General features: G+C 56.1%; 53 protein-coding genes and 2 tRNA genes (1 of these 55 only partly in view). 28 read left to right on the forward strand and 27 right to left on the reverse strand.

The genetic code is table 11. The annotated features are described in order from the left end of the window. Window positions 1–507: 507 nt before the first annotated feature. The gene (ampD, locus tag ACW17M_RS21185; RefSeq protein ID WP_022522123.1) at window positions 508–1,089 is read right to left on the reverse strand and encodes a 1,6-anhydro-N-acetylmuramyl-L-alanine amidase AmpD; all 582 of its coding nucleotides are present in this window, start codon (window positions 1,087–1,089) and stop codon (window positions 508–510) included. A 106-nt stretch (window positions 1,090–1,195) separates the two neighbouring features. Here ampD and nadC point away from each other — a divergent pair, with 106 nt between their 5' ends. Beyond that, window positions 1,196–2,050, forward strand: coding sequence for a carboxylating nicotinate-nucleotide diphosphorylase (gene nadC, locus ACW17M_RS21190; RefSeq protein ID WP_027958661.1), 855 nt, complete (start codon window positions 1,196–1,198; stop codon window positions 2,048–2,050). A gap of 3 nt (window positions 2,051–2,053) precedes the next feature. Here nadC and ACW17M_RS21195 read toward each other — a convergent pair whose 3' ends face one another. Continuing rightward, the gene (locus ACW17M_RS21195; RefSeq protein ID WP_022522121.1) at window positions 2,054–2,578 is read right to left on the reverse strand and encodes a GNAT family N-acetyltransferase; all 525 of its coding nucleotides are present in this window, start codon (window positions 2,576–2,578) and stop codon (window positions 2,054–2,056) included. Between the two features lie 140 nt (window positions 2,579–2,718). Here ACW17M_RS21195 and tsaA point away from each other — a divergent pair, with 140 nt between their 5' ends. Next, window positions 2,719–3,456, forward strand: a complete 738-nt coding sequence (tsaA, locus tag ACW17M_RS21200; RefSeq protein ID WP_027958660.1) for a tRNA (N6-threonylcarbamoyladenosine(37)-N6)-methyltransferase TrmO — start codon at window positions 2,719–2,721, stop codon at window positions 3,454–3,456. Between the two features lie 15 nt (window positions 3,457–3,471). Here the strand turns inward: tsaA and purC are convergent, their stop codons facing one another. The 3 genes from purC to dapA form a co-directional block, all read right to left on the reverse strand. Continuing rightward, window positions 3,472–4,188 carry a phosphoribosylaminoimidazolesuccinocarboxamide synthase gene (gene purC, locus ACW17M_RS21205; RefSeq protein WP_022522119.1) on the reverse strand — a complete coding sequence of 239 codons (717 nt, stop codon included), beginning with the start codon at window positions 4,186–4,188 and terminating at the stop codon, window positions 3,472–3,474. 32 nt (window positions 4,189–4,220) lie between these two features. Further along, window positions 4,221–5,204 carry an outer membrane protein assembly factor BamC gene (bamC, locus tag ACW17M_RS21210; RefSeq protein ID WP_027958659.1) on the reverse strand — a complete coding sequence of 328 codons (984 nt, stop codon included), beginning with the start codon at window positions 5,202–5,204 and terminating at the stop codon, window positions 4,221–4,223. Between the two features lie 77 nt (window positions 5,205–5,281). After that, window positions 5,282–6,166, reverse strand: coding sequence for a 4-hydroxy-tetrahydrodipicolinate synthase (dapA, locus tag ACW17M_RS21215; RefSeq protein WP_022522117.1), 885 nt, complete (start codon window positions 6,164–6,166; stop codon window positions 5,282–5,284). Window positions 6,167–6,436: 270 nt separating this feature from the next. Here dapA and ACW17M_RS21220 point away from each other — a divergent pair, with 270 nt between their 5' ends. After that, complete coding sequence (locus ACW17M_RS21220; RefSeq protein WP_022522116.1) at window positions 6,437–6,913, forward strand: peroxiredoxin; 477 nt, start codon at window positions 6,437–6,439, stop codon at window positions 6,911–6,913. A 71-nt stretch (window positions 6,914–6,984) separates the two neighbouring features. On the opposite strand, the gene ACW17M_RS21225 is transcribed toward ACW17M_RS21220, so the two are convergent. Then, window positions 6,985–8,094, reverse strand: a complete 1,110-nt coding sequence (locus ACW17M_RS21225; RefSeq protein ID WP_009287428.1) for an AI-2E family transporter — start codon at window positions 8,092–8,094, stop codon at window positions 6,985–6,987. Beyond that, window positions 8,091–8,354: a sulfurtransferase TusA family protein gene (locus tag ACW17M_RS21230; protein WP_022522114.1), complete on the reverse strand. Its 264-nt coding sequence runs from the start codon at window positions 8,352–8,354 to the stop codon at window positions 8,091–8,093. Before ACW17M_RS21230 ends, ACW17M_RS21225 begins: the two co-directional genes overlap by 4 nt. Window positions 8,355–8,530: 176 nt before the next feature. Between ACW17M_RS21230 and ACW17M_RS21235 the strand changes: the two genes are divergently transcribed. Next, complete coding sequence (locus ACW17M_RS21235) at window positions 8,531–9,994, forward strand: M48 family metalloprotease (RefSeq protein WP_022522113.1); 1,464 nt, start codon at window positions 8,531–8,533, stop codon at window positions 9,992–9,994. 296 nt (window positions 9,995–10,290) lie between these two features. Here the strand turns inward: ACW17M_RS21235 and nadA are convergent, their stop codons facing one another. The 7 genes from nadA to ACW17M_RS21270 all read right to left on the reverse strand — a co-directional run bounded on the left by nadA (window position 10,291) and on the right by ACW17M_RS21270 (window position 16,587). Beyond that, on the reverse strand, window positions 10,291–11,319 hold the full coding sequence (gene nadA / locus ACW17M_RS21240; RefSeq protein ID WP_027958657.1) for a quinolinate synthase NadA: 1,029 nt from the start codon (window positions 11,317–11,319) through the stop codon (window positions 10,291–10,293). Between the two features lie 267 nt (window positions 11,320–11,586). Continuing rightward, a tRNA-Lys gene (locus ACW17M_RS21245) sits at window positions 11,587–11,662 on the reverse strand. A 115-nt stretch (window positions 11,663–11,777) separates the two neighbouring features. Then, window positions 11,778–11,853: transfer RNA gene (locus ACW17M_RS21250), tRNA-Lys, on the reverse strand. 182 nt (window positions 11,854–12,035) lie between these two features. Further along, on the reverse strand, window positions 12,036–12,911 hold the full coding sequence (gene rluB, locus ACW17M_RS21255) for a 23S rRNA pseudouridine(2605) synthase RluB (RefSeq protein ID WP_009287431.1): 876 nt from the start codon (window positions 12,909–12,911) through the stop codon (window positions 12,036–12,038). After that, the gene (gene scpB / locus ACW17M_RS21260; RefSeq protein ID WP_009287432.1) at window positions 12,898–13,749 is read right to left on the reverse strand and encodes an SMC-Scp complex subunit ScpB; all 852 of its coding nucleotides are present in this window, start codon (window positions 13,747–13,749) and stop codon (window positions 12,898–12,900) included. The genes rluB and scpB overlap by 14 nt, the downstream gene beginning before the upstream one ends. Continuing rightward, the gene (locus ACW17M_RS21265; protein ID WP_457548056.1) at window positions 13,746–14,696 is read right to left on the reverse strand and encodes a segregation and condensation protein A; all 951 of its coding nucleotides are present in this window, start codon (window positions 14,694–14,696) and stop codon (window positions 13,746–13,748) included. The genes scpB and ACW17M_RS21265 overlap by 4 nt, the downstream gene beginning before the upstream one ends. A 100-nt stretch (window positions 14,697–14,796) precedes the next feature. After that, window positions 14,797–16,587: a DEAD/DEAH box helicase gene (locus ACW17M_RS21270; protein WP_027958655.1), complete on the reverse strand. Its 1,791-nt coding sequence runs from the start codon at window positions 16,585–16,587 to the stop codon at window positions 14,797–14,799. 115 nt (window positions 16,588–16,702) lie between these two features. Here ACW17M_RS21270 and ACW17M_RS21275 point away from each other — a divergent pair, with 115 nt between their 5' ends. Continuing rightward, window positions 16,703–16,942: a hypothetical protein gene (locus tag ACW17M_RS21275; RefSeq protein ID WP_027958654.1), complete on the forward strand. Its 240-nt coding sequence runs from the start codon at window positions 16,703–16,705 to the stop codon at window positions 16,940–16,942. Window positions 16,943–17,040: 98 nt separating this feature from the next. Here ACW17M_RS21275 and purL read toward each other — a convergent pair whose 3' ends face one another. Further along, window positions 17,041–20,991, reverse strand: coding sequence for a phosphoribosylformylglycinamidine synthase (purL, locus tag ACW17M_RS21280; RefSeq protein ID WP_009287435.1), 3,951 nt, complete (start codon window positions 20,989–20,991; stop codon window positions 17,041–17,043). A 208-nt stretch (window positions 20,992–21,199) separates the two neighbouring features. Between purL and mltF the strand changes: the two genes are divergently transcribed. After that, complete coding sequence (gene mltF / locus ACW17M_RS21285; protein WP_009287436.1) at window positions 21,200–22,663, forward strand: membrane-bound lytic murein transglycosylase MltF; 1,464 nt, start codon at window positions 21,200–21,202, stop codon at window positions 22,661–22,663. 10 nt (window positions 22,664–22,673) lie between these two features. Here the strand turns inward: mltF and tadA are convergent, their stop codons facing one another. Next, window positions 22,674–23,144, reverse strand: a complete 471-nt coding sequence (gene tadA / locus ACW17M_RS21290) for a tRNA adenosine(34) deaminase TadA (protein ID WP_027958651.1) — start codon at window positions 23,142–23,144, stop codon at window positions 22,674–22,676. A gap of 113 nt (window positions 23,145–23,257) precedes the next feature. Between tadA and ACW17M_RS21295 the strand changes: the two genes are divergently transcribed. Then, window positions 23,258–24,076 carry an acyl-CoA thioesterase gene (locus tag ACW17M_RS21295; RefSeq protein ID WP_022522108.1) on the forward strand — a complete coding sequence of 273 codons (819 nt, stop codon included), beginning with the start codon at window positions 23,258–23,260 and terminating at the stop codon, window positions 24,074–24,076. A gap of 71 nt (window positions 24,077–24,147) precedes the next feature. Here the strand turns inward: ACW17M_RS21295 and ACW17M_RS21300 are convergent, their stop codons facing one another. Both ACW17M_RS21300 and rpmE read right to left on the reverse strand, forming a co-directional pair. Beyond that, the gene (locus tag ACW17M_RS21300; protein WP_457548057.1) at window positions 24,148–25,419 is read right to left on the reverse strand and encodes a malic enzyme-like NAD(P)-binding protein; all 1,272 of its coding nucleotides are present in this window, start codon (window positions 25,417–25,419) and stop codon (window positions 24,148–24,150) included. Window positions 25,420–25,775: 356 nt separating this feature from the next. After that, window positions 25,776–25,991 (reverse strand): 50S ribosomal protein L31, encoded by a 216-nt coding sequence (gene rpmE / locus ACW17M_RS21305; protein WP_081742600.1) that lies wholly within the window; start codon window positions 25,989–25,991, stop codon window positions 25,776–25,778. 268 nt (window positions 25,992–26,259) lie between these two features. Here rpmE and ACW17M_RS21310 point away from each other — a divergent pair, with 268 nt between their 5' ends. The 13 genes from ACW17M_RS21310 (at window position 26,260) to tatC (ending at window position 38,960) form a co-directional block, all read left to right on the forward strand. Next, complete coding sequence (locus tag ACW17M_RS21310; RefSeq protein ID WP_457548066.1) at window positions 26,260–28,458, forward strand: primosomal protein N'; 2,199 nt, start codon at window positions 26,260–26,262, stop codon at window positions 28,456–28,458. Between the two features lie 134 nt (window positions 28,459–28,592). Continuing rightward, window positions 28,593–30,278, forward strand: a complete 1,686-nt coding sequence (argS, locus tag ACW17M_RS21315) for an arginine--tRNA ligase (RefSeq protein ID WP_457548058.1) — start codon at window positions 28,593–28,595, stop codon at window positions 30,276–30,278. Window positions 30,279–30,281: 3 nt separating this feature from the next. Beyond that, entirely contained in the window at window positions 30,282–31,016 is a 735-nt protein-coding gene (locus tag ACW17M_RS21320; protein ID WP_022522105.1) for an SPOR domain-containing protein, read from the forward strand. Window positions 31,017–31,154: 138 nt separating this feature from the next. Continuing rightward, entirely contained in the window at window positions 31,155–31,688 is a 534-nt protein-coding gene (gene hslV / locus ACW17M_RS21325; protein WP_113268993.1) for an ATP-dependent protease subunit HslV, read from the forward strand. Window positions 31,689–31,740: 52 nt separating this feature from the next. Beyond that, window positions 31,741–33,063 (forward strand): ATP-dependent protease ATPase subunit HslU, encoded by a 1,323-nt coding sequence (hslU, locus tag ACW17M_RS21330; RefSeq protein ID WP_009287441.1) that lies wholly within the window; start codon window positions 31,741–31,743, stop codon window positions 33,061–33,063. A 112-nt stretch (window positions 33,064–33,175) separates the two neighbouring features. Next, the gene (locus ACW17M_RS21335; protein ID WP_027958645.1) at window positions 33,176–33,559 is read left to right on the forward strand and encodes a gamma-butyrobetaine hydroxylase-like domain-containing protein; all 384 of its coding nucleotides are present in this window, start codon (window positions 33,176–33,178) and stop codon (window positions 33,557–33,559) included. A 149-nt stretch (window positions 33,560–33,708) separates the two neighbouring features. Next, a complete protein-coding gene (ubiE, locus tag ACW17M_RS21340) occupies window positions 33,709–34,464 on the forward strand; it encodes a bifunctional demethylmenaquinone methyltransferase/2-methoxy-6-polyprenyl-1,4-benzoquinol methylase UbiE (protein ID WP_009287442.1) in 756 nt (251 codons plus the stop codon). A gap of 76 nt (window positions 34,465–34,540) precedes the next feature. Continuing rightward, window positions 34,541–35,197: a ubiquinone biosynthesis accessory factor UbiJ gene (locus tag ACW17M_RS21345; protein ID WP_027958644.1), complete on the forward strand. Its 657-nt coding sequence runs from the start codon at window positions 34,541–34,543 to the stop codon at window positions 35,195–35,197. Next, entirely contained in the window at window positions 35,194–36,816 is a 1,623-nt protein-coding gene (gene ubiB, locus ACW17M_RS21350; RefSeq protein ID WP_278370591.1) for a ubiquinone biosynthesis regulatory protein kinase UbiB, read from the forward strand. The genes ACW17M_RS21345 and ubiB overlap by 4 nt, the downstream gene beginning before the upstream one ends. 31 nt (window positions 36,817–36,847) lie before the next feature. Then, window positions 36,848–37,222: a phosphoribosyl-ATP diphosphatase gene (locus ACW17M_RS21355; protein WP_027958642.1), complete on the forward strand. Its 375-nt coding sequence runs from the start codon at window positions 36,848–36,850 to the stop codon at window positions 37,220–37,222. Between the two features lie 173 nt (window positions 37,223–37,395). Continuing rightward, on the forward strand, window positions 37,396–37,674 hold the full coding sequence (gene tatA, locus ACW17M_RS21360; protein ID WP_022522099.1) for a Sec-independent protein translocase subunit TatA: 279 nt from the start codon (window positions 37,396–37,398) through the stop codon (window positions 37,672–37,674). Window positions 37,675–37,677: 3 nt separating this feature from the next. Then, window positions 37,678–38,172 (forward strand): Sec-independent protein translocase protein TatB, encoded by a 495-nt coding sequence (tatB, locus tag ACW17M_RS21365; RefSeq protein ID WP_022522098.1) that lies wholly within the window; start codon window positions 37,678–37,680, stop codon window positions 38,170–38,172. Continuing rightward, window positions 38,169–38,960 carry a twin-arginine translocase subunit TatC gene (gene tatC, locus ACW17M_RS21370; protein ID WP_009287443.1) on the forward strand — a complete coding sequence of 264 codons (792 nt, stop codon included), beginning with the start codon at window positions 38,169–38,171 and terminating at the stop codon, window positions 38,958–38,960. Before tatB ends, tatC begins: the two co-directional genes overlap by 4 nt. Window positions 38,961–39,041: 81 nt before the next feature. On the opposite strand, the gene elbB is transcribed toward tatC, so the two are convergent. Continuing rightward, window positions 39,042–39,701 carry an isoprenoid biosynthesis glyoxalase ElbB gene (elbB, locus tag ACW17M_RS21375; protein ID WP_009287444.1) on the reverse strand — a complete coding sequence of 220 codons (660 nt, stop codon included), beginning with the start codon at window positions 39,699–39,701 and terminating at the stop codon, window positions 39,042–39,044. Between the two features lie 200 nt (window positions 39,702–39,901). Here elbB and hemB point away from each other — a divergent pair, with 200 nt between their 5' ends. Both hemB and ppk1 read left to right on the forward strand, forming a co-directional pair. After that, window positions 39,902–40,912 (forward strand): porphobilinogen synthase, encoded by a 1,011-nt coding sequence (gene hemB, locus ACW17M_RS21380; protein ID WP_022522097.1) that lies wholly within the window; start codon window positions 39,902–39,904, stop codon window positions 40,910–40,912. Between the two features lie 107 nt (window positions 40,913–41,019). After that, window positions 41,020–43,209, forward strand: a complete 2,190-nt coding sequence (gene ppk1, locus ACW17M_RS21385) for a polyphosphate kinase 1 (protein WP_027958639.1) — start codon at window positions 41,020–41,022, stop codon at window positions 43,207–43,209. A 64-nt stretch (window positions 43,210–43,273) separates the two neighbouring features. On the opposite strand, the gene metE is transcribed toward ppk1, so the two are convergent. Continuing rightward, window positions 43,274–45,571: a 5-methyltetrahydropteroyltriglutamate--homocysteine S-methyltransferase gene (gene metE, locus ACW17M_RS21390; RefSeq protein ID WP_427770538.1), complete on the reverse strand. Its 2,298-nt coding sequence runs from the start codon at window positions 45,569–45,571 to the stop codon at window positions 43,274–43,276. Window positions 45,572–45,686: 115 nt separating this feature from the next. Here metE and ACW17M_RS21395 point away from each other — a divergent pair, with 115 nt between their 5' ends. Further along, a complete protein-coding gene (locus tag ACW17M_RS21395; RefSeq protein ID WP_022522094.1) occupies window positions 45,687–46,625 on the forward strand; it encodes a LysR family transcriptional regulator in 939 nt (312 codons plus the stop codon). On the opposite strand, the gene ACW17M_RS21400 is transcribed toward ACW17M_RS21395, so the two are convergent. Together ACW17M_RS21400 and ACW17M_RS21405 are read right to left on the reverse strand one after the other, a co-directional pair. Continuing rightward, window positions 46,588–48,183, reverse strand: coding sequence for an ATP-binding protein (locus tag ACW17M_RS21400; RefSeq protein ID WP_457548059.1), 1,596 nt, complete (start codon window positions 48,181–48,183; stop codon window positions 46,588–46,590). The genes ACW17M_RS21395 and ACW17M_RS21400 overlap by 38 nt on opposite strands. A 20-nt stretch (window positions 48,184–48,203) precedes the next feature. After that, entirely contained in the window at window positions 48,204–48,962 is a 759-nt protein-coding gene (locus ACW17M_RS21405; protein ID WP_007113866.1) for a response regulator, read from the reverse strand. A gap of 230 nt (window positions 48,963–49,192) precedes the next feature. Between ACW17M_RS21405 and ACW17M_RS21410 the strand changes: the two genes are divergently transcribed. Further along, complete coding sequence (locus ACW17M_RS21410; protein WP_162836279.1) at window positions 49,193–49,333, forward strand: hypothetical protein; 141 nt, start codon at window positions 49,193–49,195, stop codon at window positions 49,331–49,333. Window positions 49,334–49,494: 161 nt separating this feature from the next. On the opposite strand, the gene ACW17M_RS21415 is transcribed toward ACW17M_RS21410, so the two are convergent. The 3 genes from ACW17M_RS21415 to ACW17M_RS21425 form a co-directional block, all read right to left on the reverse strand. Then, entirely contained in the window at window positions 49,495–49,674 is a 180-nt protein-coding gene (locus tag ACW17M_RS21415; RefSeq protein ID WP_022522092.1) for a PLDc N-terminal domain-containing protein, read from the reverse strand. A gap of 72 nt (window positions 49,675–49,746) precedes the next feature. Next, entirely contained in the window at window positions 49,747–50,274 is a 528-nt protein-coding gene (locus ACW17M_RS21420; RefSeq protein WP_022522091.1) for a retropepsin-like aspartic protease family protein, read from the reverse strand. A gap of 8 nt (window positions 50,275–50,282) precedes the next feature. Continuing rightward, complete coding sequence (locus tag ACW17M_RS21425) at window positions 50,283–51,674, reverse strand: MFS transporter (protein ID WP_022522090.1); 1,392 nt, start codon at window positions 51,672–51,674, stop codon at window positions 50,283–50,285. Window positions 51,675–51,874: 200 nt separating this feature from the next. Here ACW17M_RS21425 and ACW17M_RS21430 point away from each other — a divergent pair, with 200 nt between their 5' ends. The 3 genes from ACW17M_RS21430 to ACW17M_RS21440 are packed head-to-tail and all read left to right on the forward strand — an operon-like array spanning window position 51,875 to window position 54,606. Beyond that, window positions 51,875–52,600 carry a substrate-binding periplasmic protein gene (locus ACW17M_RS21430; RefSeq protein ID WP_457548060.1) on the forward strand — a complete coding sequence of 242 codons (726 nt, stop codon included), beginning with the start codon at window positions 51,875–51,877 and terminating at the stop codon, window positions 52,598–52,600. A gap of 6 nt (window positions 52,601–52,606) precedes the next feature. After that, window positions 52,607–53,317, forward strand: coding sequence for a substrate-binding periplasmic protein (locus ACW17M_RS21435; RefSeq protein WP_457548061.1), 711 nt, complete (start codon window positions 52,607–52,609; stop codon window positions 53,315–53,317). Continuing rightward, window positions 53,314–54,606 carry a GGDEF domain-containing protein gene (locus tag ACW17M_RS21440; RefSeq protein ID WP_022522087.1) on the forward strand — a complete coding sequence of 431 codons (1,293 nt, stop codon included), beginning with the start codon at window positions 53,314–53,316 and terminating at the stop codon, window positions 54,604–54,606. The genes ACW17M_RS21435 and ACW17M_RS21440 overlap by 4 nt, the downstream gene beginning before the upstream one ends. A 278-nt stretch (window positions 54,607–54,884) precedes the next feature. On the opposite strand, the gene ACW17M_RS21445 is transcribed toward ACW17M_RS21440, so the two are convergent. Further along, window positions 54,885–56,510 (reverse strand): BCCT family transporter, encoded by a 1,626-nt coding sequence (locus ACW17M_RS21445; RefSeq protein WP_009287453.1) that lies wholly within the window; start codon window positions 56,508–56,510, stop codon window positions 54,885–54,887. Between the two features lie 186 nt (window positions 56,511–56,696). On the opposite strand from ACW17M_RS21445, the gene ACW17M_RS21450 reads away from it, so the two are divergent. Further along, a complete protein-coding gene (locus tag ACW17M_RS21450; protein WP_022522085.1) occupies window positions 56,697–57,080 on the forward strand; it encodes a hypothetical protein in 384 nt (127 codons plus the stop codon). Between the two features lie 47 nt (window positions 57,081–57,127). Here ACW17M_RS21450 and ACW17M_RS21455 read toward each other — a convergent pair whose 3' ends face one another. Continuing rightward, window positions 57,128–57,414 carry the end of an AEC family transporter gene (locus tag ACW17M_RS21455; RefSeq protein ID WP_009287454.1) on the reverse strand. It continues 607 nt past the right edge of the window, so only the last 287 of its 894 coding nucleotides appear in the window; its start codon lies off the right edge, out of view; its stop codon occupies window positions 57,128–57,130.

Below are 57,414 nucleotides of genomic sequence, written 5' to 3' on the forward strand. Positions count from 1 at the left end.
GCGGGCACGATCTTCGCCCTCACGATCCAATACCGATTCCAGGGAATCAATCCATTCCGTGGTTTCGATCGGATCGAGATCTTCTCTTGTCTCCAGACTCATAGAGGTCTCTCCGAATGACGATAAATGACAAAAATCCCCGCTACCCTGAAGGGCCTGGGGCGGCGGCGTGGCACTACACCACGCGCCAACATTCAGCCGGTGATTAAACGCCGGATAGGGGTTTTAGCTCTACATTCAACAAGCTACGTAACTATTGATGTAGTAAAGCTACACAATTCTCTTAGAAGTTAGCCTTTTGTATAGGCGAAGATACCTCAAAGTCGCCACGCTGCCAATTCCGTCGCAGCGGAAAAGCCTATCGAAAACAAACTATTGCACTGCAACATAAGCAATTCATAGAGCATTTGCCATTGCGACCAAATAGTCATCCGATGTAATTAAACTACCGTTTTATTGCGTTATTAGTGAAATACTTAGCACACGGGGAAAAACGTAATCGAACCGCTAACGCTCAACACGCGATGTCAGCAGTTGCTGGAAATACGCCCAATCAAACGCCGGACCAGGATCCGTTTTGCGCAGCGGCGCCACATGGGCATGGCTGGTAATACGACTGCTATCTAGCTGAGGGTTGCGCGCCATTAGCCACACCACTGCTTCCACCAGAGTGTCATACTGTGCTTTGCGATAGGGGGTAACGTCATCCCCTTCAAGTTCAATCCCCACCGAGAAATCGTTGAGCGCCTTTCGCCAGCTTAGCTGGCGAGCATCCCACCAGTTGGAGCGCCCAGCATGCCAAGCACGCTGATCTGTATCAACAAACTGCACGCACTCACCATCGCGACGGATAAGCAGGTGTGCGGAGACTCTTAAGTGGGCAATTTCGGCGAAAAATGGATGTTCGTCTACCGCCAATTGATTGGTAAATAGCGCTTCAATAGCATTACCACTAAACTGACCAGGCGGAAGACTGATCGCATGAATCACTAGCAACGACACCTCACCGGTGGGCCGAGGGTCACAGTTCGGTGAAACGACTTTACGCGCGCTTTCCCACCACCCGTCAAGGGGTTGTTTATTTTCCACTGGCAAGGGCTCCTTTACGTTAGCGCTTTCTTTCTCTGTTCTCTTTCACCGCTGTTTTTCACTACAATGCCCGTCATCGAAGACGACGTTCAGGGAATCCACGGCCATGCATTATCAATCCGCTCTTGCTGAAGAAATCCGCGCCAGCGCTGCTCGCTTGCTATCAGAAGACGTTGGCCCGGGTGATATTACCGCGCAATTGATCCCTGAACATCAGTGGGCCAGCGCCGACGTAATTACCCGTGAAGCCGCAGTGCTGTGTGGCGCACCCTGGGTAGATGAGCTGTTTCGCCGCTTGGATAGTCGGGTAAGTCTGACCTGGCACGCCGCTGACGGCGATAAGCTAGAGGCTGAGCAGTGTTTCTTAACCCTGGAAGGCCCCGCCCGTGTCCTGCTTACCGGCGAGCGAGCGGCGCTTAACGTATTGCAAACGCTGTCTGCCACCGCCACCGCCACCCGCGCATATGTCGACCTGATTGAAGGCACCGGCGTTCGCCTGCTTGATACGCGTAAAACGCTGCCCGGCATGCGCTTGGCGCAGAAATATGCGGTCACCTGCGGCGGCGGCCACAACCACCGCATTGGCCTATGGGACGCGTTTTTGATCAAAGAGAACCATATTGCCGCCTGTGGAGGCATTCAAGCGGCGGTTGCGCAAGCGCGCAAGTTAGCCAACGACCTGCCCGTGGAAGTCGAGGTAGAAACCTTTGAAGAGTTGGATCAGGCATTGGCCGCGGGAGCTGATATTGTCATGCTCGACAATTTCGCCATCGAAGACCTGCACGTTGCCGTGGAAATTAACGGCGGCCGAGCCACCCTGGAAGCTTCAGGCAATGTGGATGCTGCCACCCTGCGGGCAATTGCCGATACCGGTGTTGACTGTATATCGAGCGGCGCACTGACCAAGGACATCGCCTCGATCGATCTTTCCATGCGCATTACCCGCAGCTATAGCGTTTGATGATTAGGTTTCAACAGCATTAAGCGATTTGGAAAGTTTATAACGCAGCAGTCGCTCCCCGCTTCGCTCGACCCACTCCTCGCCGTGGTTTTTCCAACCACGGCGCAGCAGGCGCTCATAGAGCATTGAACTCGCCTCTATCTCGATTTGCCCCTTTCCCTGCTCAAGCAGCAGCCGTTCGGCATGTACCAGCAGCGTGGTACCGATACCGCGACCGGCTAATGAGGGCCATACGTAGAGTGTTTCAACCCGCCCAGCGACTAAATCCAACTCCAGGAACCCCACGCAGCGACCATCACAGGTAGCCACTAGGGTTGTGTAGAGCGCTTGGCGCACTCCCCATGCACTGCCTTCGCGGGGCAACGCATTGGCCCACGCACGCCGCTCATCCAGCGTGTAATGCGTGGCCGCTCCCTGCATAACAGCGTGATAAAACACTTCCGCTTGGTCGGCGGCATCCCGTGCTAGCGCCGCGCGATAGGTTATTCGCGTACTGGTTGGCGCTTGCTGCTCCTCGGTATTGGTCATGCGTCACCTCTGAGCTGTTCAGCTATCATTTGATCAAGACACATTCGATCACGCCCCATTTGGTCACGCTTAAGCCATTGGCCTGCTTTATACTACTTGGATCAATTCTACGCGAATCAACCCCAGCAGAAGGCAGTGTGATGGACGATGCCCCTAACAGCGAGCACTTTACGCTGACGCCCATTGGTCATGTGGTTAGCGACTACCCCGATAAATTCGGTATTCCCCGCCAGCCGGGGCTCGCCCCCGCGGCCGATGCCCGGCTTGTACTCACTGCGCCCTACAACGACCCACTCGCGGTGCGCGGTTTGGAAGACTTCAGCCACCTGTGGCTGAGCTTTATTTTTCATCAAAGCCCTGAGCGCTGGTCGCCGCTGGTAAGGCCGCCGCGCTTGGGGGGCAATAAAAAGGTGGGGGTTTTTGCCAGTCGCAGCACCCACCGCCCTAACCGCCTGGGGCTCTCACTGGTGAGATTAGTCGGTATCGACACCCAGCACGGCGTTACGCTGCAGCTCCAGGGCTGCGATTTAGTCAGCGGCACCCCAGTGATTGATATCAAACCCTACCTGCCCTGGGCCGAATCCGAGCCTAACGCACTGGCCGGTTTCGCCCCTGAAACACCGCCACTCATGGACGTCACCTTTCATCAAGCGGCACTGGATACGCTTGCTCAGCGCCACGACAGCGCCACACTGCTGGCATTAATTGAGCAGGTACTCAGCCAAGACCCCAGGCCCGCCTATAAACAAAAGGACAGGGATTCTGAGCGTCTTTACGGCGTACGTCTGCGCGACGTGGACGTTAAGTTTTGCCCTCGCCAAAATGGCGAAGCCACCACCTTGGAGGTGATGGCTATCGAACCTTACGCCGAGCAATAAATCTGACGCGCCGGCTTAAGCAGGAAAGGTAATGCCCAAACGGCGGCCAACTTCCTCATACGCCTCAATCACACCGCCCAACCCCTGACGGAAGCGGTCTTTATCGAGCTTCTCACGGGTGTTGGCGTCCCAAAGACGGCAACCATCCGGAGAGAACTCATCCCCCAGCACCACCTCGCCTTTGAATACACCAAACTCAAGTTTGTAATCCACCAGTAGCATATCGCCCTCAGCAAACAGCGCTTTGAGGATATGGTTAACCTTGAAGGTCAGCACCTTCATCTTGGCTAACTGCTCAGGCGTTGCCCAACCGAAAGTCTCCGCCAGCGACTCATTGATCATCGGGTCGCCCTTCTCGTCGTTCTTCAGAAACAACTCGAAGGTGGGTGGCGTCAGTGCAATCCCCTCTTCAACGCCGAGACGTTTTACCAACCCACCCGCAGCGATATTGCGCACCACACACTCCACCGGGATCATCTGCATCTTTTTGACCAGACTCTCAGTGTTGGAGAGCTGTTTTTCAAAGTGGGTGGGGATGCCCGCTTCCTGCAGCCGCTCCATAATGAAGGCGTTAAAGATGTTATTGACCATTCCCTTGCGGGCCAGCGACTCGACTTTTTTGCCATCGAAGGCGCTGGTGTCATCACGAAAATTGAGCACCAACAAATCCGGATCGTCGGTGGTGTACACAGATTTCGCCTTACCGGCGTAGAGTTCTTGGCGCTTTTCCATGGGGGCTCCGTAAGGGGTCAAGGATCAACAAATTAACGTAAATAGCCGGAGACACGCTCAAGCAGCTCGCGCTGATCATCGGCGCTGAATGCCCGCTCGCTGGCATTGATGGCACGCAGAATCGTCTGGTCGCCGTTAGGCTGCAGGGCAAGACGAATCTGCTGGGACATTTTGCGCACATCCGGGCTGAAGACGATTTGCAACGGGTTGCGGTTGCGCTCGGTTTCAGTCATGTACTCAACCATAAACTCATGACTGGCAGGGTCGACGGCCAGCAAATCACGCTGACCTTCCTGAGCAAAATCCAGCTCAAGATAGTGGTTCAACTCTGCCCATACCCGATCGACCGGCTGCGGGATCACCACTTCCCACTCGTCGTCCTGCTGGCGGATTTGCAGCGTTTGCTCACCGGTGAGGCGCTGAGCGGTCCAGGAAGAAGAGACACTGGCAGATGCACTGCGCGCGCTTAAATGGCTCTCTAACGCATCGAGGCAGCTCGCCATGGTTTGCCCGCCGCGTTCGCAGCGAACTTCGCTACTGCCTGCGCGTAGTGCACTTTGCAGGCGAATTTCCGCCTGGGGCGTGACGATAACGCCCTGAGAAGCACTGCTCTGCAGCACCTCCAACTGACGACTACGTACAAACTCTTCCAACTGCGGCCAGACCGTACCGGTGTCGGCGGCCACTACTAGCCAGGTTTGATCGCCCACTTCGCGACGCTCGACATACTCAGGTTCCATCCCACTGCCAATCGCCAATGACTGTGGCGGGCGAATCTCTGCTGCTTCGTCAAGCCGTGCACCTTGGGTGGCGGCTTGAGGAACCGGCAGCGCATCGCGATAGCGCTGGGTGTTGCGGGTCTCTGGCAGCACCAAAGGCGGCGCTGGAGCGGCCTCGGTGTAATCCAAATTACGGTCGTGGTAAAAACCATCCCGCGCACAACCAGAAAGCGCGACAGCCGCTGCGAGTGCCAGCGGAACCCATTTAAGCGCACGTATTTCAAGCACAGAGCTCATCAAGCCACCTTAAGTCAACAATTCGGGTACCCAGCTCAACGGTAAGCGAGCTGGGTAGCAAAGGGTATTGCGTCGGACTACTCCTCTACGACACCCGCCAACTGCAGCGCTTCGCTCACCGTGGCGTGGTACTTTTCCGACAGCCAGGTTAGCGGTAAGCGAATACCCGCATCCGCGTACCCCATACGGTTCAGCGCCCACTTCACTGGAATAGGGTTCGACTCTATACCCAGGTTGGTATGCAGCGGCATCAAAAGCGTATTAATCTGGTGCGCCTTATCGGAGTCGCCGGCCACCGCTGCCGAGCAAAGCTCATGCATCGCCCGGGGGGCAACGTTGGCGGTGACGGAGATATCCCCATGACCACCCATCAACATAAAGTCGCAGGCGGTCGCATCATCACCGGAGTAGAGCATAAAACCACTGCCCTTCAGGCGAGTGATTAGATCTTCCGCACGCTCCAGGTTCCCCGTGGCGTCTTTTAAACCGATAATATTATCGACTTCGGCCAGGCGTAACACGGTCTCGTTGTAGATATCCGAGCAGGTGCGACCAGGCACATTGTAAAGAATAACCGGCAGGTCGCTGGCCTCGGCTGTGGCCTTGAAGTGCTGAAACAGGCCTTCCTGAGTAGGCTTGTTGTAGTAGGGAGCCACCGTCAGACAGTAATCTGCCCCCACCTCTTTCGCGTAGCGGGTCAACTCCACTGCTTCGGTGGTGTTGTTCGAGCCGGTACCGGCTATAACCGGTATACGGCCATTGACCTCTTCCACCACGCTGCGAATCACGTCAAAGTGCTCCGCAAACGACATGGTAGTCGGTTCGCCCGTGGTGCCAGCGGCGACAATGGCATCGGTGCCATTTTCGAGATGGAAGTTCACCAGACGACGAAGCGCCTCCCAGTCGATGTCGCCATTGACCTTCATAGGCGTCGCCAGGGCGACGATGCTGCCTGTGATCATCCGTTTATTCCTCACCAGCCAAATTGTGATATCAACTATCTGTGTTTTTGAATACGAGAGTTTTTTTCAAAACCGAGCGCGATCACGCTATTTTGCATCAAGCGCCGACACCGCACAGAGGCCAAATGGTACTCAGGCGATTCGAGCCTGTACAGCGTAAAGCGGTGTGAGTTTGTCGTCACCCTGTTTTGAGCTTTGACAACGGCCGCTGGCTTACGTGTAATCACGCGTAACAAGCAATATTAACACCCACCCTTAAAAGGATGCCTTATGCCTGTTGAAATTGGTCAACCCGTTGCTGACTTCTCCGCCACTGCCACGGGTGATACCACCGTGACACTGTCGGAAATGCGTGGCAAACAAGTGGTCATATACTTTTATCCCAAAGCCAGTACACCTGGCTGCACCACCGAGGGCGGTGACTTCCGTGACCGCAAACCCGCCTTCGATGCCGCTAATACGGTCATTCTTGGTGTTTCTCGAGATGGCTTGCGCGCCCAGGAGAATTTTAAGGCCAAACAGGATTTTAATTTCGACCTTATTTCAGATAAAGACGAAAACATCTGCACGCTATTTGATGTTATCAAGCTCAAGAAAATGTACGGCAAGGAGCACCTGGGCATCGAACGCAGCACCTTCCTGATTGATAAGGAGGGCAAGCTAGCCAACGAATGGCGCGGCGTTAAAGTACCTGGCCACGCGGAAGAAGTACTTGCTGCGGCTGAAAAGCTGAACGCTTCCAACTAACTCAACCAGGGCTCTATTTCAGTTCAGCCCACTGCCCGTACTGATTCACTTGCGCGGGCAGTGGGTGAGCGCTATTCGGCTTCCTGGCTAGCCGTGGCTGGTATACTCCGACGCTCCTCCCGCTCATGCATGCTACGTGGCCAGGCGTAAATCAATGCCTTGAGCAGTGTTGCCAAGGGAATCGCAAAGAAGATCCCCCAGAAGCCCCAAATCCCACCGAAGAACAGTACCGCCACAATAATCGAAACCGGATGAATATTATTGGTCTCAGAGAACAATACCGGTGCCAATACGTTGCCATCCAGGGCTTGAATCACGCCATAAGCCACCAGCACATAGACAAAATCTTCACTAAGACCAAAATAGAACCCCGCTACCGCGGCGACCGGTAGTGTAGCCACCGCAGCGCCGATATAAGGCACTAACACAGAAAGGCCGACCAACACCGCTAGCAGCGCTGTATACGGTAAGCCAAAGAACGCAAAGGTAAAGAACGCCACGGTGCCAACGATGATGATTTCAATAAATTTGCCGCGGATATAGTTGGCAATCTGATCGTCCATTTCGCGCCAAATACGCGATAGCAGCGTACGCTTTTGGGGCAGCAGCGAAAGAATAAAACCGACCAACACGTCGCGATCCTTGAGCATAAAGAACACCAGGATCGGCACCAGTACTAGGTAGATAATCAGCGACATAATATTGCCGAGCGAAGCCAGCGAAAGCGTTAAGGCGCGCTGGCCTAGCTGGCTAATCTCGCGGCTCGCCACGCCTATCCAGCTTTGCATCTGATCCGGCGTAATAATATTCGGATAGCGCGCCTGCAGTTCATCCAACCAGCCCTGGCCACTGGCGAACATCCGCGGTGTCTCTTGCACCAGCCCCACTAGCTGATTCCAGATCAACGGCATCAGAATAAACGCCAGGGTGAGCAGCACGCTGATAAAGGCCAAAAAGACCAGAATGACCGCTAGTAGGTGCGGTACCCCTCGCCGGGTAAACGCACTCACTACACCTTGCAAAAGAAACGCAATCACCAGTGCAGTAAAAAACGGCGCCAGCATGCGTCCAAACCAGATAATCGCGGCAAAGCCCGCCACCAGTACTATCAGCAGGATCAGCGCCTCCTCATCCGAGAAATAGCGTTCAACCCAGCTTTTTAAAATCGTGCGCAGGGTCATGAGTGCGCATCCCCAGCTTTTCTAATCCAATAAACATACACCTCGTCGCGCTGCTCACGACCTTCCAGCGTATGTGCACTTTGGTCGGTAAACGACGCCATATCACGCCACGAACCCGCATCGGTGGAACGCACTTCCAGTAACTGACCAGCCGCCAAACCTGCCAAGGCCTGCTTAGCCTTCAGCAAAGGCAGCGGGCAATGCAGCCCGCAAGCGTCAAGCACCGTGTCGGGTTGAAAGCCCTCGGATTGCTCAGACATATACACTCCCTCAAAATGACCTGCATACTCACGGCATTGTTACATAAACTATCTTTTTAGCGATTGATTTCACTAGGCAGTCGATTTAACGGCACTTCCCTGTGTTTATCAATGTCACACTCTTCACCAATGCCATACCCTGACCACTGTACTTATTCATTATTTATGAGGATGCCATGCCAACCCTTCGTATCGCTTACCCAGGCTGGATATGTGCGTTTGCTTGTGCCTGTGGCAGCCTACTGTTTAGCCCACCAAGCATTGCCTCCAGCGATTACGGCTTGCCGAGCTTAGGGGCGGCGTCTACCTCTGTCAGCAACGAAGAGTACCGCTTGGGCCGCGCCTGGTTGCGCCAGTTTCGTGCCCAAGCCCCCCAGTGGCAAGACCCCATAACCAATGATTATTTGCAAAGCCTGATTGCCCGGCTGGCCCCGCATAGTGATATTAACGGTCTGCGCACGATCACCGTCATGGTCGATAACGCTTCATTGAACGCCTTTGCCGTCCCTGGCGGCGTAGTAGGGATCAATTCAGGACTTTTCGCGTTTGCCGAAGATGAAGGCGCTTTTGTCTCGGTGCTAGCTCACGAACTGGGCCACCTCTCTCAACGCCACTATGCCCGAGGCAGTGCCCGCGCGGCTCAGACCCAACTGCCCGCCATGGCAGCCATGCTGGCGGGTATGCTGATTGCCGCCAGTGGCGGCGGCGACGCTGGAATGGCGGCCGCCATGGGCTCACAGGCGGCGCTGATCCAGGATCAGCTCAGCTACTCACGGCTGTTTGAGCAGGAAGCCGACAATATCGGTCTTCAGGCCATGGCCGATGCGGGCTATGACCCCGAGGCAATGGTGCGCATGTTCTCGGCCATGCAGCGTATGGCGCGCCTTCAGGGCGATACACCCCCCGAGTTCCTGCTGACCCACCCGGTCACCGACAATCGTTTAAGCGCCGCACAAGCCCGCGCTGCCCAGCTCAATGTTGCCGATGCATATACCAGCGACACCCTCTACGACATGATGCGCGCCCGGGCGCTGCTAAGCATTTACACTAATACGCCGCAGCAAGCTGCTTCGCGCCTTGCTCAGGAAGGCGCCGAACAAGCCGCTCAGGACTACTTAGCGGCACTGATCGATGCTCGCAACGGCCAAACCGATAGCGCCCTGGAGCAACTGGATAGGCTTGCCAACGAGCATCCCGACTTTGCCATGCTGCCCGCCTCTTCGGCTAGCGTCGCCCTGGAAGCTGGCCGCTACGATCAGGCCATTCAGCGCAGTCAGCAATTGCTACGTTTTATGCCCAACTACCTACCTGCCCAACTGATCTTGGCCGAAGCACAGCTGCAGCGCGACCCGCAGGCGGCCTATGACCTGCTGCGCGACATCACTTCCCAAAACCTGGAAAACCCGCAGGTCTTTAACCTGCTGGCCGAAGCCGCCGGGCGCAGTGGGCATGATAGCTGGGGGCACTTAGCCCGCGCAGAGTATCTTCAACTGACCGGCCGCGTCGATCGCGGCATTCGCCAACTTTCTATCGCTCGGGATGCTGCTGAGCGGGAAAATGATCAGCAGGCGCTGGCAAGAATCGAGCAGCGCCGCGAGGACTTCATTGAGTATCGCGAAGCGCTGGATGATTTTAACTAAACCTGTGTCATTGCAAGGAGCGCAGCGACGCGGCAATCTCAACCTGCGGTGGCAGTCACCCCGAGATTGCTTCACTTCGTTCGCAATGACACACCACATGTCATTGCTAGGAGCGCAGCGACGCGGCAATCTCAGCCAGCGGTGGCAGTACCCCCGAGATTGCTTCACTTCGTTCGCAATGACACACCACATGTCATTGCGAGGAGCGCAGCGACGCGGCAATCTTAACCAGCGGTGGCAGTCACCCCGAGATTGCTTCACTTTGTTCGCAATGACATTCGGTTAATCTTTTCTCGCTAAGCATTGAAGTTAAGCATGCGCTCAAGGGGCTTTAAAGCCTGCAGACGCAGCGCTTCATCCACCTGAATTTCTCCACTTCCCTCACGCAACGCACCGGCTAGATTATCCAGCGCGTTCATGGCCATCCAGGGGCAGTGTGCACAGCTACGACAAGTGGCGCCGTTGCCTGCCGTCGGCGCTTCAAACAGCGTTTTATCCGGCACTGCCTGCTGCATCTTGAAGAAGATGCCACGATCAGTTGCCACGATCAGCTTATCGTTGGGCAGCTCTTTCGCGGCCTTGATCAACTGCGAGGTGGAGCCTGCCACGTCCGCCAGCTTCACTACTGGCTCAGGCGATTCGGGATGCACCAGTACTGCGGCATCTGGATAGATGCGCTTCAGATCTTCAACGCCCTTGGCCTTAAACTCTTCATGAACGATACAGGCGCCGTCCCACATCAGCATATCGGCGCCGGTTTTGTTCTGGATATAGCCGCCCAAATGCTTATCGGGCGCCCAGAGAATTTTCTCGCCTTTGGCCTGCAGGTGCTCAATCACCTCGACTGCAATCGACGAAGTCACCACCCAGTCTGCCCGCGCCTTAACGGCTGCAGAGGTGTTGGCATACACCACTACGGTGCGGTCAGGATGGGCATCACAGAAGGCGCTGAACTCATCGGCGGGGCAGCCAATATCCAGCGAGCAGGTGGCTTCCAAGGTGGGCATCAGCACGCGTTTTTCAGGCGAAAGGATCTTGGCGGTTTCGCCCATAAAGCGGACACCGGCGACGACCAGCGTGGTGGCTTCGTGGCGAGCACCAAAGCGTGCCATCTCCAGCGAGTCAGCGACACAGCCACCGGTCTCTTCCGCCAGTTGCTGAATGGCATCATCGGTGTAGTAGTGTGCGACCAAAACGGCGTTATGGGCCTTCAACAGTCGTTTGATCTCTTCAACCCGTGCCTGATCTTCCGCCGGAATGCGGGTCGGGCAGTAGGCTGTGGGTAGCGGGGCCTCAAGCTTCGCTTGAGTAGTCATAATAGTCATTGTGTCTACCACTGTGACGAACAGGGAATCCCCCTGTTAAACACTGGGCTACGGCGCAGTGCGTCTTGCACATGCACCGCTCGTTGGAGCGATGAGCCGCTGCGTCTCTCGCGATGGCCATCGCTTAAAATCTATTCTAGACAGATTTATTCTAAACCATTTTGGCGGGAAATAGCGTTTGACTGCAAACAGATTGTCACACATAGAGTTCTTTCTAGACACATAGCAAAACGCCCCTGGCAGCTAAACTGCCAGGGGCGTTGAATTTGGTGGGTCGTGCAGGATTCGAACCTGCGACCAATTGATTAAAAGTCAACTGCTCTACCAACTGAGCTAACGACCCAAACTTGCTGTGCTGATCACTTTCCAGCGTTACTACACATACTGTTACTACACATACTTTAAACGTTCACCACTGCATTCAAACTGACTTTATTCAAACTGATCAGTCGTTTGAATGGTGGGTCGTGCAGGATTCGAACCTGCGACCAATTGATTAAAAGTCAACTGCTCTACCAACTGAGCTAACGACCCGCCTGAACGGATGCATATCCTACGCTTACACCTTATTGATAGCAAGCGTTTTTTCGCTTTCACTCTACAATAATGAACCATTTGCGTGCCCGCTGGCGTCACTCAATGCTGACAGGCACGCTTATCAGCCTAACCGCTAACGACTGAGCACCAAGAGGTTCAACGGGCTCTGCAAGCCGCGCTTAGCGAGCCTTGCTTTTCGGTTTGCGCAGTGCCTGTACCGGCTTACGCTTGTGCTTATCGCGGTTCCAGCGATTCTTCTCATCCGGTGTCAACGCGGGCACTTTACGTGTTTCCAAGTTAGCCAGCGTGGCTAAGTCATCCACCTCATCCTGGGTAAGTTCGACCCATTCGCCGGCTTTCGCCCGCTTATCGAGGAAGATATTGCCGTAGCGCACGCGTTTAAGACGACTAACCGTCAGCGCCTGGGATTCCCAAAGACGACGCACTTCACGGTTGCGCCCTTCGAGAATCACCACGTGGAACCAGGTGTTGATGCCTTCGCCACCAAACTCCTGAACATCGGTAAAGCGCGCCGGGCCATCTTCAAGCATGACCCCATCGACCATGGCCAGGATATGCTCGCGCTTCACTTCACCCATCACGCGAACCGCGTACTCGCGCTCCACCTGGGTAGAGGGGTGCATCAAACGGTTGGCCAGCTCACCGTCGGTAGTGAACAGCAGCAAACCACTGGTGTTGATATCCAGGCGACCGATCGCAATCCAACGTTCGCCTTTCAGGCGCGGCAAGCGGTCAAACACCGTGCGGCGACCTTCTGGATCCTTACGGGTGCATAGCTCGCCTTCCGGCTTGTTATACATAATCACCCGGCGTGGCACTTCTTCTTCTGGGCGCAATGCCACCGGACGGTCATCAAAACTGACTTTATCCCGCGCTTCAACGCGGTCGCCCAGCTTAGCCACCTGGCTATTCACTTTAACACGGCCGGCGGAAATCGCCGTTTCCATCTCACGACGCGAGCCAAGGCCTGCACGGGCCAAGACTTTTTGCAGCTTTTCGCTGGTGGGGGGCGTGGTGTTATTACTCTGACTCATGGTCGTCTGACCTCACATCGGTAGTCTCCGTGCTTTCGCGCTCATCTTGTTGGCGCTTGGCACGTGCCGCGAGCCGAGCCTGTAGGTCGGCAAAACTCAGCGGCTGGGTTAACGCCGTCTCGGCGTGCGTGTCGGCTATCTCAGCCGAGGTTATCTGTTCTTTCTGAGGTGGCGCATCCTGCACCGTTTTGATCGTTTCGTCCAGTGCTTCATGGTCTGTACCGGGGCCATTTTCTTCCTGAATGTCAGTATCCATCGTCATCCCCGGTTCTTCAGATATCTCGTTTTCATCCCAGCTTGCCAGGGTGTGCATGGGCGGCAATGCATCGAGGGTTTTTAACCCAAAATCGTCTAAAAAGCTGCGTGTGGTGGCGTATACCGCTGGTCGGCCAGGCACATCACGATGACCGACCACCCGAATCCAGCCGCGCTCAGCCAAGGTGCGCATAATGGAACTACTCACGCTGACACCGCGCACTTCCTCAATGTCCCCACGAGTAACCGGCTGCCGATAGGCAATTAATGCCAGTGTCTCCAGCAGCGCCCGCGAGTAGCGCTGGGGGCGTTCATCCCATAACCGCGACACCCACTGGGAAAGCCGCGGACGAATGCGCAGTTGGTAGCCTGAGACCGTTTCCAGGAGCTCCAGTGCACCGCCAGAATGTCGCTGCTGCAAACGTTCCAGGACGTCACGAAGCTCTTTGCGCGGGGGGCATTCGCCCTCAAGAAAGAGTGTCTCCAACCGCTCAAGGGGCAAGGGTTCGCCAGCGGCCAGCAGTGCGGCTTCAACAATATCATCTAAAACAATGTCATCTAACGCGGTGACGGTGTTACTCATGGCTCCTCCTCGTCAGGTTCAAAAGCGGACTCGCCATAGGCATCATCTTCTATCTCGCCCTCATCAAAAGCGCTCTCCTCGCCGTCAGCAAGGGCAGCGCGTCGCGCGCGCACGTGAATTGGCGACAGCGGCGCATTTTGGACAATTTCAATCATGGCTTCTTTGGCCAGCTCAAGAATCGCCATAAACGTGACCACCACGCCTGCGCGCCCCTCCTCTAAAGTAAATAGCGCTTCAAAGGGGGTATAGCGCTGATGGGCGTCGTCGTAACTTAGCTGCTCCATGATCTTGAGCATGCGCTCGCGGGTAGAGAGAACCTCGCGGCTGATCTGGTGGGCCTGCACCAGCTCGGCACGCTTGAGGATATCGGAGAGCGCGCTGAGCAATTCATCCAATTCCACCTCGGGGTGAATCACACGGGATTCCAGTGGCGGTAAGCCCGCCTGCACGCTGAACCAGTCACGCCCCATACGCGGTAATGTGTCCAGCGTCTCTGCTGCCTCTTTAAGGCGTTCGTACTCTTGCAGACGGCGGATAAGCTCAGCGCGGGGATCCTCCTCGTCATCGCCCTCAGCCTTCGGCGGGCGGGGCAACAAAGTGCGCGACTTGATCTCAGCCAGCATAGCGGCCATCAACAGGTATTCCCCCGCCAGCTCGATCTCCATGGCCTTCATCAGCTCCACGTACTCGATGTACTGGTGGGTGATGGTCGCCACGTTGATGGTCAGAATATCCAGGTTTTGGCGGCGAATCAGATAGAGCAGCAGATCCAGCGGGCCTTCAAAGGTCTCTAAAAAGACACGCAGTGCTTCCGGGGGAATATACAAATCCTCCGGCATTTGCGTAATCGGCTCATTAAACAGACGCCCAAGCGAAGCTGCCACTGGCTCGGTGGGTTCGGAATCAGGGCTTGCTAAATCAACAGTAACGCTTGGCGTCTCGCTCACGCGGGTCGGCTCTCTTGGAAAATGGAAATCGGCACAAGCGAACAGTTTAGCAAAGTCGTTAGCATTCGCGTTGCTCTATTAGAGAGTAAGCACAAGCGTACTACCCCGCCTCCACCGCTTTGCGGTAGCGGCCAGTATAGTCAAACAGCTTGTCACGGATTTGGAAATGGCGCCCCACTTTGCGGCCTACGACAAAATCCGGGTGGCGTAGGCGGCGCTGTTCGGCGACGACGTCCTCGGCGCTTAGCGGCTGCCATTTACCTCCCGGTGCGCGCAGATGGTAGCGCAGAAAGGCGGCATAAAAAGCGCGCCGTTGAGCGGGGGTTTCCAGCGCGTACCACTCGGAAAGATGGGTGCCATCTTCGTCATGATAGGTGACTTTTAAGCGCGGCAGGCCACGGCCGTTAGTGGTCGCTTCCAGCTGCATACCGCTTACCCGCAATACCTTGGCGTCTTTCAGCTTTAGGGCGTCCTTGAGTTTATCATCCGCGTCCACCAGTAGTTTTTCGCAGCCGTGGCAGCGGCGGGCGGCAATATCATTCTCGGCGCCACACTCCTCGCAAACTTTAAAACGGAACCGAAACTCACACTGGCGCCGTTTTCCTTCATCATCTTCAATTAGCCCCTGACAGCGGCGGCCAAAGTGCTCAATCACTAAATCACCGTCGCGCTTACCCCAGTAAAGATTGGCATGACCGCAGTCGGGGCACTCTATCTGAACCGGTTCGCTGTCACTATCGGGCTTCGGCTCCCCCACTTCCGGCGCGAAGATATCCCAGGGGTTGCCGGCATAATCCAGAATCAGGCAGTCGCTCTTGCCCGGCGACAGGCGCAGCCCTCTGCCCACCATCTGCTGGTAGAGGCTCACCGATTCGGTAGGCCGCAAAATAGCGATCAAATCCACGTGGGGAGCATCGAAACCGGTGGTCAGCACCGCGACGTTCACCAGGTATTTTAGTTTCCGCGCTTTAAAAGCATCGATCAGCGCAGTGCGCTCTTGGGAAGGTGTTGCACCGGTAATTAAAGCCGCCTCTGCTCGAGGTAAATAACCGATAATTTCTTCAGCGTGGGCCACGGTGGCGGCAAAAATCATCACGCCCTGGCGATCAACCGCACGTTCGACGATTTGCCCGATAATGCCCGGCGTCGCTCGACTGCCCGCCACCACGCGATTCAGCTCTTCCTCTTGGAACAGACCGTTTGAAGAGGGTTTGAGTGCGGAGAAGTCATAGCCCTCAATCGCCATATCCAGGCGCTTGGGCGCAGCCAGATAGCCCTGCTTCACCATCAGACGCAGCGGCTGCTCGAAGACGCAGTCACGAAAAAAACTCTCTTCACTGCCCCGCACCATGCCGTGATGGTGGCGGTAATAAATAAACCCCTGCCCCAAACGGTACGGCGTCGCGGTGAGGCCGAGTATTTTAAGCTGTGGATTGTGCTGGCGCAGGTGCTCAATCACCTGACGATAGCTAGCGTCTTCGTTGAGTGATACACGATGGCTCTCGTCGATGACCAGCAAGGTAAAATTAGCGTCGTTAAAGCTCTCCAGGTTACGCACCACCGACTGCACCGAGCCAAATACCACTTGGCGACTCGCCTCTTTGCGCTTTAAACCGGCGCTAAAAATATCCGCCTCAAGCCCATAAGCCTGGTACTTGGCATGGTTCTGCTCCACCAGCTCACGCACATGGGCCAGCACCAATACCCGCCCACGGGCCAAGCGCGCTAGCTCAGCTATCACCAGGGATTTACCACTGCCCGTGGGCAGCACCACCAGCGCAGGCTCGCTTGAGGCTCGGAAATGGCCAACCACGCGCTTGACCGCTTCCTGCTGATAAGGGCGAAGCTGGGGCGTTGGTGAGTTAGCTAGTGAGGAGCTAGGTATCGACAAATTAATTAGCCCGCTATTGAACTATTACGACTTTCGTCGCGTCGTAGTAGTGATGGTTTAAATAATCCCAGAAATCGCAACGTTTATCAGCGAGAAGATACTAGTGAGGTGAGCAATGACAACCAACCATTTCAGCCCAGAGTGCCCGGAATGCAGCAGTCGTTTAAAACGCCTTCCCGCCACGCGGCGTGGTAAAGCCCATGTGTTCTGCATGGATTGCGGACATGATTTTGGGCGCTTCGAATACCTCGTTGAGCGCTACCGGTTAGAGCTTGAAACGCTGGAGGCCAAACTAGGATTGCCACCCGAAGGAGCTGATAAAACACCGGCTAGCGCTCCCGAGCGGCACTCTTAATAACTGTTGTCACGACTCGCGTAACTGTTAACGGCGGAAAAAAATCCGCCGTTAACATGGGCGCTATGCCCAACGCACTATCTGGAGCATTACTGGAATCAGTTGAGCCAAACCCGAGCGTTGCGGAATAGTCGCAGCCAGGCGCCATCTTCAGTCCACTCTGCCGGGCGCCAGGAGTTGGTAACCGCCCGAGCAACGCGCTCAGGGTGGGGCATCATAATGGTCACCCGGCCATCCGGCGTGGTCAGACCGGTAATGCCCGCCGGTGAGCCGTTGGGATTTGCCGGGTAGCGCGTGGTCGCCTGGCCGTAGTTATCGATATAGCGCAGAGCAATTTGGTTGCTCGATTGCATGCTGCGCAGATGAGCGCTGTCTCGGAACTCCGCCTGCCCTTCACCATGAGCAACGGCGATGGGCAGTTTTGAGCCCTCCATACCGGCGAGCAGAATCGAGGGGCTCTTTTCAACCCGCACCATGGAAACGCGGGCCTCAAATTGCTCGGACTCATTGCGCACAAAGGTCGGCCAGTTTTCAGCGCCAGGAATCAGCGATTTCAACTGCGAGAGCATTTGGCAACCGTTACATACGCCCAGCGAGAAACTATCGTCGCGGGCGAAGAACGCCGCAAACTGCTCCTGGGCGCGCTCATTAAACAGCACCGACTTGGCCCAGCCACCGCCAGCACCAAGCACGTCGCCGTAGGAGAAGCCACCGCAGGCCACAAGCCCTTTGAACTCTTCCAGCGAAACACGCCCCGCCAGGATGTCGCTCATATGCACATCCACCGCCTCAAACCCGGCCTTATCGAAAGCCCAGGCCATTTCTACCTGGCCATTGACGCCCTGTTCACGCAGCACCGCCATGGCAGGCTTAGCTGTGTTGACATAAGGCGCGCTGATATCTTCATTAATATCAAAGGTGGGCGTGGCAGATAGCCCCGGGTCGCGGCCATCGAGCAGATTGTCGTATTCGTTCTTGGCGCATTCGGGGTTGTCGCGCAGCGCCTGCATACGGTAACTGGTTTCTGTCCAGGTACGCTGGGTAAGCTGACGAGTGGTTTCCAGCAAAGGCTCTTCAAACAGCGTGACGCGCACCTGGTCATCGTAACGCGGGCGGGCGATGACGCCACAGGTTTCGATACCCGCCACGGCAAACTGCGCCAGCACTTCTTCAGTGTGTTCACGATTGACCTGAATCACGGCACCCAGCTCTTCCGAGAACAGCGCGTTCAACGCCTCCACTGGCTCGTCGATCATCCAGTCGAGCTTGATCTCAAGCCCGGCGTGGGCAGCAAAGGCCATTTCCAGCAGCGTGACCAGCAGGCCACCATCGCTACGATCGTGATACGCCAGCAGCTTGCCGTCGCGGTTCAGGCCTTGAATGACTTCGAAGAACGCTTTGATATCTTCCGGGTCGTCCACATCGGGGCAGTCATTGCCCACCTGGCCATACACCTGCGCCAAAGCGGAGCCGCCCAACCGATTCTGACCGTTGCCCAGGTCGACCAAAATCAAATCCGACTCGTCTTGATCCAGATTGATCTGCGGCGTGAGCGTCGCCAGGGCGTTGGTCACCGGAGCAAAACCGGTCACCACTAGTGAAAGGGGCGACGTCACGCTCTTCTCTTCGTATTCGCCCTGCTCGTTCTCATCCTGCCAAGCGGTACGCATCGACATCGAATCTTTGCCCACCGGAATCGCAATGCCCAGCGCCGGACACATTTCCATACCTACCGCATAAACCGCATCGTAAAGCGCCTGATTTTCACCTGGGTGATCCGCCGCGCTCATCCAGTTAGCGGAGAGCTTGATATCGCTCAGTTTGGCAATCGGTGCTGCCGCCAAATTGGTAATCGCTTCGGCCACCGCTAAGCGAGCGCTAGCAGCAGGGTTGATCAAGGCTACCGGGGGACGTTCCCCCATGGCCATGGCTTCACCGGTGTGGGTATCAAAGCTTGCCGTGGTCACCGCTACATCGGCTACCGGCACTTGCCAGGGGCCGACCATTTGGTCGCGAGCCACCTGGCCGGTGATCGAGCGGTCACCAATGGTGATCAGGAAGCTTTTGGAGGCCACGGTAGGTAAGCGCAGTACGCGATCAAGTGCTTCGCGCAGGTCAAGATTATCCAGCATCATGCCGGAGAGCTCCGGATTGCGACGCTCAAATTCGCGCTGCATCTTGGGTGCTTTGCCGAATAGCACGCTCATCGGTAGGTCAACCGGCTTACTCTCAAAATGGCCGTCGCGCACTTCAAGATGGTGCTCTTCCAAGGCTTCGCCGACTACCGCATAGGGGCAGCGCTCGCGCTTGCACAGGGCATCAAATGTATCCAAATCCTCTGGTGCAACCGCAAGCACGTAACGCTCCTGGGCCTCATTACACCAAATCTCCAGCGGGCTCATACCCGGCTCGGCGTTGGGCACCGCGCGCAGATCAAAACGACCACCACGGTTGCCATCTTTTACTAGCTCGGGCAACGCATTGGAGAGCCCACCCGCGCCAACATCGTGGATAAAGCGAATCGGGTTGTGATCCCCCAGCGCCCAGCAGCGGTCGATCACCTCTTGAGCACGGCGCTCAATCTCAGGGTTTTCACGCTGCACCGAAGCGAAATCCAAATCGGCACTGGAAGTGCCGGAGGCCATGCTGGAGGCTGCACCGCCGCCCAGGCCAATCAACATCGCCGGGCCACCCATCACAATCAGCTTGCCGCCGACAGGGATATCACCCTTCTGAACATGGTGGGCACGGATATTGCCATAACCACCGGCGAGCATAATCGGCTTATGGAAACCGCGCCGCTCGATACCGCCGTCGTTAAGTGACTCCTGCTCGTAGGTGCGGAAATAGCCGGTTAGATTGGGGCGGCCAAATTCATTGTTGAACGCGGCGCCCCCAATGGGGCCCTCGAGCATAATATTGAGCGCCGACTCCATACGCCCTGGCTTGCCGTAATCAAAGGCTTCCCAGGGCTGTACGAATTCTGGAATGCGCAGGTTGGAAACCGTAAAACCTGAAAGACCCGCTTTGGGCTTGCCCCCAATGCCGGTAGCACCTTCGTCACGGATTTCTCCACCGGAGCCGGTCGCCGCGCCTGGGAAAGGGGCAATCGCGGTGGGGTGGTTATGGGTCTCTACCTTCATCAGGATATGAATGGGTTCCTGATGAGTGGCGTAGAGTGCACGCTCGTCGTCAACGCCTGTCAGCGGCGTGGCAAAGAAGCGACCAGCCTGACTGCCCTTGATCACAGCGGCATTGTCGCTGTAAGCCGAGAGAACATTGTCCGGCGACGACGCAAAGGTATTCTTGATCATCTTAAACAGCGAGTGGCTCTGCAGCTCGCCGTCGATCATCCAATCGGCGTTGAAGATTTTGTGACGGCAGTGCTCAGAGTTGGCCTGAGCAAACATCATCAGCTCAACGTCGCTGGGGTTACGCCCCAACTCATTGAAAGCATCGACAAGATAGTCGATTTCATCTTCTGCCAGCGCCAGCCCCAGCGCCTGGTTGGCCGTTGCCAACGCATCCCGGCCACCCTCAAGAATATCCACACTGCCCAGCGGTGCCGGGTCGTGTTGAGCAAACAGCTTAGCGGCGTCCGAGGCATCGGCTAGCACGGTTTCGGTCATACGGTCGTGTAGCAGTGCCGCCAGCGCGCTCAAACTCTCTTCGTCCGGCATCGCGGTGAAGCTGACCCGGTAATCGATGCCGCGCTCGATGCGGCTAATTTGGCGCAAGCCGCAGTTGTGGGCGATATCAGTCGCCTTGGATGACCAGGGCGACTGGGTGCCTAGGCGCGGCACCACCAAAAAGCGCTGGGCGCGCTCAGGAACCTCTACGCTCGAGTGAGTACCGTAATCAAGTAACTGCACCAAACGTTCGCGGGCAGCGTCATCCAGTTCCTCGCGGCGCTCATGGGAGTGAACATCGATAAAATGAACATAGTGGGCAGACAGCGCTTCCACCTCGGGAACACGTTCACGCAGCACCGTTAACAGCCGAGCATGACGGAAGGCAGAAAGGGCGGGCGCGCCTCGCAGTTCGAGCATATCCTGAAGCCTCTAGAGCAGGGAAATTCGAGCAGGGAAATCACCGGGCCGCTAGGCGGCCGTGCTTTTATGGTGCCGGAAAACACAGATAATGTGGTACCGGAAAACGCCTATGATACTGGAAACCAGCCGTCACACGAAATCAACAAGGTGACAGCCTGCCCCTGGCTGGGTATCGTGGCAGCTTGTTTCATGCCGACAAGACGCCATGCTGACGTTGATTTGCCGACATTTTGTAGCCCGTGCCAGCGCTTATTATGCGCTAATAGCGATTACGCTTCTGACTCTGGTGCCCACCCTCTCCCTGGTTCCTCCCGGCGAGCATCTGACTCAGATCACTGCAAAAGATTTTATTACCGTTCACACCCGTAATACACCCACCACTTATTACCAAGGTCGCCAGGGCCCTACCGGCTTTGAGTACGAGCTAATGCACCGCTTTGCCGACTATCTAGGGGTGAGTCTTAACCTTAACGCCCGCCATCACCCTGAAAGCGTGCTGCCGGCGGTACGTGAGAGCGGCGACCTGGGCGCGGCAGCGCTACCCCTGCTGCCTAACCCCTCTGGTGTTTACTACACCCGTCCGATTATCAAGATGCAGCCGCTAGTGGTATACCGGCGCGGGCTTAATGGTATTAGTGAACCAAGCGACCTTGTCGGCCTGGAGCTTGGTACGCTTAGCGAAGCGGGTACCAGCGAAGCACTGCGCGATCTCCAGAAACGCCACCCCACCCTAAGCTGGAAAGAGTCCCATGAGTTGGAGGTCGCCGAACTGCTGGCCCGGGTTGAAAACGGCACCCTGGACGCAGCGGTTATTTTTGAGCATCAGTTCCGCTTGAACCGGCTGTTTTTCCCCAACGTTGAGCGTGGCTTTATCCTCGGCGACCCGCTCTCCATGGCATGGGCAGTGCCCAGCGGTCGCGGTTTGGGGTTACTCGAAGCCGCTAATCGCTTCCTCCAAGACCTGCAGGAGAGCGGCACGCTAGATCAGCTAGTCAGCCGCTACTTCGGTCATGACGACTACTTGGAGTATGTCGGTACCCGCACCTTTCTTGACCATCTGGATGCACGCCTGCCCCGCTATACTGAATTATTCCAGCAATCCGCCCAGGAAACAGGTTTTGATTGGAAGCTACTCGCGGCCGTGGGCTACCAGGAGTCGCACTGGGATCCAGATGCGGTCTCGCCGACCGGGGTGCGTGGTTTAATGATGCTAACCAACCCCACTGCCAGCGAGATGGGCATCAGCGACCGCACCGACCCGGCCCAAAGCATTGATGGCGGTGCCCGTTATTTGCGCAGCATCAAAGACCGCCTACCGGAAAGCATTACCGGTGATGACCGGCTTTTTATGGCCATGGCTGCCTATAATGTGGGGCTAGGGCATTTATACGACGCCCGTAAGATTGCCGAGATGCGAGGCGGTGACCCCGACAGCTGGACGGATGTACGCGCCGCACTGCCCCTGCTACAGCAGCGTGAATGGCACAGCCAAACGCGGCATGGCTACGCCCGTGGTGGCGAGCCAGTAATATACGTACGCAATATCCGTCGCTACTACGAAATGATTGAGTATGTTGAACGTAGCCGCCAGCAGTTTTTCCAACTAGAACAAACGTCAGTCAACGATGATCCACTGCTATTGTTCGAACTTGTGCCGCCGCTTGATTAACACTTCTTAACTATTTCTGGCTAAGTTGATCGCGTCGCGCGGTGAAAAAACGCTTCAGTAATTTTTGCGAGGGTGCTGCTAATACACCGCCAGTCACCGCGACCTGATGGTTGAACCACGGCTGCGCCAGTAGGTTAGCCTTTGATTCAACCATGCCAGCCCGAGGCTCAGCAGCACCGTAAACCAAACGGGCTAGGCGAGCATGTATCATCGCCCCTGCGCACATCATGCACGGCTCTAAGGTGACAAACAGCGTGCAGCCCTCAAGCCGATAGTTCCCCTGCTGCTGCCCCGCCTCGCGCAGCGCACGAACTTCCGCATGGCCGCTGGGGTCGCAACTGGCTACCGGGGCGTTGCAGCCAACGCCTATGACCTCCCCCTGCGCATCGACGACAACCGCCCCTACGGGCACCTCACCTGCCGCAGCGGCCAAGTGTGCTTGGTCAAGCGCCCGGTGCATGTAAAATTCATCGCTGCGCATAAACGTAAACTCCGCTAAGGTAGCTAAACGATCGTATGAAAGGGTTGTCCCCCGTCGTAGCAACTCACTTTCATCGACAGCATTCGATTGAGACAGCCGCAAGGATACCGAGAATGACAGACGCGCTGAACAAACTGGTAGCGTTACTGGAGCTAGAAACGCTGGAAGAGACGCTATATCGTGGCCAGAGTCAGGATCTAGGCTTTCCTCAGCTCTATGGTGGTCAGGTACTCGGCCAAGCGCTTGCAGCCGCTGCGCGCACAGTGCCCATTGAGCGCCGCCCGCACTCTCAGCACGGCTACTTTCTGCGTCCTGGTGACCCACATCGCCCCGTTGTCTACCAAGTGGATACCATTCGCGATGGCGGCAGCTTCACGACCCGTCGTGTCACTGCCATTCAAAAAGGCCGGCCAATCTTCTTCTGCAGCGCCTCCTTTCAAAGCGCTGAGGCGAGCTTTAGCCATCAGCGCACCATGCCGGATGTGCCGACACCCGAAGCGTTAATCGAGAACGGCGAGGCCAAGCATGACCGCTTTCCCGGTCACCCGATTGAGTTTGTGCATCTACCCGGCAACCCCGACAACGGTACACCTGCTGGCCAATGCTTATGGTTTCGTCTTTCCGGCACGCTGCCAGACGACCCGGCGTTGCACCGCCACTTGCTCTCTTACGCCTCTGACTTCAATCTGCTGACCACCAGCCTGATTCCCCATGGCATTGAGTACCGAGACCCCAAGCTACGCATTGCCAGCCTTGACCATGCCCTGTGGCTCCACCAGGACACCCGCCTGGACGATTGGCTGTTATACGTCATCGACTCACCCTGGACAGGCGGCGCTCGCGGGCTGGCGCGGGGGCATATTTACAGCCGCGATGGCCGCTTAGTGGCCTCCACCGCTCAGGAAGGGTTAACACGCTATTCTCAAAGCTAAATAAATAATCTCTCAAAACATTTACGCCCGCTAAGCAGCGGGCGTAAATCGACTAACCAGGGAGCAGTGCCTTAACCGCCATAAACGTCATTAATTGACTGCAGCGGGTAGTGCGCCGGGAAAGGCTTACGGGCGACACCAGAATCAACCGCGGCTTGCGCCACCGCCGAGGAAACCCGCGCCAGCAAGCGAATATCGACCGGCGTGGGGATGATGTACTCGCGGCCAAAACTCATCTCGGTGCGCTCGTAGGCGTCCAGCACTTCCTGAGGAACCGGCTCGCGGGCCAGGTCTTTCAAGGCATGCACCGCGGCCAGCTTCATCTCTTCATTAATGCGCGTGGCGCGAACATCCAAAGCACCGCGGAAGATAAACGGGAAGCCCAGCACGTTATTGACCTGGTTCGGGAAGTCCGAACGGCCGGTCGCCATGATCACATCCGGGCGCACCTCCCGGGCAACGTCAGGATGGATCTCCGGATCCGGGTTGGTGCAGGCAAAAATCACCGGATCTGGCGCCATTTTTTTCACCTGCTCAGCAGACAGCAGCCCTGGGCCTGACAGGCCGATAAAGACGTCAGCATTGTCGATGGCATCGTCCAAGGTGCGCATCTCGGTATCGCGGGCGAATTCAGCCTTATATTCGTTGATACCTTCGCGATCAGTATGAATAACGCCACGCCGATCCAGCATTACCAAATTCTCTTTACTTGCACCACAGGAGACCAGCAGCCGCATACAGGCAATCGCCGCCGCCCCTGCACCCATGCAAACGATCTTGACGTTCTCAATTTTTTTGCCCGCGATATCCAAGGCATTAAGCATGCCGGCCGCTGTCACAATTGCGGTGCCGTGCTGGTCATCGTGGAAGACCGGGATGCTGCAGCGCTCAACCAGTGCTTTCTCAATTTCAAAACACTCCGGCGCCTTGATGTCTTCAAGGTTAATCCCGCCCCAGGTATCGGCAATGCGCGCGACGGTATCGATAAACGCCTGCGGGCTTTCCGCATCCACTTCGATATCCACCGAATTGATGCCTGCAAAGCACTTAAACAGCACGCCCTTGCCTTCCATCACTGGCTTGCTCGCCAGCGGGCCCAGATTACCCAACCCCAGAATAGCGCTGCCATCGGTAATGACGGCGACCAGATTGCCCTTGCCGGTATAGCGGTAAGAATTTTCCGCATCCCTGGCGATTTCAAGTACTGGCTCAGCCACGCCTGGGCTATACGCCAGTGCCAAATCCCGTGCTGTCGCGGTGGGTTTGGTCAACTCCACCGAAAGCTTACCGGGAATCGGTTTCGCGTGATAATCCAAAGCAGCCTGCTTATTTGCATCCGTCATGGTCAGAGTCCAGTTAACATAAAGTAGATAAGTCGTTTCAGAATATAGAAAAAACCATAGCGCCTCAAGCGCGCTGTCAACTTACGACAAAACGCTCGTTTAACTGAATTTTATCTTCACATTCGTCACTTTTAGCCACTATTTGCAGAAACTTATGCAAACAGGCTTTACTCATAATGCTTTACTTATCGCTGCACAACAGCATTTATGGAAAATTTTTCCACACAAAGCTCATGCAGCAAGCATATCCAGCTCACAAAAAACCCACGCCGAGGCGTGGGTTTTGCGCGAGCATAGCCTTATAGGAATAGCCTGATAGGAACAGGCATGCTGGCGATATGGCTATCCGACTGGGATTAGCCGCGCTTAACAGCAGCGCCGAAACGCTTGTTGAAACGCTCTACGCGGCCACCAGTGGTCGCTTGCTTCTGCTTACCAGTGTAGAACGGGTGGCAGTTAGAGCACACATCCAAGGAGAAGTCCTGACCAGAGGTCGTACCTACTTGGAAAGTGGCGCCGCAAGAACAGCTGGCGGTGACCGTGTTGTAATTCGGGTGAATACCTTGTCTCATTTCGAGCCTCACGAAGCTATATGCCGCCACCTGATCTCGTGCCAGGTACCGCATACGGGTTTGGAAAAAACGACTAACCGGTTAGCCGCTCTGTCGTTACGATAGGTCTTTACAAATAGATCGATAAAGATCGTTAGGATTCAGAGCGGTCGCATATTCTAGCAAAACTAACGCCGGAGGCCAATTGGCTGACTCTTTTTCTTCGCAGGCATATTCTCAAGGGCAGTCTCAAAGACCGTCCCAAAGATCTTCCCAAGCACTCGATCAAGTGCTCAAGGTAGCGCTGCCTTCGCCGCTGCGCCGCCTGTTCGACTACCTGCCTTCCAGGGAAACGCCCCCCTGCGGCTGGCAGCCGGGGCTGCGAGTGCGGGTGCCCTTTGGGCGTCGCGAAGTCGTTGGCGTGGTCGTCGAATTAGCCGACCACAGCGACCTTTCGCGCAGCCAACTGCGTAGCATCAGCGAAGCGCTGGATGATGCCCCGTTGCCGGAGGATTGGCTATGGCTATGCCGCTTTGCCGCCCGTTATTATCAGCACAGCCTAGGCGACACCCTGCACCACGCCATGCCTGCACGGCTACGCCAGGGGCACCCCATGGCTGGGCGCACCCAGACTCTCTGGCTTGCCCAAGGCGAAGGCGCAGAAGAAATACTCAGCCGAGCGCCCAAGCAAGCCGAGCTGCATGCGCTGCTGCGCCAACACCCTCATGGGTTGCCTGGCCGTGCGGTTAGCGCCCACGGCTTTGCCCGCGACCAGCTATTAGCGCTGGAGAAGAAAGGCCTCGCATCCAGCCAGGAACACATCCTCACTGCCCCAACGCCACCCAGCGGCAACTTACTGGCAACACCGGCCCTGCCGCTTAACCGTGAACAGGCGACGGCGCTGGCCACACTGCATGAAAAACTCGATGGCTATCACCCCTGCTTACTCGAGGGTGTCACCGGCAGCGGCAAAACAGAAGTCTACCTGCAGCTTATTGAAGCCGTCGCCGCCAAGGGCAAGCAGTCGCTGGTACTGGTACCGGAAATTGGCTTAACCCCACAGACACTCGCCCGCTTTAGAAGCCGCTTTCGGGTACCCGTGGTGGCGCTGCACTCAGGCCTCACCGACCCCGAACGGCTAGATGTGTGGGAAGCCGCCGCCAGCGGCCGGGCGCTCATTATCATCGGCACCCGCTCGGCGATTTTCACCCCGCTGGCCAACCCCGGCGCGATTATTGTCGATGAAGAGCACGACGGCTCCTACAAACAGCACGACGGTTTGCGCTACCACGCCCGCGATTTAGCCGTGGCCCGGGCCCACTACCATAAAATCCCGCTACTGATGGGCAGTGCCACCCCCTCCCTGGAGAGTCTGCACCAAGCACTTAGCGGCGCTTACCGCCACCTACGCCTGACCCAGCGCCCCAGCCAGCACCCGCCAGCCAAGCTGGAGCTGATTGATCTACGCCACCAACGCCGCCAGGGCGGTCTGCTACCCGGTGCCATCAAAGCGATTAAAAGCACCTTGAGCGCTGGCAAGCAGGTGCTGATTTTTATCAACCGGCGCGGCTTTGCACCGACACTTGCCTGCCACGCCTGCGGCTGGATGGCAGAGTGTGGCCAGTGCGACGCACGCATGACGCTACACCGCCAGCCTCCCCTACTGGCTTGCCACCACTGCGATAGCCGCCGCGCCCTACCGGACGCTTGCCCCGAGTGTGGCAGCGGCGATCTGCGCGCCTTGGGTAGCGGCACAGAACGCACTGAAGAAACGCTGCAAACGCTGTTCCCGAAAACCACTATCCACCGCATCGATCGCGACAGTACTAGGCGCAGGGACAGTTTTGAACAGGTACTCAAAGAGATTCAGCGCGGCGAACCCTGCGTGTTGGTCGGTACTCAAATGCTCGCCAAAGGGCACCACCTACCCCACGTCACACTTGTCGTGGTCGTCAATGCCGACGGCGGCCTCTACGCCGCTGATTTTCGCGCTCTGGAGCACAGCGCCCAACTACTTGAACAAGTAGCGGGCCGTGCCGGTCGCGCCGCCCACCCAGGCCGAGTACTGGTGCAAACCCTCCACCCCGACGACCCACACTTGGGCCAATTGGCTGAACATGGCTACGGGGCCCTTGCGCGCAATATGTTGGAAGAAAGGCGCATTTCCCAGCTGCCCCCGTTCTGTTTTATGGCGCTGCTACGCATCGAAAGCCCCAAAGAGGAGGCCGCTTTGGCCATGGCGCAACAGGCCGCTCAAGCCCTGCGCCAATGGTTAAAAGAGACCGGCGTAGCCACCCGCTGCCTGGGGCCTGTGCCCGCGCCGATGGAAAGACGCCAGAACCGCTACCATTTACACGTTATGCTGGCAGCCGATAAACGCAGCCAACTACACCCGGCCGTTAGCTGGCTGGTGCAGTGGCTTGAAGCCAATCGAGAGGCCCGCAAGGTACGCTGGTCGATTGATATCGACCCACAAACCCTCGCTTAGCGCTTATCTCTTGGCACTTGTTTAGCAACACGCCTTTGAAACTGCGGCTCAATTGCCGATAATAGCCGCTTTGCCGACGCACCTTTACTGCTGCGCGTTAGCACACGCCGCCACAGACGTAACCGGATACCCACATGAAAGATACGATAGTTTCTCTGCTCGAAGGCGCGATCACCGCGCTCAAGCACCAAGGCGTGCTGCCAAACGACCTTCAGCCCACCATCAAAGTGGATCCTACCAAAGACAAGGCCCACGGCGATTACGCCACCAACTTGGCGCTGATGCTGGCCAAACCGGCAGGCAAAAATCCTCGTGAACTAGCCAACGCGCTGGTAGCCGCGCTCCCCGAAAGCGACGCTATCCAAAAAACCGAGATTGCGGGCCCCGGCTTTATCAACTTTTTCGCCGCCGCCGATGCCGCGGCGCAGATCGTTGCCCAGGTGCTCGACTGCGGCGACACCTTTGGCCGCAGCATGGTGGGCAAAGGCGAGAAGGTTCAAGTCGAGTTCGTTTCCGCCAACCCCACCGGCCCGCTGCACGTAGGTCACGGTCGGGGCGCAGCGATTGGCGACTGCCTATGCCGCCTTCTCGAAGCCACCGGTTTTGATGTCACCCGCGAGTTCTACTACAACGACGCTGGCGCCCAGATCGCCAACTTGGCGCGTTCGGTACAAGCGCGGGTGAAAGGCTTAGGCCCTGACGACGATAGCTGGCCCGAAGACGGCTATCGCGGCGAGTATATCGTCGATGTGGCCAACGACTACCTGGCAGGCAAAACGGTCAGCGCCGATGACCGTGAAGTCACCGCCAAAAAAGACCCTGACGATTTAGATGCGATTCAAGAGTTTGCCGTGGCGTGGCTGCGTCGCGAACAGGATCTGGATCTAAAAGCCTTCGGCGTGGAGTTTGACGTCTATTTCCTAGAGTCCTCACTCTATGAAGATGGCAAGGTGGACGCCACTGTTGAAAAACTGGTGAGCGCAGGCCACACCTATGAAGAAGATGGTGCCATGTGGCTACGCACCACCGACTTCGGTGATGACAAAGACCGCGTAATGCGCAAACGCGAGGGTGGCTACACCTACTTCCTGCCTGATGTGGCCTACCACCTGGACAAGTGGCAGCGCGGTTTCAAAACCGTGATCAACGAGCAGGGTGCCGACCACCACTCCACCGTCACCCGCGTACGCGCCGGTTTACAGGCACTGGAAGCAGGCATTCCCAAAGGCTGGCCCGACTACGTGCTCCACCAGATGGTCATGGTTACCCGCTCAGGCGTCGAGGTAAAACTCTCCAAGCGCGCCGGCAGCTATGTCACTGTGCGCGACTTGATCGACGAAGTGGGCCGCGACGCCACGCGCTTCTTCCTCGCCGCCCGCCGCGCCGACTCGCAGCTCACCTTTGATATCGACCTGGCCCGCTCCCAGTCGAATGACAACCCGGTCTACTACATCCAGTACGCCCACGCCCGGGTCTGCAGCATGCTGCGCAAAGCCCAGGATGCCGACCAGCCGTTTGATCACGCCTTGGCACTGGCCAACCTAGCGCTGCTGGACAGCGACCAGGAGAAAGCCGTACTTAACCGGCTAGCGCGCTTCCCTGAAGTAGTGGAAACCGCCGCCAGAAACCGCGAGCCACAGCAGGTTGCCCAGTATTTGCTCGACCTTTCCGGCGATTTCCACACCTGCTACAACGCCGTCAAAGTAATGGTCGAGGACGACACCCTGCGCAATACGCGCCTGGCACTAGGCCTCGCCACCCGTCAAGTGCTGCGCAACGGGCTTGACTTAATGGGGGTTAGCGCCCCAGAGGAGATGTAAGCAATGGCTAGCCCGCGCAAAAAGCCCGCCCCCCGCCGCGGAGCCACATCGCAGCGCAAGTCCAAACGCAGCTCAGGCGGCGGCTTCCGCCTACCCGGCTGGCTGTGGGGCCTTGCCGGTATGGCGGCGGGCTTCTTTTTGGCTCAGCACCAGCACGGCACCGCCCCCTGGCAAGAGCAGAACGAAGCGCCTCAAGCCACGGTACTGCCCAAGCCCTCGGGTAGCGAAGAGCGCGCCGCCGCTCGGGAAACCGAGGAAGCCGCTGAACCGTCGATGCCGACGTTTGAATTTTATACCCTGCTGCCGGAAACCGAGGTCATTGCCCCCGGCGTCTCTCTGCCTTCAAGCGTTGTGCGCCCGGAGGCTCCCGAACCGACAGCCGATAGTGCTGCGGCCTCTGGCGCTGCAGGCGACGACCCCATCGCCCAGGTGATTGCCGCCAACACCCGACCTGAAGATCAGGTATCGGCGGCTCAGGAGAATGAAGCGGCCACCAATACCCCAGGGCGCTATATGCTTCAGGCGGCCTCGTTTCGTGAAGCCAGCGACGCCGAACAGTTGCGTGGCCGACTGCGCAATTTAAGCCTGCTGGCGGAAATCAGCGAAGTAAAGGCGGATGGCAATACCTGGCACCGGGTACAAGTGGGACCTTACGAGGACACCCGTGAGTTGAACCGGGCCCAGGATTTAATGAATACCCAAGGAATTGAGCCGCTGCTTATCCAACTGCAAAACTAATAATCCCTCCTGGATTACCCTGCGGGCGGTTGATTTTTTATCAGCCGCCCGCATTTTGTTGTGAACGCTTAAACAATGGTCGCTTATTGAGTGGCCTGCCAGTCATCGGGAGCTCGCCTCCCCCAAGGAGTTATCTCCATGACCACTATTGTCTCCGTTCGTCGTGGTAATCAGGTCGCCCTCGCTGGCGACGGCCAAGTATCGCTGGGCAATACCGTAATGAAAGGTAACGCCAGCAAAGTACGCCGCCTCTACCGCGGTAAGGTACTGGCCGGGTTTGCAGGTGGCACGGCGGATGCGTTCACGCTGTTTGAGCGCTTTGAAGCGCAGTTGGAAAAGTACCAGGGGCATTTGACCAAGGCAGCGGTTGAGCTTGCCAAAGATTGGCGCACTGACCGGGCGCTGCGCCGTCTGGAAGCGTTGCTGGCCGTCGCCGACCATAGCGCTTCGCTGATCATTACCGGTAACGGTGATGTGGTGGAGCCCGAGCGCGGCATTATCGCCATTGGCTCTGGCGGCAACTTCGCCCAGGCCAGCGCCCGAGCGCTGCTGGAAAACACCGAGCTGTCGGCGCGTGACATCACCGAGAAGTCGTTGGCTATCGCTGGTGATATCTGTGTATTCACCAACCACCACGTAACGCTCGAAGAGCTGTCGATTGACGGTCGCTAATTAGTCCACGCGACCACCCAACGCTGCTTAATGCACATTTAAGGTTACCGATATGACTCAGATGACACCCCGCGAAATTGTTCACGCTCTAGACCAGTACATTATTGGCCAGCAGGATGCCAAACGCGCCGTGGCAATTGCTTTGCGTAACCGCTGGCGCCGTATGCAGCTCGATGACGACCTGCGCCCAGAAGTCACCCCTAAAAATATTTTGATGATCGGTCCCACCGGTGTGGGTAAAACCGAGATTGCCCGCCGCCTGGCCAAACTGGCTAAAGCGCCGTTTATTAAAGTCGAGGCGACCAAGTTTACTGAAGTTGGTTATGTAGGCCGTGATGTAGAGTCGATTATCCGCGACTTAATGGAAGCGGCGATCAAGATGGTGCGCGAACAGGCCAAAGAAGAAGTTAGCCACCGCGCCGAAGATGCTGCAGAAGACCGCGTACTGGATGCCCTTCTGCCGCCGCCTCGAGGTCAGGAAGATAAACCCCGTGAAGACAGCGGCACCCGCCAGACCTTCCGCAAGAAGCTTCGCGAAGGGCAGTTGGACGATAAAGAGATCGATATCGAAATCTCTTCCCAGGGCCAAGGCATCGATATCATGACGCCACCAGGTATGGAAGAGATGACCAGCCAGCTGCAGAGCATGTTCTCCAACATGGGCCAGCAGAAGCGTGAAAACCGCCGCGTAACAGTCAAAGAGGCGCTGGTACTGCTGCGCGATGAAGAAGCGGGCAAGCTGGTCAACGAGGAAGAGATCAAATCCCGCGCGGTCTACTCGGTCGAGCAACACGGCATCGTATTCCTGGATGAGATCGATAAAGTCGCCAAGGGTAGCGGCCAGTCCAGCGGTGGCGAAGTCTCCCGTGAGGGCGTCCAACGAGATCTGCTGCCGCTGATAGAGGGTTCCACCGTCTCGACCAAGTACGGCATGGTTAAAACCGATCACATCCTGTTTATCGCCTCCGGTGCTTTCCACCTGTCGCGCCCATCGGATCTGATCCCTGAACTACAGGGCCGCTTGCCGATCCGGGTTGAGCTTGACGCGCTAACGCCCAACGACTTTAAGCGCATTCTCACCGAGCCCTCCGCCTCGCTGACCAAGCAGTACCAAGCGCTGCTGGCCACCGAAGGGCTGGACGTAGAGTTTACTCCCGACGGTATCGAGCGCATCGCTCAGATCTCCTGGCAGGTCAACGAAGGCACTGAAAATATCGGTGCCCGCCGCCTACACACAGTGATGGAGCGGCTATTGGAAGAAGCCTCTTTCCGAGGCGGCGATATGGAGAGCCCGCTGGTAATTGACGGCGACTATGTCAATGCTCAGCTTGGCGAACTGGCGGTCGACGAAGACCTGTCGCGGTATATTTTGTAAGCTGCGTCTGCTGTTATCATCAGCATTGGTATCGTCAGCAACAGCAAGCCCGCTCTTTGCGGGCTTGCTGCTATGTTCATAAGCCATGGACACTTAGCGATGAGGTTTCATCATGAATGCGCCCACCCCCACTAGGGTTCACTACCATAAACAGGCCCGCGAGCTGGAGCTTGGCTACGCCAATGGGGAGAGTTTTCACCTCCCGGTTGAGTTTTTACGCGTCTATTCGCCTTCCGCCGAAGTGCGTGGCCACGGCGGCGACACCGCGGTACTGCAAGTGGGTAAAAAAGATGTCGGCCTGCAAAATATTACCCAGGCGGGCAACTATGCACTGAAACTGCACTTCGATGATGGCCATGACAGCGGGCTGTTTAGCTGGAACTACCTGTATGACCTCGCGACCCACCAAGAAGCCTACTGGAACAACTACTTGCAGCGTTTAAAAGAGGCCGGTGCCTCGCGAGAGCCCGCCAGCATTCAATTCAAGCAACTGTGACTACCTGACTCATATCCTATACAAGAAGCCAGGCAGACAAGCCAGGGTGGACAAGGCTACAATGGCGTTAACTTTTAATCGCGTCGATCTCAGGGTCAAAAGACCTAAGGTCGATTTGCCATCGCCTCGAATTCGGGAGCTACTGCCCAATGAGCCCCACAGAAAAACGCACCACTGACTTTGGTTTTCAGGAAGTCCCAGTTGATGAAAAAGCTTCACGAGTGGCCGATGTTTTCCACTCCGTGGCTGCCCGCTACGATGTGATGAACGACCTGATGTCCATGGGCATCCACCGAGTCTGGAAGCGTCTTACCATTGAACGCGCAGGGGTGCGGCCTGGTCACCACGTGCTGGATATCGCGGGCGGCACAGGGGATTTAACGCTTAAGTTCTCCCGTTTGGTTGGCCCCCGGGGCAAAGTCGTACTTGCCGACATCAACGCCTCCATGCTCAAAGTGGGCCGCGACAAACTGATGGATAACGGTGTAGGCGGCAACGTCGAGTATGTTCAAGCCAATGCCGAAAGTCTGCCGTTTCCCGACAACAGCTTCGACTGCATCACCATTGCCTTTGGCCTACGTAACGTCACCGACAAAGACGCCGCGCTGCGCTCCATGGCCCGTGTGCTCAAGCCCGGTGGCCGTCTTTTGGTGCTGGAGTTCTCCAAACCCAACAACCCGCTGCTCTCCAAGGCCTACGATGAGTACTCTTTTCGCCTGCTGCCCAAAATGGGTGAACTGGTGGCGGGGGACGGCGACAGCTACCGCTACCTGGCGGAGTCGATTCGCATGCACCCAGATCAGGAAACGCTTAAAGCCATGATGGAAGAGGCGGGGCTTGAGCGGGTTGAGTACACCAACCTGACCGGTGGTATCGTTGCGCTGCACCGCGGCATTAAGTTATGACATTGCAAAACAGCATGACGTCCAAAAGCCAGACAACGTCCCTGCGGCCGATGACGCTATCTACCAAGAGGTCAGCATGCTGGTAACCCCGACCCTGCTGCTGGCCGGTTGTGAACGCACGCTCAACGCCCTGCTCTCCCGTGACCCCGCTGCTCCTGAACGGCTAGCGGCACTGGCGGGCAGCCGTCTACTGGTGCGCCTTGAGCAGCCCCACTTAGCACTGGTCATTCACTACCATCACGCCGGGCTCGACTTGATGCGCGGCGATGACGTTGATGAAACCGACGTAGACGCAGTGGTAGAGCTCACCCCGGAAACGTTTTCCGAGTGGATCAGCGGCGCCTCGATTGAACGCCTTATGTTTGACGGCAAGCTGGCGGTGCGCGGGCGTATCCATCTGCTTGAAGCCACTCGAGACCTGCTCTTCGACCTGGACATCGACTGGGAGAGCGAGCTGGCCCGCTGGCTGGGCGATATGCCCGCCCACTCCCTGGCCGAGGGACTGCGCCGCGCTGCCCGCTGGGGGCTGCGTGCCAAAGACGAGCTGATGCAGGATGTTTCTGAATATGTCTTTGAAGAGGCACGCCTGCTGCCAGGGCGGCAGCAGCGTAGCCTACTGCGCGAGCATCTGACCGAGTTAGAGGTGGCGACCGATCGCCTGGAAGCGCGACTAAACCGCTTACAGCGACGTCTAGAACAGCTACAGCTTGCGCCACAGGAGTCGCGCCCATGAGCCTGCGTCTGCTGCGGATAAGCTGGGTGATCAGCCGCCACCGGCTTGACACACTGCTGCCGCTAGAGCGGCTGCCCTGGTGGCTCCGGGCGCTGCTATGGTTTTCTCCGCTACGTTTGATCCCCGTTGGCAAGCGCTCGCGGGGCGAACGTCTGCGCTTGTCGCTGGAAGCACTGGGGCCGATTTTTATTAAATTCGGCCAAATGCTCTCGACCCGTCGCGACCTGCTGCCAGCGGATATCGCCGATGAGCTGAAACGCCTGCAGGATCAGGTGCCGCCCTTTCCCGGTGATCAAGCCGCCGACCGGGTCGAGAAAGCGCTGGAAATGTCGCTGGAAGAGGCCTTTGCTGAGTTTGACCGAGTGCCATTGGCCTCGGCGTCGATTGCCCAGGTGCACGCGGCAAGACTGCACGGCGGTGAAGACGTGGTGGTGAAAATCATTCGCCCCGGCATTGATCGCGTGATGCGTCAGGATATGGCGCTGATGTACCAAGTCGCCAAGCTATTCTCCAAAATCCCCGAGGCGCGTCGCCTGCGTCCGGTGGAAGTCATTCGCGACTACGAAGCCACGCTGTTTGACGAGCTGGATCTCTACAAAGAGGCCGCCAACACCTCGCAGCTCAAGCGCAACTTCAAAGACTCACCGCTGCTGTTTGTGCCCACCATCTACTGGCCCTTCACCCGCCGCCATGTGATGGTGCAAGAGCGCATTCGCGGTATTCCGGTCGCCGATTTAGATACCCTGATTGCTCGTGGCACTAATTTGAAGAAGCTTGCAGAGCGCGGCGTCGAGCTGTTCTTTACTCAGGTATTCCGTGACAACTTCTTTCACGCGGATATGCACCCAGGCAATATTTTCGTCAACTGTGACAACCCCGAAGATCCCCAATACATTGCCATCGATTGCGGCATCGTCGGCAGCCTGACCCGGGAAGATCAGGACTACTTAGCGCGTAACCTACTGGCGTTTTTCCACCAGGACTATTATGAAGTCGCTGCGCTGCACATCGAATCCGGCTGGGTGGGCGAAAACACCCGCGCTAACGAATTCGCAGCGGCGATTCGCACCGTTTGTGAGCCCATTTTAGAGAAGCCGTTGAAAGATATCTCCTTCGGCCAGGTGCTATTGGGGCTGTTTCAAACCGCGCGGCGCTTTAATATGGAAGTACAGCCGCAACTGGTACTGTTGCAGAAAACGCTGCTCAATATTGAAGGCCTGGGGCGCCAACTCTATCCGGATCTAGATCTGTGGAGTACCGCCAAGCCCTATTTAGAGCAGTGGATGAAAGAGCGTGCCGGGGTCAGCGGTTTATGGGAGTCGCTGAAGCGCCAGGCGCCGGAGCTTTCGCACCAGTTGCCCGAACTGCCCGTACTGGCTCACCAGGCGCTAAGCCGTATGGAGCACGAGCATCGCCAGCGCCACCAGCAAGTCGAATCGATCAACGCCATGCGGGTGCAGATGGCGCGCCAGGGCAAACGCCTCTACCGCCTTCGGCTTGGCTTGATTCTGCTGGCGCTGGCACTGGCTTGGCAGCCCTTAAGCGGCTGGATTGCACTTCAGGAGTGGCCGATACTAGCGGCCGCCGCCATTGGCCTACTGTTGCTGGTATGGCAATAGAGTGACGCACTAAACGTTTACGAGGATTCCCATGGACAGCAACGCATTATCGCCTAACAATTCGACTAGCCATACTGATGTGCTGGATACGCTCAATGAGGTGCTAAAGCAGCGACGCCATGCAGCGGCAGAAGAATCTTATGTTGCCTCCTTGCATCATAAGGGTTTGAACAAGATACTCGAAAAGGTAGGCGAGGAAGCAACAGAAACAGTGCTTGCGGCAAAAGATGCCGAGCATGGTAGCGAGGCTGAACGCCAAGCATTGATTTCTGAAACCGCCGACCTGTGGTTTCATAGCCTGGTGATGCTGTCACACCTGGGGATGGATCATCAGGCCGTTTTAGACGAACTGGCACGGCGTTTCGGCATTTCCGGACACGAGGAAAAAGCCGCCCGCCAGCCATAGTTGCCACATAGGGCTGTCGCATAGTGGTAACGCGCGTACTGTAGTACTGCTCCTAGCCATAGGGCTCGTATTCATTGGCTCAGTGGTAAAAGAGATAGCGCTAAAATAGGTAGCACTCACTAAAATAGATAGCACTCAATCGATAGTTAACCTGCTCGCAAGAGGACACGCATATGTTAGGTGGTATTAGTATTTGGCAGTTGCTGATTGTGCTGGGCATCATCATTCTGGTTTTCGGCACCAAAAAACTGCGTAACGTGGGCACCGACCTAGGCGGGGCGGTCAAGGGCTTCAAGAAAGCCATGCACGACGAGGAGAAAAATAAAGAGGCGGACAAAGAGGACGCCGACCAACCCCATGCCAAAGTGAGCCATGAAGAGCCGGGCAACACTTACGACGTTCAAGCCGAAGAGAAACAGGCCGCCCACGACCGCAACGAAGAGCGCAAATAAACCATGCTGGATATCGGCTTTCTTGAACTGATGCTGATTGGCGTCGTCGGGCTGTTGGTGCTTGGCCCGGAGCGGCTGCCCCGCGCCGCCCGTACGACGGGCATGTGGATTGGTAAAATCAAGCGTACGGTATCCGGTATGCAGCGTGAAATCAGCGCCCAACTGGAAGCAGAAGAGCTGCGCCAAAAGCTCAATGAACAGCAAAAGAAGCTCGATGACAGCTTGAAGAAAGCGAAGCTGGACGTAGAGAGCATTGCCGATAGCCCGTCAGACGCTGCACCAGCGCAGCAGAGCGACACTGATAAGAGTGACACTGAGCAGCGCGTTGCCCAGGCCAGCTCTCGATTGGATGACGCCCTGCAAACGGTGCGAGAGGAAACGGTGCGTGAAGAAACACCTCCGTCATCATCTGCCTCGACTGCGCCCACCCGCGAGGCCGAACCTGAAACGCCTAACCCTGAGTCGGCTGCACTTAATAAGGATCGTAATCACCAATGAGCATGTCTGGCGATTCAAAGGAGCCGCGGGAAGAGCAGAGCCAAGCCCCCCTGATTGAGCACCTGATCGAGCTGCGCTCACGGCTAATGCGCGCCGTGATCGTTATCCTGGTGGTCTTTTTGGGCCTCTACTCCTTTGCCAATGATATCTACACCTTTGTTGCCGAGCCGTTGATGGCGCTGCTGCCCGAAGGCTCGCAGATGATCGCTACGGAAGTCGCTTCGCCATTCTTAGCGCCGTTCAAGCTCACTCTGGTAGTCGCGGTATTTATCGCTATTCCGTTTGTGCTACACCAAGCCTGGGCGTTTATCGCCCCGGGGCTTTACGACAATGAGAAAGCGCTGGCGATTCCGATTCTGGTTTCGAGCATTGCGCTTTTCTACGGCGGCGCGGCGTTTGCCTATTACGTTGTTTTTCCGCTGCTGTTTGAGTTTTTCACCCAAACCGGGCCGGAAAACGTCGCCGTGATGACCGACATTAACCAATATCTGAACTTCGTTCTTAAGCTGTTCTTTGCCTTCGGTGTAGCGTTTGAGATTCCTATTGCGACCTTTTTGCTTATCTTATCTGGCGCTACGTCGGTGGAAAGCTTGTCTAAAAAGCGCCCGTATATCCTACTAGGCTGCTTTGTTGTCGGCATGCTGCTAACGCCCCCGGATGTGATTTCACAGAGCCTACTGGCGGTACCGATGTATCTGCTTTATGAAGTCGGGCTGTTGTTTGGTCGCCTGGTGCGCAAGCGCAAAGAGGAGAAAGAGACTGCCGAAGAGCAAGAAGCAGACCTCTAAGCACTGGGATCAACGTCCAGATATTTAAAAGCCGCCGCCATGATCAATGGCGGCGGCTTTTGTATCAGCACAGTGGCGAGCTTAATCCATCATTTCTGCAATGCGATCCACCAGTTTAAAAATACCAGTTGCGGCTTCGCTGATCCGCGTTGCCAGCATATAAGCGGGTGTGGTGACCACCCGGTGCTCAAAATCCACCACGATATCTTCTACGCTACAGGTGCGGTGTAGCCCACCCATGGCGCTTATCGCCCCGGAAACCGCCGGGTCATTGCCCACCGTTACCGCAATGCCCTCATCCAATAGGCGTGGCACAAGTACGGGGGAAATACACATCAAACCAATCGGCTTGGCCTCTTGGTGAAAGCCCGTCAGCGCCTCTTTTAGCGCTTCTAACACCTGCATATTGTCGCTGGCACTGGCAAAGTCCGAAAGGTTCTTGGCAACGCCAAAACCACCGGGCACAATCACTGCGTCAAAATCATTAGCCACTAATTCACTCAGTGGGCTGATCTCCCCTCGCGCCAAGCGAGCGGACTCCAGCAACACGTTACGCTGCTCGCCCTCCACTACTTCTTGGGTGAGGTGGTTAACCACATGGTGCTGCTCAATATCGGGGGCAAAACAGCGGTATCCAATGCCCAACTGATCCAAGCGCAGCAGGGTTAGCGTGGTCTCATATATTTCCGAGCCATCGTAAACGCCGCAGCCAGCTAAAATCACTGCCACCTGTTTGGTCATGCCTATCTCCTTATCCCAGGGTCTGCCGAACGCAATACAGCAAAGCTGTCGCTCACTTTAGTCAGTCTGCCGTGTCGCCACAAGACGGCTTTCGCCGCAGGGCATGGCTGATATACTGATTCCAGGCCTTCGGGCATGTTGATTTGCGATCCTTAATGTTCACGATCACTGATTTTTACGACCTCTAATGGAGAGCCCTCTTGAGTACACCCACTGCCCGCCACTTTCCCGCCACGCGCATGCGCCGTATGCGCCGCGACGATTTCTCACGCCGATTGATGCAGGAAAACAGCCTGAGTCCATCCGACCTGATTCTGCCCGTTTTTGTGTTGGAAGGTATCAATCAGCGCGAAGCCGTCGCCTCCATGCCCGGCGTTGAACGGCTGTCTATTGATCTGCTGATCGAGCAAGCTCGCGAAGCGTATGAACTGGGCATTCCAGCACTGGCACTCTTTCCTGTGGTTGGCTCCGAGCACAAGAGTGAGTTTGCTGAAGAGGCCTATAGCGCTAGCGGTTTAGTTCAGCGCAGCGTGCGTGCCCTTAAAGAAGCGCTACCCGAATTAGGCATTATCACGGACGTGGCGCTGGATCCTTATACCAGCCACGGTCAAGACGGCATTCTTGACGAACACGGCTATGTCCAGAATGACCGCACAGTGGATACCCTGCTCAAGCAGGCGCTCTCCCATGCCGAAGCGGGGGCCGATGTGGTCGCCCCTTCCGATATGATGGATGGCCGGATTGGTGCGATTCGCCAGGTGTTGGAGCAGGAACATTTACATAATGTGCGTATTATGGCCTACAGCGCCAAGTACGCCTCGCACTACTACGGGCCTTTTCGCGATGCGGTCGGTTCGGCTGCTAACTTGGGCAAAGCGGACAAGCGCACCTATCAAATGGATCCCGCTAACAGCGATGAAGCGCTCCACGAAGTGGCCATGGATATCGCCGAGGGCGCCGACATGGTGATGGTCAAGCCCGGCATGCCCTACCTAGATATCGTGCGGCGGGTAAAAAGCGAACTACAGGTACCCACCTTCGCCTACCAAGTCAGCGGCGAGTACGCCATGCACCGCGCGGCCTTCGACAACGGCTGGTTAGAAGCGGAGCCGGTAATACTGGAGTCGTTGATGTGTTTCAAACGGGCAGGCGCAGATGGCATTCTGACCTACTTCGCCCTAGATGCAGCGCGGTTACTTCAGCAACGCTAAGATGACAACCTGGTGACACCTTTTTGTCATCTTCTCCCCGCATACTGCACTGATATACAAGTATCAGGCTATGATACCTTCGAGCTATCAACGCGGGGAGATCCACTATGGACGAGCAAGCTTCAGATTCCTTACCACTGTCGTCTACCGATCACACCAGCAGCGACGGCGATACGCCGCTACGGATTAACCGTACCCCGACCGGCGTCCAGGCACGTGAAGCACAGCCTGAAACCGACCTCGACGATACCCAGCTCTACTTCAACCGCGAGCTATCGCATCTACAGTTCAATATCCGCGTGTTGGAGCAGGCGTTAGATGACGCCCACCCACTGCTCAATCGGCTAATGTTCCTGCTGATTTTCTCCTCCAACATGGATGAGTTTTTCGAGATTCGAGTGGCGGGCTTGAAGCATCAAATTGCCCTGGGCGACGACACCACCGCCGCCGATGGCCGCCTGCCCAAAGCGGTGTTGGCGGAGATCTCGCAGCTTGCCCACGCGCAAATTGATCGCCAGTATCAGATACTCAACGACACCTTGTTACCCGCGCTGGAAACCCATGGGCTGCGTTTTCGTCGCCGCGATCAGTGGACTGATGAGCAGAAAGCCTGGGTTAAGGCGTTTTTCGATAATGAAATTATGCCGGTCATTAGCCCGATCGGCCTCGACCCCTCGCACCCTTTCCCGCGTTTAGTGAATAAAAGCCTCAATTTTATTGTTGAGTTGGAAGGCAAAGATGCGTTTGGTCGCGCCGGGGGGATGGCGATTCTTCCCGCGCCGCGCTCGCTACCGCGTCTGATGGCACTGCCCAAGGAGCTCTGCGAGGAGGGATTCTCGGAATATGTTTTCCTCTCTTCGATGATTCATGCCCATGCCGAGGAGCTGTTTCCTGGCATGAGCGTACGCGGCTGCTATCAATTCCGGCTGACCCGCAACGCGGATATGAGCGTTGACCCAGAGGAGGTTTCGGATCTCGCCTCTGCGCTGCGCGGTGAGCTGCTGGCACGCCGCTACGGCAGCGGTGTGCGCCTGGAAGTTGCCGACAGTTGCCCTGATGACTTGACCAACTTTTTACTGCGCCAGTTTGAACTGGAAAGCGACGACTTATATCGCGTCAAAGGGCCGGTTAATTTAACCCGTATGATGTCGGTACTGGGGGACGTGGATCGCCCCGAACTACTCTATCGGCCGTTTACCCCCAGCATTCCCAAAGCGCTCAAAGCGGGTAGCCTGTTTGAAGCCATCGCCAAGAACGACATTCTACTCCATCACCCTTTCCAGTCGTTTACGCCGATTGAAGACCTGCTGCGCGAAGCCGCCCGGGATCCAAATGTACTGGCAGTGAAGCAGACCCTTTACCGTACCGGCGCAGACTCGGCCATTGTTAACGCACTGGTGGAAGCGGCCAGCCAAGGCAAAGAAGTCACTGTGGTCATTGAACTGCGCGCGCGCTTTGATGAGGCCGACAACCTACAGCTGGCTTCACGCTTGCAAGAAGCGGGGGCAATCGTTGTCTACGGCATTATGGCGTACAAAACCCACGCCAAAATGCTGCACATCGTTCGTCGCGAAAAAGGTGAACTTTGCTACTACGCGCACCTGGGCACCGGTAACTATCACTCTAAAACCGCCAAGCTATATACCGACTACAGCCTGCTGACTGCCAACAAAGCGTTGTGTGCCGATGTTCATAAAGTGTTCCAACAGTTGTCTGGAATGGGCCGCGCACGCAAAATCGACACGCTGTTGCACGCGCCATTTACGCTGCATGAACGGTTGGTGGCAATGATCGATCGGGAAGCGCAGATAGCGCGTAAGGGTAAGCGCGGGCACATCATTATTAAGTGCAACTCGTTAACCGAGCCCAAGCTTATCAAAGCGCTCTACCGGGCCTCACAGGCGGGGGTAGAGTGCGATTTGATTATTCGCGGTATGTGCTGTTTGAAGCCAGGAGTACCGGGCGTTTCCGACAACATTCGCGTGCGCTCGATTATTGGTCGTCTGCTGGAGCATACTCGGGTGTTCCACTTCCACAATGATGGCAAGTCGGAGACCTGGTGCTCAAGCGCGGACTTTATGGCGCGCAATATGTTCCACCGTGTGGAGACGTGCTTCCCGCTGCTGGATAAGAAGCTCGCCACCCGGGTACGCAAAGACCTGGAGACCTACCTGGTGGATAACTGCCAGAGCTGGCTGCTCCAGACCGACGGCAGCTACCTACTCCAGAATCCGGGCGACAGCGATGCCATTAGTGCCCAGGAAACCCTGCTCTACGCCTATGCATCAAAAAGCTAGGCATCGAAAAGTCAGCACTCCCCCGCTGCTTAGGGCAGCGGGAGGGATTCTGCCCTCTACCCGTTTACGCATAGCGTTGACGTAACACCTTAGCCGCTTCCACCATATTGGCCAGCGCTGGCTCTACTTCCGTCCAACCACGGGTTTTTAAGCCGCAGTCCGGGTTCACCCACAGCCGTTCGACGGGGATTTTTTCCAGGGCTTTCTCCATCAAATCGACCATCCAGCTCACCTCGGGAATATTGGGGGTGTGGATATCGTAAACCCCTGGGCCGATTTCATTGGGATAAGCGAAGTCCTGGAAGGCATCCAGCAGGTGCATATCCGAACGCGACGTTTCGATGGTGATGACATCGGCATCAAGTGCTGCAATCGCGCCAATGATGTCGTTGAATTCCGAGTAGCACATATGGGTATGAATCTGGGTGGTGTTGGCCACACCTGCAGCGCTTAGCTGGAAGCTCTCTACCGCCCAATCAAGGTATGATTGCCACTCATCTTGGCGCAGCGGTAACCCTTCGCGTAGCGCTGGCTCATCGATTTGAATAATGTTGATCCCGGCTTTTTCCAGATCCAACACCTCATCGCGCAGCGCCAAGGCAATCTGGCGGCAGGTGGTTTCCCGCGGCTGGTCATCACGCACAAACGACCACTGTAGAATCGTCACCGGCCCTGTCAACATGCCCTTCATGGGCTTATCGGTCAGAGTTTGGGCGTACTCGCTCCAGCGCACCGTCATCGGGGCGGGGCGCGATACGTCACCGAAGATCACCGGCGGCTTCACGCAGCGTGAACCGTAACTTTGTACCCAGCCAAAACGGGTAAACGCAAAGCCTTCCAACTGCTCGCCAAAGTACTCCACCATATCGTTACGTTCGGCTTCGCCATGCACTGGCACATCGATCCCCAGCGCCTGCTGGCGTTCAACGGCGTAGGCAATTTCAACCTGCATACGGGCTTCGTAGTCGGCCAACGCCAGCTCACCAGCCTTAAAAGCGCGCCGGGCGGCACGAATCGCATCGGTTTGCGGGAAAGAACCAATCGTCGTGGTGGGGAATAGCGGCAGCTTAAGCGCGCGACGCTGAGCCTCAGAACGCACACCATAAGGCGCCCGGCGCTGGCTATCGGCGGGGCGAACCGCCGCCAAACGCTCACTGACCTCAGCTTGGTGAATACGCGTTGATTCACGCCGGGCATCCAGCGCCCGTGTGGCCTGATCCAGTCGCTGCTCATCGGCAGGCGTGGCGCGGTTATCGATCAAGCGCGCCAAGGTGACCACCTCGTCAAGTTTCTGCCGCGCGAAAGCCAGCCAGCTGATCAGCTCATCACCAAGCTCCGTCTCCTGGGCCAAATCCACCGGCACATGCAGCAGCGAGCAGCTGGGTGCCAACCAAAGCCGCTGCCCCAGGCGCACTTTCAACGGCAGCAGGCGTTCTCGCAAGGCAGCCAAATCGGCCCGCCAGATATTGCGACCATCGACAAACCCCACCGATAGCACCTGATGGGGGCCAAGGCGGTCAATCACACCCTCGACTTGCTGGGGGGCGCGCACGGCATCAATGTGCAACCCTGCCACGGGCAAACGGGTCGCCAATGATAGGTTATCGCCCAAGCCGCCGAAGTAAGTGGCTAGCAATAGTTTTAGCGGCGCAGACTGAAGGCGATGATAGGCACGCTCATAGGCCTGCTGCCATGCCAGCGGCAGATCCTGCACCAGCGCAGGCTCATCCAGTTGCACCCACTCAATGCCTTGGGTGGCAAGCCGCGCTAATATTTCGCCATACACGTCGAGTACGCTGTCGAGCAGCGTCAGGCGGTCAAAATCACCGCCCTTGGTTTTGCCAAGCCATAGCCAAGTCAGCGGCCCCGTCAGCGTTACTTTCGGGGTAAAACCCGCACGTAACGCTTCATCCACTTCGTCAAACAGCCGGTTGGATGCCAGAGTAAAGGTTTGCCCTTCGTGCAGTTCGGGGACGAGGTAGTGGTAGTTGGTATCGAAGTATTTGGTCATTTCACAGGCTGCGGCGGGCTCACCGCTGGGGGCTCTACCGCGGGCCATACGAAAGGTGGTGTCGAGATCGATATCGCCACCTGCCACTTCATTATTGGCGTTAAAGCGGGCAGGCACAGCCCCCAGCGCCACTGAAACGTTCAACACTTGGTCGTAAAATGCGAAATCGCCCACGCTAACGAAATCCAAACCCGCGTCCTGCTGTGCCTGCCAGTGGCGCAAACGCAGCTCGCGAGCGGTGTTTTCCAGCTCGCTACGCGTACACTCGCCTTTCCAGTATGCTTCAGTGGCTTTTTTTAGCTCGCGCTGAGCGCCGATGCGGGGATAGCCGAGAATATGAGAAACTGTCATGATGAACCCTACCAACGTGAAATAATTCACACAGTCTGGGCACCAGGCCTTGATGAATCAAACTAAAGTTTCTAATAGTAAAGATGAAAAACACTCACGATGATTGAGCCACTACATGATTGAGTTACGACACCTACGCACGCTGCTGGCTCTGCGCGAAACCGGCTCCCTGGTCGATGCTGCCGATCGCGTGCATTTGACCCAATCGGCGCTTTCGCACCAGCTTAAAGATCTTGAGAGCCGCGTGGACAGCGCGCTTTTTGTGCGTAAAACCCGCCCGGTGGAATTCACCCGCGCGGGGCTGCGGCTGCTCGCCCTAGCCGACCAGGTACTGCCTGAAGTACGCAAGGCGGAGCGTGATTTGGCGCGCCTGGCAGGCACCGAGCAGGGGCGTTTGCATATGGCCATTGAGTGCCACAGCTGCTTTCAGTGGCTAATGCCCACAGTGGACTATTTTCGCGATCACTGGCCGGAAGTGGAAATCGACATTCCCAGTGGACACCACTTTGACCCGCTTCCGGCGCTTGCCCGAGAGCAGCTGGATCTGGTGATCACCGCTGACCCCCAACCCCTTGAGGGCATTCACTACGCCCCGCTGTTTCGCTATGAAGGGTTACTGGCCGTCGCCCGCCAGCACCCTTTTGCTGGCCGGGGGTTTATAGAGCCCCAGGCACTGGCTGAGGAAACGTTGATTACCTACCCCGTTGAGCAGTCGCGATTGGATATTTTCACCCAGTTTTTGCAACCGGCGAACGTGCGTCCTCAGGAGATTCGTACCGCCGAATTGACGATTATGATGATGCAGCTGGTGGCCAGCGGGCGTGGCGTGTGTGCACTACCCAACTGGGCACTCACCGAGTATTTAGAGCGCGATTACGTTAGCGCGGTGAAGCTAGGCGAGCATGGGGTATGGAGCACGCTGTATGCGGCGATTCGCGAAGAGACCCGCGAAGCGCCATGGATGCAGGATTTTTTACGCACGGCGCGGGAGACCTCCTTTGCAGTGCTATCCGGGGTCAAGCCTGCGGATCGCGACGCGGAACCAGCAGCGTAAAGCGCGCGCCGCCCAAAGTGGGACTGGTATCGATGGTCACGCTACCACCGTGCCCGGCCATGATTTTCTGCACAATCGAAAGCCCTAACCCGTAGCCACCAGAGCTGCGAGCACGGCTGTCGTCCAGACGGGCAAACGGCTTGAAAATATCCGCCCGCGCTTCCGGCGGAATGCCGGGGCCGTCGTCTTCAACGTCAATACGCACCAGATTGGGTTCATCCCAGAGGTGAATCATCACCTGGGACTTAGCATGGCGGCAGGCGTTGCCGACTAAATTCTGCACCGCACGCTGAAGATAGCGCGGCTCCGCCAGCAGCTCGATTTCAGGACCAGGCGCAAGCGCCAACGCTAAGCCCCTATGCAGCGGCGACAGCGTATCAATCACCCGTTCCGCCATGGCCCGACACTCTACCAGCGCCGTTTCAAGCTCAGCGCCGTTAACCGTTTCTCCACCCAGTCGTGCATAGGTGAGAATTTCATCAACTAACTCATCGAGCTCGGCAATGTCCGCATCGATCCCCTGAAGCTGGCGGCGAATGGCGGGTTGATCGGTCATATCCTCGACCATCTGCACGGCAAAGCGAATACGCGCGACCGGGGTGCGCAGCTCGTGGGAAACCGCCCGAATCATCTCCTGTTGACCGCGCAGCAGGCTCTGCACCTGATTGGCCATGCCATTAAAAGCCATCCCCAAGCGGCCTAAAAAGTCGCCGCTCTCTACCTTTACCCGGGTTTCCAGGCGGCCACTGGCAATCCGCGTGGCAGCCAGCTCCAGCCGCGCCATGCGGGCTTCGATACTGCGCATAATCAAATAAATAATCAGGCTGAGAACGATCATCAGCCCCATCAAAAGGGGTAAGTGCAAATTCAGCGGTAAGGTGTCGCCGCGGGAAATAGGCCCCGCTTGCAGCCATTGTGACTCGCCTGGCAACTGATAGAGCAGCGTAATTGAAAGCTTATCAGAAACGAGTTGGGTGATGACGTTGCCCCTGACCAGCTGAGCCTGCTGCGCCGCCGTTAGTCCCGCAGGCAACGAAGGCAAAAGCTGCAACGGCCAACTCCCTGGACGCAATTGGGCAATGCGGCCATCACGCTCTGCCGCGGGCGCTGCCGCGAGCCACCCACCAAGCAACTCAATGCTGCCATGCCACTGGTGCTCACTCCAGTCATCGAGTCGTGCTTGCAGCAGCCAGGTGTCGCTGGGCAAACGCTGTTGCAGTAGCCAGGGGCTTTCAGCGACCAGTATTTTGCCCTGCTCCAGGCGCGACCGTTCGAAAAATCCCAAATCCGCATCGCCGATAGGCTGCAGGGTCAGCTGTAAATCGAGCTGTTCCGAAAAATGCTCAAGCAGAGCATTTCGCTGTTCAACCGGTGCGTCGGCGAGCTGTTGCGTCATCAACGACATAGGCAGCGCGGCGAGCTGCTCACGATAGTCTTCACGGCGCACCTGTTCGATAAAGGAGCGCCCCGCTAAGGCGATCACAAAAACCACTAATAGCGCGATGCCCAACAGCAAATAGAAGCGTAAAAACGAGCCGTTACTGAGCACCCGCCGCATGATGCCATCCCTCTGAATGATCAACTGTCTTTGACGAAAAGATAACCTTTGCTGCGCACGGTTTTGATCCGGTGAGGCTGATTCGGATCATCGCCAATTTTGGGTCGAATGCGCGATACGCGTACATCAATCGAGCGGTCTTGGCCGTCGTACTTAATGCCCCGTAAGTCGCTGAATATCTCTTCGCGGGTGAGTACTCGGCCAGCGTTACGGCCCAGTAACCAAAGTAGGTCAAACTCAGCGCTGGTTAAGTCAATTCGCTCGCCTGAAAGCCAGGCTTCACGAGTGGCGTTATCGATCTCCAGGTTTTCAAAACGCAGCCGCATTTCGCCGTCTGGTGCCGGCCCGTCGGCACGGCGCAGCAGCGCGCGCATACGCGCCAATAGCACCCGCGGTTGAACCGGCTTCGGCACGTAGTCGTCGGCGCCCATTTCGAGCCCCAAGACCTGATCAAGATCATCGGTGCGAGCGGTCAGCATCATGATCGGGCCGGCAAAATTGGGTCTAACACGACGACAAATCGCCAGGCCGTCCTCCCCCGGCAGCATTAAGTCTAAAATCACCAGATCGGGCTGTAGGGTTAAAATACGGTCGACCCCTTTCGCACCGTCAGCTTCCAGCGTTACTTGGAAGCCGTTCGCTTCCAAGTAATCACGGGTCAGCTCGGCTAAACGCTGGTCATCCTCAATGATCAGGACATGATCTTGATCAGGATAGTCAGGCATTACAGACTCTTGCGACTCAAGCGCCTGAAATTGCTGTTCCAAATGATCTACCATCCTCTTTATGCACTCCGCTTAGGCTGTTTATTTTTTCACCCGCTCACCCAATACCAACGCAGGCGCCCTATGATTGGCACTCAGGATAACTCAAAACTATCAAAACACCCGCTTCTGTCGTTACAATCATGCGCATTGATCGGTAGACAAGGCCCGATACTTGATTCTCGCACCTGCGGAAGCTACTGTTAAGGCGCGAACTGTCGACAATTTGACAGGAGGAACCTGCCATGGGAAGTAGCAAAACGAAAAGTGTCATTAAGCGTGTTTACGTTCCAGCCCAAGTGCGCGACCTGCCCAATGGGGAGAAGTTAAAAATCCCAGGGCATTACAAGGCGCCGCCAGGGGAAGAAAACGACACCATTGAGTAATGTTTGGTTAAGTATATCTATTGCTAAAGCATACTTAAAAAGGCAGACCACCAGTGGCCTGCCTTTTTTACTTAGCTACTTTTTTACAACTACTTTTTTCGACTACACATTTTGACGCAATTGCACGAGGCGGGCTTTTCAACAGCTTTGCTTTTCAGCGGCTACCCTTTGGGCCCAAACAGAAACCATGCAATTAAGCCGACTAACGGGAAAAACAGCAGCACCAGGATCCATATCAGCTTAGCAAGACCACCCGCGCCGCTTTTGGCTACTTTCACAATGGCCCAGATCACAATGATGAGCCAAATTAGCCCTAATAAACCACCTACTTCAATGCCCATAGCAACTCCTTAGCATGTTGGCACTCGTATTAATTTAGACAATCATATCAGTGGCACATTCACAAGCCGAACTCACTGCTCGGGAAGGCTCAACACCATCTCACCCGACTGTATTTCAATCGACAATAAATTTAAAAAGCTCATGCCGAGTAGAACGGTGTCACGCTCCATGCCGGGGCTGATAGACCCCTGCACATTCTGCACTTTTAGACCGCCCAGAGAAACCTCATCGAGTTCGGTTAAAGTACCTTCAACTCGACCATTGGCGGTATTGAACCAAGCGCGGCGTCCCGGTTTTAGGCCTAACTCGCTAGCCAAATCGACCGGTATGGCGACATAGGTGGCGCCAGTATCGAGCAAAAAGGTCACCGGCGTGCCGTTGATGCGTCCCGGCGCTTCAAAGTGCCCTGCCCGGTTACGTTTTAAGGTAACCGGCTCACCTGCAGGTAGCGTATGCACAATATTCGCGTTCGGGCGCATCATCTCTTCGAGACCACCGTGAATCCACCAAGTGCCCACCGCCATTAACAGCACCCAAAACAGCAGCATCATAACGATACCACCGCGTTGCGCTGTTTGACCTGCCAGGTGCGTTGCCATGCTCCACCTCACTGAGGTAAGGATGCCTCGTTAGCGTTATTAGTGTTGCTATAGCTGTTGGCTTCCCAGGCGAGCGCCGCCTCCCGACCACGGCGCTCGTTGACCCTGGCGCAAATCAGCATCGCGATAACGAACAGGGCAACACATAATAGAATAGACGCTTGCAAACCAACCAGCGTCTGCAACACCCCCAGCATGACGATCCCCAACACCCCTGCCAACTTATTCGCCAGCCCCCAGAAGCCGAAGAACTCGGCTGATTTCTCCAAGGGTGAAAATAGCCCCACCAGAGCCCTGCTGGCAGATTGGCTGGAACCCAGGCTAAGCCCCGCCAGGCAGCCGACTATCAAAAATACGTACTGTGCCTGCCACTGCAGGTCAAACTGCCCGTTTACCCACTGCGTCATCTCCGGCGTTGCCCAGATAGCAATAATCGCCAACACCCATAGCGCCAGGGTCATTTGGTACGTTCGCTTGGCACCTAGCTGATCCTGTATCCAGCCAAACCCCAGAGCCCCTGCTGCAGCGGTCACTTGGACAATAATAAACATGATATTACGTACGCTTTCATCCCAGCCGATCACTTGAGCACCATAAATAAAGGCGAACGCGATGATGATGTAGACGCCGGCCATCGAGAACAGCAGTGAAATCAAAAATACCGTCAGATCTTTAAAATAGCGCAGCTCGTGAAGGGTGGTGGTGACGCGGTTCAGGGCAATATGCCGATAAGAGACGCCACGGGGCTGAGGGGTGCCACGCTCTTTTAGCCATAAAAACGTAGGAATAGCGGTAATCAGAAAAAAGCCGGCCGCAAAGGGCCCCACCCAGCGTATGCGCTCAAAGTTTTCCGCGCTGGCCTCGCCTAGCACCACCAGGGTAAAACCTGCCGCAAACAGTCCACCGATGTAGCCGAGCGCCCAGCCAAAGCCAGAAATTTTGCCCAGCGACTGCGGCGGCCCAAGTTCAGGTAAAAATGCAGCAATAAATGACTCCCCCATGGAGTACGCGTAGTTAGACAGCACGATCAATAACAAGCCGATAACGACATAGCCCGGCTCAACGAAGTAGAGCATGCCCGTAGTGACCACGGTGGCGAGATAACTAATCAGCAGAAAGCGTTTTTTCTCCGCCCGGTAATCCATCACCGCTCCGCACAACGGCGCGGTAATCACCACCATTAGATAACTAATCGCCAGGGCCAGGCTCCACAAAAAGTTGGCCAACCGGAAATTATCGCCCCGATCCCCCACAATGACTGTGGTGAAAAGCTCGCCAAATACCACGGTAATAATCAAAAGCGTGTAGGCCTGGTTGGCAAAATCAAACATCGCCCAGCCGAAAATTTCTCGACGCGATGCGTAGCCATCCGTCGCCTTAGCAGTGTTAGCAGGCAGCATTAGTTTTCTCTCACAGGGGAAGCCGTAAGGCTAGCAGATAGAACCGCCAAGGCGCCACGGCTTGCGTTGGCAGATTAGAGATGACAGCCGACCAGCGTTGCTCTAAGTTTGATTGATTGATCAGTAATACGGATAGAACTGCGATGGGATTAGCCCAGCCATCTCTACGGCCAGTGTACCGACAACCCTTAACCAGGTTGATGGCCACGCTATGCCTCTGGCTGGCAATCGTCGCAAGCGGACAGGCTGATGAGCCCGACACCTTGGCGGCATTAACCTTTATTACTGAAGAGTACCCGCCCTATAACTATATCGATAATCAGCAATTAACCGGGATATCGATTGATTTGTTGGAGGCTATTTTTGCAGCGACAGAAACACCATTAAGCCGTAATGACGTCCGTCACTACCCTTGGATTCGCGGCTATGAGCTGGCGCGCAGCCAACCTAATACGGTGCTATTTTCCACTACGCGTACGCCCTCAAGAGAGGTCAATTTCCACTGGGTGGGGCCGATTGCTCAAGACCGGGTCGTACTGCTAGCCCACCGCGACGCACCGATTGTGGTTGATTCTTTGGCTCAAGCGATTGATCGCGGCCTGACCGTAGCGGTCATTCGGGAAGATATCGGTGCCCAGGCACTGTTGGAAGCTGGCTATCCTGAGCACTTACTCGTATCCGCTATTGATAACCGAAGCGCACTCAATATGCTAACCCGCGGGCGAGTTGACCTATGGGCTTACAGTCAGAATGTGGCTGGCTGGATAGCGGAGTCAGAAGGTTATCCTAAAGATATTTTAACCCCCCCACACACCCTCAGCGAATCTTCGCTATACTTTGCCATCAACAAAGCCACGGATCCACGTCTGGTAGCGCTGATGCAGCAGGCCTTAAACAGGGTGCAAGCGGGACGAGTCGAGAGGTAGTTGACGATGGCTAACGACCTAACTCGCCGATGGCAATACTGCATGGGTGCCCTGATCACCGTTATCGGTAGCTGCAGTCTGCCACTTCATGCGATGCCGCTGACGATCAATACCGAAGAGTATCCACCGTTCAATTATTCGGACGACCAAGGGCAAATAATCGGTAGTGCGACGCGACTGCTACGTGATGCGCTTCGCCAAGCTGACATAGAGGCTAATTTTCGGCTGCTGCCTTGGGCACGCGCTTACACCGAAGCACGCTTAAGGGAGAACCATTGCGTCTACTCCACCACCCGCACCCGTGAGCGTGAAGCGCTGTTTCACTGGGTGGGGCCACTGGTCGTCAATGAATGGGCAGCGTTCAGTTTAGCCGAGCGTGGGCTCAATGTTGATTCACTTTCCGGGCTGAACGCTTGGCGAGTGGGCAGTTTTAGGGAAGATGCCATAGGCGATTACGTCGCTGATAGCGGCATTAATGTGCTACTTGCTCCTTCGGAGCGAGAAAATATCGCGCGTTTAAAGGCGGGGCTACTAGATGTGATTGTGACAGGCAAAGCAACCGGTGAATTTATGGCATATGAACAGGACATCGCGCTAGCGCATTTATTTACTTTTTATCGCGCACCGCTTTATCTCGCCTGCCACCTCAACGTTTCGAAAGCACTGCTGGAGCGACTGCAAGCCCAGCTGGATGCCCTGCAGGGGGAGAGCCAGTGATAAGTCCCCGCCCTCGCTTTCCTATGTTGACCACTGGCGTCGCGCCTAAAAAAGGCAGCCTGACCACTAAGCAAGCGCTACTCACCCTGCTCATTGCTATGCTGATTAGTGGTGTAGCAGGAAGTATTGAACTTCTCAGCCACGCTACCAATATGCGCCAGGAAACCGAGCAACGCATTACTCAACAGTTGGCGGTCGTTAACGGCGCCGCAGCAGAGGCCGCTTTCCAGCTTAACCCCGACCTCGCCCACCAAATCGCCTATGGGCTATTTAATGCTGACGAGGTCGCATGGGTGTCGATTCGTGACGATTTTGGGCGCGCTCTGGCTGAATTTGAGAGGCCAAAACAGGCTGATTCGACTTGGCTCAGCCAATATTTATTTGGCGATATACTGCACCACCAAACCGACCTCGCCTACTACATGGGCAGCGACATGCCGGAAGCTGTCGTCGGCGAGATTGAGCTGATGCTGGCAGAAGGTTACTTAACCCAGCAGTTCCTCGCGCGTATTTACACGGTGGTCGGGGTGAGTATTTTAGAGGCGTTTATTTTAAGCCTAGTGGTGATCGCTTTTTTTCATCTATTTATTACTCGCCCATTGCTCAAGGTACACGCAGCTATTGCCCAAACCGATCCCAATCGTCCCGGCCAGTGGCCCAAGCCAATGTTGCGAGGACATCAGCATGATGAGTTAGGGCATCTGGTGGATAGTTTGGATCATTTGTTAAACGCGTTTCAGCAAGGCTTGGAGCAGCGCGACCAGCTCCATCATCTCTCTAATATGGATGGCTTGACGGGCGTGGCGAACCGACGCCACTTCGATGAGTTTTATCAACAACACTGGCACTTGGCGCAGCAAACCCAGCAGCCGCTATCGGTGATTTTTATCGATATCGATAACTTTAAGGAGTTTAACGATCATTATGGGCACGCCATGGGCGACGACACCCTGCGCGCCGTAGCAAAAGCGCTCAATCAGTGCATTGCCCCCGCCAGGGATTTACTCGCCCGCTACGGCGGCGAAGAATTTGTCTGTGTACTGCCAGGTCAGGATCATGACGACGCTGTGGGCGTTGCCAACTGCTTGCGCGAAGCAGTGCTGTCACTGGCCATTCCTCATGCTTTTTCAAGCACCCATTCAGAGCTTACCGTTAGCATGGGTGTTGCCAGCATGTCGCCCGGCTTATCAATTAGTGCTGAAGCGCTGATTGAGCGTGCCGACCAGCACCTTTACCACGCCAAACGACTGGGTCGAAACCGGGTCGAAACACGCAAACGCCCGGCATAAAGCCGGGCGTTAAGCACACATATTGCACAGAGCTGGTACTTTAAAGCAGCCAGTGAGCGGCCACAGCAGCCAGACCAATGATCATCGCCGTTAGCACCGCTACTGTGACTACCCTATCTAGCCAGCGATCGAAAGCAACTCCTTTAGCCTGCCGTCGTGTCGCTCCATGGCGCCCTTGCCGCGCCATCAGCATTTTCGCTTCATGTGTCGCTGCTCCCCAACTACCTTGCCCCGCAATCAAAGGCTTGGTTACTTTTTATTAGTGCTGATGACTGATGCTAACTATTAATGCGCCGATTGACCACACTCGGTGCACGGCGCAAGCGCTCTTCTTCACCTAACAGCTCGGCTTCAAAGGCGTCCGCACCCACCGGCGTTTCGCCATGGCGGCGATAAAGCTGCGTTAGCATCGCCTTGCGGTCGGCGCGTAGTTCCTGAACTAATACGAACACCATCATATACAAGATAAAGGTGAACGGCAGTGCCGACAGCACCGAAGCCGATTGCAGCCCCGTTAAGCCACCTGAGGCAATTAACGTCAGGCAAATAGCGGCGATCAGCACACCCCAAATGACGCGCTTATAGAGCGGCGGATTGATCGAACCATTATCGGTCATTTGCGCCACGATATACGAGGCCGAGTCAGCGGAGGTGACCAGGAAAATAAAGATCAGCAGCATCGCAACGACCGACAGCACGCCGGTAAAGGGCATCAACTCAAACATCTCGAACAGTGCGACGGTTATATTATCCTGGGTTGCGGCAGCAAGACCGATATCGGTACCGTTCAACTCCATGTGCAGCGCCGCGCCACCGAATACGCCAATCCATAAACAGGCCAGCAGCGGCGGTACGAACAGCACCCCAAACACATACTCTTTGATGGTACGACCCCTTGATACCCGGGCAATAAAGGTACCTACAAACGGCGACCAGGCAATCACCCAGGCCCAATAGAAAATCGTCCAGTTGCTTGCCCACTCATTATCACCATAGGGAGAAATGCGCAGGCTCATGCCGATAAAATTCTGCAGATAATCACCAATCCCCACCGTGATGGTCTCTAATATCGCCACGGTGGGGCCAGTGAACAGCACATACAGCATCAACCCGATACATAAAATCATATTAAGGTTAGAGAGGCGTTTAATGCCTTTATCCAAACCCGACCAGGTGGAAGCCATATAGGCGCAGAACATCACGAAAAGAATCACAAACTGCCAGAAACCGTTCTCCGGCAGGCCAAACACAGCGTTTAAACCGCCATTCATCTGCAGCACGCCTAACCCTAACGAGGTAGCCACCCCCATTACGGTGGCGACCACGGCAAATACATCCAGCCAGGAAGCGTAGGGACGAATTTTAGGATTCTTAGCCGTTATCGATGACAGTACGGACGACACCAATCCTGCCTGCCCTTTGCGGAACTGAAAATAGGCAATGATCAAACCGACAATCGAGAAAGCTGCCCACTGGTGTATCCCCCAGTTAAAGTAGCTGTATTGAATAGCGTAGCGGGCGGCCGCTTCGGTTTCGGCGGTTCTGTCGCCATAGGGCGGCTCAATGAAGTGAAACATGGGTTCCGCCATACCATAGAAGACCAGTCCGACACCAAAGCCTGCGGCCAGCAGCATGCTGATCCACGAAAAGAATGTATAGTTGGGTCGACTGTCCTGGGGGCCTAAGCGCACCTTGCCATACTTGCTTAGCGCCAGACCAAACAGAAAAATGACAAAACCAAAAACCGAAAATAGATAAAACCACCCGAATAGCCCGGTAACAGTAGTCAGTGCGCCCTCTGCAACGTTGGCAAATCCTTCAGGAAATGACGCCCCAACAACTACCAAGCCAAAAATAATCACCACCGATGCGATGAATACCGACTTGCCTCCATGATTAGCCATATAACCGTCCTGTTAAATGAGCTCTGTTTAGGTAAGCACTGCGTATTAAGCGCATGCTTGTACAACTAAACCTGCCTTGTACAGCTTAATGGTAACAGTTGAAAAATCTAATCGCACTGTGGCCAAGCAGTGAACTTGCTAGAGCTACTGTGTTCCAATGGGTGCGAATAACCGATGGAGGCTCTCATGCCACAGATGAATCGCGACCAACGCAACGCTGCATGGCAAGCGGCTAACCAATGGCGCGCCCGTGCTGCGCAAACTCAACCCACCGGAGTGGCGGGCAGCTTGAAGCTGCTGCTCACGTGGCTGGCGTTTGGCGCGTTAATGATAGTCGGCGTGGTACTCGGCCTGTTTTTCTTGCTGATTGGCTGGGCAATGATGCCGTTTATGCGCCATAAAATGAAAAAGCGTATGGAGCAGATGCGCGCCCAGCAGGCACAGGATATAGGTGGGGGATATTCTCAAGGGCATTCTCACGGACATGCTTCCCCGCATACGTCTGCGCAAAACCGTCCTGGTCATCAGGATGTCTTGGAAGGCAGCTATGAAGTTAAAGATGATCGTTAATTAACCCGTTAGTCACTTTTTCGCGCCACCTAGTGCCGTATACTTTGTTACAGCGGCGCGTAAACCCAGGTAAATGCCGCGGCCAAGGTCAGCGGCATAACGACCAGACTGCCCAGGTTACCAATCAGCACCAGCGAAGCCACTTTTTGTGGCGCCAGCTTATACTGCTCTGCGACCAAGTAATTCAACACCGCAGGCGGCAGTGCCGCAAATACCAGCAGCACCGCCGCCTGAAGCGCATTTAGTGGCAGTAGCCACATCAACGGCAAAGCAATTACTAACCCGGAAAGCGGACACAGCACCGCCCCCAGTATCCCCGTACGCCAATCGCTAA

Source organism: Vreelandella sp. 2A-K22 (genome assembly GCF_054065485.1).

Coding starts and splice junctions, on each gene's coding strand:
- nadC (WP_027958661.1), top strand. CDS start 1,196: ATGCATTATCAATCCGCTCTTGCTGAAGAAATCCGCGCCAGCGCTGCT.
- ACW17M_RS21195 (WP_022522121.1), bottom strand. CDS start 2,578: ATGACCAATACCGAGGAGCAGCAAGCGCCAACCAGTACGCGAATAACC.
- tsaA (WP_027958660.1), top strand. CDS start 2,719: ATGGACGATGCCCCTAACAGCGAGCACTTTACGCTGACGCCCATTGGT.
- purC (WP_022522119.1), bottom strand. CDS start 4,188: ATGGAAAAGCGCCAAGAACTCTACGCCGGTAAGGCGAAATCTGTGTAC.
- bamC (WP_027958659.1), bottom strand. CDS start 5,204: ATGAGCTCTGTGCTTGAAATACGTGCGCTTAAATGGGTTCCGCTGGCA.
- dapA (WP_022522117.1), bottom strand. CDS start 6,166: ATGATCACAGGCAGCATCGTCGCCCTGGCGACGCCTATGAAGGTCAAT.
- ACW17M_RS21220 (WP_022522116.1), top strand. CDS start 6,437: ATGCCTGTTGAAATTGGTCAACCCGTTGCTGACTTCTCCGCCACTGCC.
- ACW17M_RS21225 (WP_009287428.1), bottom strand. CDS start 8,094: ATGACCCTGCGCACGATTTTAAAAAGCTGGGTTGAACGCTATTTCTCG.
- ACW17M_RS21230 (WP_022522114.1), bottom strand. CDS start 8,354: ATGTCTGAGCAATCCGAGGGCTTTCAACCCGACACGGTGCTTGACGCT.
- ACW17M_RS21235 (WP_022522113.1), top strand. CDS start 8,531: ATGCCAACCCTTCGTATCGCTTACCCAGGCTGGATATGTGCGTTTGCT.
- nadA (WP_027958657.1), bottom strand. CDS start 11,319: ATGACTATTATGACTACTCAAGCGAAGCTTGAGGCCCCGCTACCCACA.
- rluB (WP_009287431.1), bottom strand. CDS start 12,911: ATGAGTCAGAGTAATAACACCACGCCCCCCACCAGCGAAAAGCTGCAA.
- scpB (WP_009287432.1), bottom strand. CDS start 13,749: ATGAGTAACACCGTCACCGCGTTAGATGACATTGTTTTAGATGATATT.
- ACW17M_RS21275 (WP_027958654.1), top strand. CDS start 16,703: ATGACAACCAACCATTTCAGCCCAGAGTGCCCGGAATGCAGCAGTCGT.
- purL (WP_009287435.1), bottom strand. CDS start 20,991: ATGCTCGAACTGCGAGGCGCGCCCGCCCTTTCTGCCTTCCGTCATGCT.
- mltF (WP_009287436.1), top strand. CDS start 21,200: ATGCTGACGTTGATTTGCCGACATTTTGTAGCCCGTGCCAGCGCTTAT.
- tadA (WP_027958651.1), bottom strand. CDS start 23,144: ATGCGCAGCGATGAATTTTACATGCACCGGGCGCTTGACCAAGCACAC.
- ACW17M_RS21295 (WP_022522108.1), top strand. CDS start 23,258: ATGACAGACGCGCTGAACAAACTGGTAGCGTTACTGGAGCTAGAAACG.
- ACW17M_RS21300 (WP_457548057.1), bottom strand. CDS start 25,419: ATGACGGATGCAAATAAGCAGGCTGCTTTGGATTATCACGCGAAACCG.
- rpmE (WP_081742600.1), bottom strand. CDS start 25,991: ATGAGACAAGGTATTCACCCGAATTACAACACGGTCACCGCCAGCTGT.
- argS (WP_457548058.1), top strand. CDS start 28,593: ATGAAAGATACGATAGTTTCTCTGCTCGAAGGCGCGATCACCGCGCTC.
- ACW17M_RS21320 (WP_022522105.1), top strand. CDS start 30,282: ATGGCTAGCCCGCGCAAAAAGCCCGCCCCCCGCCGCGGAGCCACATCG.
- hslV (WP_113268993.1), top strand. CDS start 31,155: ATGACCACTATTGTCTCCGTTCGTCGTGGTAATCAGGTCGCCCTCGCT.
- hslU (WP_009287441.1), top strand. CDS start 31,741: ATGACTCAGATGACACCCCGCGAAATTGTTCACGCTCTAGACCAGTAC.
- ACW17M_RS21335 (WP_027958645.1), top strand. CDS start 33,176: ATGAATGCGCCCACCCCCACTAGGGTTCACTACCATAAACAGGCCCGC.
- ubiE (WP_009287442.1), top strand. CDS start 33,709: ATGAGCCCCACAGAAAAACGCACCACTGACTTTGGTTTTCAGGAAGTC.
- ACW17M_RS21345 (WP_027958644.1), top strand. CDS start 34,541: ATGCTGGTAACCCCGACCCTGCTGCTGGCCGGTTGTGAACGCACGCTC.
- ubiB (WP_278370591.1), top strand. CDS start 35,194: ATGAGCCTGCGTCTGCTGCGGATAAGCTGGGTGATCAGCCGCCACCGG.
- ACW17M_RS21355 (WP_027958642.1), top strand. CDS start 36,848: ATGGACAGCAACGCATTATCGCCTAACAATTCGACTAGCCATACTGAT.
- tatA (WP_022522099.1), top strand. CDS start 37,396: ATGTTAGGTGGTATTAGTATTTGGCAGTTGCTGATTGTGCTGGGCATC.
- tatB (WP_022522098.1), top strand. CDS start 37,678: ATGCTGGATATCGGCTTTCTTGAACTGATGCTGATTGGCGTCGTCGGG.
- tatC (WP_009287443.1), top strand. CDS start 38,169: ATGAGCATGTCTGGCGATTCAAAGGAGCCGCGGGAAGAGCAGAGCCAA.
- elbB (WP_009287444.1), bottom strand. CDS start 39,701: ATGACCAAACAGGTGGCAGTGATTTTAGCTGGCTGCGGCGTTTACGAT.
- ppk1 (WP_027958639.1), top strand. CDS start 41,020: ATGGACGAGCAAGCTTCAGATTCCTTACCACTGTCGTCTACCGATCAC.
- metE (WP_427770538.1), bottom strand. CDS start 45,571: ATGACAGTTTCTCATATTCTCGGCTATCCCCGCATCGGCGCTCAGCGC.
- ACW17M_RS21395 (WP_022522094.1), top strand. CDS start 45,687: ATGATTGAGTTACGACACCTACGCACGCTGCTGGCTCTGCGCGAAACC.
- ACW17M_RS21400 (WP_457548059.1), bottom strand. CDS start 48,183: ATGCGGCGGGTGCTCAGTAACGGCTCGTTTTTACGCTTCTATTTGCTG.
- ACW17M_RS21405 (WP_007113866.1), bottom strand. CDS start 48,962: ATGGTAGATCATTTGGAACAGCAATTTCAGGCGCTTGAGTCGCAAGAG.
- ACW17M_RS21410 (WP_162836279.1), top strand. CDS start 49,193: ATGGGAAGTAGCAAAACGAAAAGTGTCATTAAGCGTGTTTACGTTCCA.
- ACW17M_RS21415 (WP_022522092.1), bottom strand. CDS start 49,674: ATGGGCATTGAAGTAGGTGGTTTATTAGGGCTAATTTGGCTCATCATT.
- ACW17M_RS21420 (WP_022522091.1), bottom strand. CDS start 50,274: ATGGCAACGCACCTGGCAGGTCAAACAGCGCAACGCGGTGGTATCGTT.
- ACW17M_RS21425 (WP_022522090.1), bottom strand. CDS start 51,674: ATGCTGCCTGCTAACACTGCTAAGGCGACGGATGGCTACGCATCGCGT.
- ACW17M_RS21430 (WP_457548060.1), top strand. CDS start 51,875: ATGGCCACGCTATGCCTCTGGCTGGCAATCGTCGCAAGCGGACAGGCT.
- ACW17M_RS21435 (WP_457548061.1), top strand. CDS start 52,607: ATGGCTAACGACCTAACTCGCCGATGGCAATACTGCATGGGTGCCCTG.
- ACW17M_RS21445 (WP_009287453.1), bottom strand. CDS start 56,510: ATGGCTAATCATGGAGGCAAGTCGGTATTCATCGCATCGGTGGTGATT.
- ACW17M_RS21450 (WP_022522085.1), top strand. CDS start 56,697: ATGCCACAGATGAATCGCGACCAACGCAACGCTGCATGGCAAGCGGCT.